The following is a 49,072-nucleotide window of genomic DNA, read 5'->3' as shown; positions in this document are numbered from 1 at the left end:
GTGCAGTATGTGTTCGACACCGGGCGGCCAGGTACGCGTCGAGCGCCGCCGCCGTGTCCGGCGCCAGCGCCCGGCGGCGGGACCGGCCGCCCTTGCCGACGAACCGCACGCTGCGGTGCCCCCGCTCGTCGCCGACGTCGGCGACGTCCAGGCTGACCAGTTCACCGACGCGCAGCCCCAGATCGGCCAGCAACGCCAGCACGGCGAGGTTACGCGGACCGCTCGCCCCGGTGTCGGCGCGGGCCGCAGCGAACAACGCGTCGACCTGGTCGGGACTCAACCCGACAGTCGCCGAGTGGTCCCGGTCGATCCGCGGCCGGTCCGCGTCGGTCACCGGGTTGGCCGGCACCGCCCGCAGCCGCACCAGGAACGCGTACCAGCTGGACATGGCGGACAGTTTCCGGGCCACCGTCGCCGGGGTCAGCAGCCGTCCGCTGCGCTGGTCGACGGTGGCCTCCAACGCCCGGGCGTACGCGTTGACGTCCAGGAACGACGCCTGCAGCGGGTCGAGTCCAGTCGCGGAACACCACGACAACCAGCCCGTCACGTCCCGGCGGTAGGCGGCCCGGGTGTGCTCGGACAGCCGACGGTTGCGCAGCCACGCCTCGGTGAAGTCGACCGGGGCGGTGGCGGCGGTCAGGCCGCGGTCGACCGGTTGGGGGACGAGACCGGGGGTGGTGGGGTGACGCATCGCAGCAGGATGCCAAAGCCGGTGCCGCCGACGACGCCGAAACGCCGTACGTGATCTTTCCGCGCTGAACCTGACCCTGACGCCTGCCCGGGCGGCCGCGACACGCGGTACGGCGCCGTCAGGACATCCGGACGATCTGGCCGGTCACGTAACGGGCCTGGTGCGAGGCGAGCAGGGTGACGACCTCGGCGACGTCCTCCGGGCGGGCGATACGGCTCAGCGGACTCGAACCGGTGAGCTGCTTCTCCACCTCCGGCGTCACCCAGCCGGTGTCGGTGACCGGCGGCTGCACCACGTTGGCGGTCACCCCGTACGCGGCGAGTTCGGCGGCCGCCGACATGGTGTAGTTCTCCTGCGCGGCCTTCGCCGCCCCGTACGACACCTCCTCGGGGAAGCCGTGCGGGCCGCCGGAGGTCAACCCGACGATCCGCCCCCAGCTGGCCTTACGGGCCAGGTGCCGGCGGGCGAACTCGGCGATCAGCAGCGCCGGGGCGCGGGCGTCGACGGCGAACTGGCGGTCGAAGGTGCCGGCGTCGACGTGGGTCAACGGCCGGCCGAACCGGTCCCGGCTGTCCGGCCGGAACGTGTCGCTGAGCCAGCCGCTGGCGTTGTTGACCAGGATGTCGACCGGGCCGAACGAGGCCGCCGCCTCGTCGAACAGCCGGGCCGGGGTGGCCGGATCCGCCAGGTCCGCCTCCACGGCCACCGCTTTGCCGCCGGCGGCGACGATCCGGTCGACGACGCTGCGGGCGTCCTGGGCGCGGACCCGCCCGTACTGGGCGGGGAACGACGGATCGTCGGCGTAGGGGGACGGGTCCATCCGCAGGTACGCGGCGAGCACCGCGGCGCCCTGGGTGGCCAGGGCGAGCGCGATCGCCGCGCCGATGCCCTGGTTCGCGCCGGTCACGATCGCGACGTGCCCGGTCAACCGGGGGTCGATCATCTTCCCAGGATGCCCGGCCGGCGGCACCGGCGCGAGGCGTTTCCCGGCTTGTCCCCCGCCGGACACGACGAGTCCCCTCCCGGTGCTTCCCGGTGCGCCGGGAGGGGACAGACGGTGCGGGTTTCAGTTGCCGAGCTGCCGGCGGCCGTCGTCGCCGACGCTGATCGAGACCCGGCGCGGCTTGGCCCGCTCCGCCACCGGGATCCGCAGGGTCAGCACGCCGGCCTCGTAGCCGGCCTCCAGCTTGTCGGTGTCGAGGGTGTCGCCGAGGAACAGCTGCCGGGTGAACGTGCCCATCGGCCGCTCCGCGGCGACGAGTTCGACCTTGTCGCCGCTGGGGCGGTTGCGCTGGGCACGCACCGTCAGGACATTGCGTTCCACCGTGCACTCGATGCTGTCCGGGTCGACGCCGGGCAGGTCGAACGCGGCGTAGAACCAGTCGCCGTCGCGGTAGGCGTCCAGGTGCATGACGGCCGGACGGGTGGTGGTGCCGAAGAACTGCTCGGCGATCCGGTCGATCTCACGGAACGGGTCGGTGCGCATCAACATGGTCGGACCTCCTCACGGGTGCGGGCTCCTCGCTACCTGAAGTTGAGCCCCGCAGACTCAACTTACTTATAGCTATAGCGCGCAACCCTGAGGGCGTCAAGTCGTCCCGAACGCGGGACAAACGGGTCGACCGGTCCCGTCGCCGTCCGGCAGGATCACCAACGAAGGCCACGGCGGTACCCGGCGTCGCGACGCCGGGTCCATCCAGGCTCGCGAACGCCATAGACCTGGGCCTACTCGGCTGAGACTGCGACCCGGCGCTCCAACTGCTCCAGCCGTCGGGTGATCGGCGCCAGCTCACGGCGGACCAGGGCCGCGACCGCAGCGAGCGGATCCGTCCCGGCCGTCGCTGTCGCGTCGCCGACGCCGGCGGAGGTGGTCGCCGCCTGGGCACGCAGGTGGGCGTACCCGGCGAGGGCCGCCACCACCGCGCGCCGGGTCGCCCGCAGCTCGACACCGGAGTCACGCAGTACCCGTCCCGCGGTGCCGTCCGGCTCGGCGACCAGCCCGAGCAGCAGATGCTCACAGCCGACGTAGTTGTGACCGAGCGCGGTGGCCTCGGTGACGGCCAGTTCGAGCGCGCTCGCCCCGGTGCCGGTGAACCGCAGGGTCGGCTCCGAATCGCTCGTCGGGGCCGCGACCACGGCGGCCAACCGGGCCGTGACCTGGGCCGGCGGCACCTCGATCGTCTGCAGCACCCGGACGCCGAGGTTGTCACCCTCGTCGAGTAGCGCGGCGAGCAGGTGCCGGGTGCCGACCTCGGCGGCGTGGGCGGAGCGCGCCTGTGTCCGGGCCCGTAGCAGTACGTCACGGGTGCGGGCGGTCAGGTGGGGCAGCTGCGCCGCCAACTGGTCGGCGTCCAGGTCGGCCAGGTTCGTCGCCCGGATCGCGGTGACCCGTCGGACGGCCTGTTCCAGTGCACGCTGACACACCGCCGACACCGCGATGCCGGTGTCGCGGACCGCGTCCGCGAGGTCGTCCGGCAGATAGACGTTGATCTTTGGCATGGATTTGGCCCCCTCGGTACAGATTCGGACCTGACGAGGGTATCACATCTAACCCCTACGGGGGTATACAGGGGTTATCCAAAGGGCCGGTCTGGCTGGCGAGGTGCGGGATGCCCGGTCTGCGGGCGTACCGGCGTCACCGCCGGTACGCCCGCACCAGCACCCGGCGCGAGTACGCCACGAACACCCCCTCGGCGCAGATCCTGCGGTGCAGCGCCGCCAACCGGTCCCGGTAACGGTCCACCGTGAAACCCGGCACTGTCCACACCACCTTGCGCAGGAACACGACCACCGCGGCGATGTCGAAGAACTCCATCCGCAGCGACTCCATCCGCAGGTCGACCACGTCCAGACCGGCCGCCGTCGCCGCGTCACGCACCCGGTCCGGACGCTGATCGGCACGCGGCGGCACCGACACCCCCAACGCCGCCCGCAGCTCACCGACCGAGTCCGGGCCGATCTGCTGGGACAGGTACGCCCCGCCCGGCGCCAGCACCCGCGCCACCTCGGACCAGGGCACCACCGTCGGATGCCGGCTCACCACCAGGTCGAAACAACCGGACCGCAACGGCAGCCCGCCGTCCTGCGCGGCGCGCACGACATGCACACCCAGCGGTGCCAGCCGCCGCCGCGCCACGGCCACGTTCGGCGGCCAGGCCTCCGTCGCCACCAGCAGCGGCGGCACCGACGTGACGCCGGCCAGCACCTCGCCGCCACCGGTCTGCAGGTCCACCGCCCGCCGGGCACCGGCCATCTGACGGCCCACCAGCCGCGCGTACCCCCAGGACGGCCGCTGCTCGGTGGCCCGGCCGGCGAACCAGGAAAAGTCCCAGCCCGCCACCGGCACCGCCGAAGCCTCGGCGATCAGCTCGTCGAACGTCGACACCGGACGAGTCTGACCCGCACCGGGCGACCCTGGCCACCGAGAATCAGTCCGGCCCACCCGCGGCCGACCCGGCTGACGTCGCCGCCCGGTCACGCAGATAGCCGTCCAGTTCGGCGGCGCCGGCCAGCATCGCGCGGCCCCGTGCGGACAGCCGGTCCCGCCACGCACGCAGCGTCGACTCCAGCGGGGCGACGCCGCCGGCGGACCGAACCTGCGTGATCAACGGCGCGATCTGCTCCAGCAGATGGCCACCCCGGCGCAGCTGGTGGACCAGCATCACGTCCCGCACGTCGGCCGCGTCGTAGACCCGGTACCCGGTCCGCCGGTCCCGGCCCGGCCGGACCAGACCGGCGGCCTCCCACGCGCGCAGGGTGGCCGGACGCAGACCGAGCCGCGCCGCCAACGGACCGATGAACGTCCCGCCACGCTCGGGCGCGACCGGCACCAGATCGCGCAGCGCGGCCTCGACCGCCTGCACGGTACGCCGGTCCTCGACCAAATGGCAGTGGCTGTCATCGACGAGCCGCAGCGCGTCGTCGACGGCGCCCCGGTTCACCGCCCGCATGATCGACGTCGCCGTGGCGTGACCGTGCCCGGCCACCAGCGCGACGAACGCCCGCAGCGCCTGCGCGTGCACCGGCGTGTAGACCCGGTAACCCGCGGCGGTCCGCGCAGCCGCCGGCAGGACACCGGCCTGCTCGTAGTTGCGCACCGCCTGAGGGGACAGACCATGCTCCCGCGCCAGGTCCACCGGCCGCACAGCTACCCCACAGTTTGAAAGTTGACGAGGCGTCCACAGCGCCGGACGCACACAAACCTTACACCGTTGGTTCAACGATACCGTTGAAGGAATGGATATCACGGACACCGCCCGACCCGTCGACGGCGCGGGCATCTCGGCGTTGCTGCGGTCGCTGCCCGCCAGACCCCTGCTGCTCGGCCTCGGCGAGGCCCGGCACTTCGTGGCGGAACTGGGCCAGCTGCGCAACGAGATCTTCCGGCACCTCGTCACCCACGAGGGCTACCGGTCGATCGCCGTCGAAAGCGACTGCCTGATGGGCCTCGTCGTCGACGACTACGTCACGACGGGCACCGGCACCCTCGACGACGTCATGCGCCACGGCTTCAGCCACCAGTTCGGCACGTCACCGGCAAACCGCGACCTCGTCAGCTGGATGCGGGCCTACAACGACGACCACGACGACCACGACGACAAACTACGGTTCCACGGCTTCGACGGCCCGCTGGAGTACTGGGCGGCCAGCCCACGCCAGGCACTCACCGGCCTGCACGACCTGCTCGACGGCCCGCCGCCGGGCACCCGGGACACCCTCGACACACTGCTCGGCCCGGACGACCGCTGGTCCGACCCGGCCACCGTCACCGACCCGTCCCGGTCGATCGGCCGGTCCCCCGACGCCCAGCAGCTCCGGCTGATCACCGACGACCTGCTGGCGCTGCTCGACACCCAGGCGCCGCAGCTGGACGCCGCCGACCGCGAACGGGCGGAACTGTACGGGCGTACCGCAGTCGGTCTGCTCCGCTACCACCACGCGATGGCCGACCCGTCCCCCGCCAGGATCGCCCGGCTGTCGGCGCTGCGGGACGCGATGATGGCCGCCAACCTGCGGGCCGTCGCCGACCACGGCCCCGCCCTGGTGTTCGCCCACAACCTGCACCTGCAGCGCAACCGCAGCGTCATGTCGTTCGGCGACCAGCAGCTGCGGATGTGGAGCGCGGGCGCGATCACCGCGGCCCGCCTCGGCGACCGGTACGCCTACCTGGCCTCCGCCCTCGGTACCGTCGGCGACGACACCCCACCGGCGGACACCGTCGAAGGTGTCCTGGCCACCCTGCCGTGGGACACCTGCCTCGTCGACGCCCGCCGACTGGCCCGGACCCTCACCGCAGCCGTCCCACGGGTCAGCCCTGACTTCGCGTACTTCCCGCTGGATCCGGCGCAGCTCGACACGGTCGACGGCGTCGTGTTCGTCAACCACGTCCCCCGACCGGGCACACCGCGGTGACAGCGGGTGGGCGCGCCCACCCGCTAACTCCTGGCGTCCCGTCGTCGGTGGTGTGCGCCGGCGCGACGGTGTGCCGCGCGCAGCAGGTCACGCACCACCGCGTCGGTGCGCGGACCGGGGTCGACCACCGCCAGCCAGCCGCCGGCCCCGTACACGGGATGGGCGAACACGGTGTCGGCGGCGGCGGGATCGACCCCGGCCGGGGCGGCCCCGCGAGGCTCATGCCCGGCGTGCCGCAGGAAATCGTCGCGTCCGACGGCGATGTTGAGCCGGAACACACCCGGCCGGTCCAGGCGCGACATCGCGTCGCCCGGGTAGTCCTTGGTCACGATCGTGGCGAACGGCTGCCGCCTGGTCGGAACCGTGCCGTCGGGCGAGACGTAGAAGAACGTGTCGCCCCAGCTGATCGGCGGCGTGCCGTCGCCGGACGCCGGTCTGAGGGTCAGTACGTCGCCGAGGCCGGCGACGAACGCGATGATCTCGTCCTGGGTCATACCTCAAGCGTTACATTGCAGTGCTCATGGAGACTTCTCCGTCACCGCAACAGGTGGACGAGGCGGAAGGTCTCCACCCGCCTCGAATGCGCACCGTCGACGTCGCCCGGCGGGCCGGGTACGGCGTTCAGCAGATCCGCAACCTCGAACGCGACGGTGTCCTGCCGCCGGCGGCCCGTACCGCCACCGGACACCGGGTCTTCGGGGAACGACACTTGCAGTCGGCGCTGGCCTACCGGGACCTGGCCACGGCGGTCGGACCGGCCGAGGCCCGCAGGATCGTCCGGGCCGCCCACCGCCGCCCGGCCGACGGGATGCTCGCCCTGCTCGACGCCGCCCACGCCCGGCTGCACACCGAACGCGCCGACCTGCGACAGGCCCAGCTGGCGGCCCGGGTCATCACCGCCGAACCCATCGACGACGTACGCGACCACGACGCGATGAGCATCTCCGAGCTGGCCGCGGCCCTCGGTGTCCGCCCCTCGACCCTGCGGCACTGGCACGCCGAAGGACTCGTCGTGCCCGACCGTGACCGGGCGGGCGGACCCCGCCGCTACACTCCGGCCCAGGTCCGCGACGCCCGCGTCGTGCACCAGCTGCGTCAGGCCGGCTACCGGGTCGCACCGCTGCGGGCCCTGATGCCGCGACTGCGCTCCGCCGGGCGGTCGGCCGACGTCACCGCGGCGTTGGCGGTCCGCGACGCCGACCTCACCGCCCGGTCCCGGGCCCTGCTCGACGCCGCCGCCGCACTGGCCACCGTGCTCACGCTCACCGCCGCCCCGGACCACGCCCCGTCGGTCGACCGGTCGGGTCCGGCCGGCCGGCCGACTACCATCGGTGTCGCCGCGACATGCACGTTCCGGGAGCAGCCGATGACCGTCGACGCCACGCTCGCCCGCATCAACGACGGGGTGCAGCTGCACCACCAGCGCGGTCAACGGGACGCCTCCCGTGACCTGTTCACCCGGATCTGGGACGAGATCGGCGGACAGGACGGGGATCCGCTGCACGTCTGCGTCCTCGCCCACGCGATGGCCGACGTGCAGGACGACGTGCACCAGGAGCTGCTCTGGGACCAGCGGGCCCTGGCCGCGGCCGACCTGCTCACCGACACCCGGGTGGCGCAGGCCGGCGTGGCCCTGCCGGTGGCCGGCCTGTACCCGTCGCTGCACCTCAACCTCGGCGAGTGTCACCGCAAGCTCGGTGACCTCGACCGAGCCCGGGAACACCTGCGGCACGCGCAGGCGGGCATCGACGCCCTGGGCGACGACGAGTACGCCCGGCTGATCAGAGCCGGCCTGGACCGGCTGACGCAGCTGCTGGCGTCCGCGTAGGAGCACCAGCTTACGGACGTCAATGAAGAACGTGACCGGATTACCGCTGAGCTCACTCCGCGCGCTGACCGATACGCAGGACGCTCAGGTACCGGCGTGCCGCTCGGTCACCCATGCGGGTGCGGATGCGCTCGGCGATGGCGTCGAGCAGCGGCTCGCGGACATCGCGATCGAGCCTGCGGTACGGCGACTGCGAGCGCAGGAGGTCGGCGAACCCGTCGCCGTCGAACCACTGAACGGTGGGGTACCAGCGCACGATCGTGGGGCCGAACAGGCCGCCAGGATCGTCGACCAGTCCCCAGCCCTCGTGGGTGCTGCGCACGTCGCCCTCAATCGGCGGACGGCCCCAGTCGGGATTCCCGGGGGAGAACCGTTCGTGGAGATCGGCGGTCTCCGCGTACACCTCCGGCTCGCCGGGCCGGCGGATGACGACGTGGCCGAGCAGCGCCATCCAGCCCTCGGGGTGGAGCACCTCGCGTGCTCGCCGCCAGCCGATCGCAGGATCGACCCAGTGCCACGCTGAAGCTGCCACGAGGAGGTCGAAGCGTCGACCGCGGTCGTCCCACTCTTCGAACGTCGACGACTCGACGGTGACGTTGACGAAGGTGGCGAGCCGTTGGCGAGCAAGCGCGACCATACCCGCGCCCGGCTCGATGGCGGTCACCGAACACCCGAGTGCCGCCAGCGAACGGGTCGCCTGACCGGTACCGCAGCCCACCTCAAGCACAGGCGACCTCTCACCTAGGCCGGTGATGGTGACGAGGTCGGCGAACAACGCGTCGGGGTACCCCGGCCGGACCCTGTCGTACAGTTCCGGCACCTCGTTGAACACCTGACCGAGGCCACGTCGATCCGCGCCTGCACCGCACCATCCTCGCCGAGACCGTCGCCGACGTGCCGATTCTGACCGACGGGCGCCCGCCACACGAGCTGACGCCAGACGGGAACGCCCGGGCACCACATAACTGTCATTATGGTGTATCAGTTCTCCGTGACCACACGTCAACTCCGATTATCGGATTGTGATTAACGGTAATTCGATAATCGGGCCACCGGGTGCGGAGGAGCCCGGTGAGCGGGAACCGCCATACTGGTCCGCCATGGACCTGGACGACTACCAGCGCGGCGCCCTGCACACCGCCGCGCCGCGTGACAAGAAGAACGAACTGCTCCACCTGGTACTCGGCCTTGTCGGCGAGTCCGGCGAAGTCGCCGAAAAGTTCAAGAAATGGGTCCGAGACCACGACAGCGACGAGTCCAGGCTCGACCGGGCCGACATCGCCAAGGAACTCGGCGACGTCCTGTGGTACGTGGCGACCCTCGCCGCCTACCTCGACCTCTCACTGAACGACATCGCGACCGATAACCTGGCCAAGCTGGCCAGCCGCCAGAACCGTGGCGTACTCGGTGGCAGCGGCGACAACCGCTGACCCGGCCCGTCCACCGTCCGGGCCGTACGATCAGCGCATGGTCACCCGGCTGGCATGGGTCTCCGCCCACGAGGCACGCGGACACGACGAGGACGAACCGCTGGCCCTGCCGGCGCTACGGCAGGCCGGCCTCGCCGTCGACGTGGTGGTGTGGAACGACCCTGCGGTGCGGTGGGCCGACTACGACCGGGCCGTCCTGCGTTCGACCTGGGACTACCCACAGCAACTCAGACAGTTCCTCACCTGGCTGGAAACCGTCGAACAGGTGACGGATCTGCGTAATCCGCTACGGATGCTGCGGTGGAACCTGGACAAGCACTACCTCGCTGACCTCGACCGGGCCGGGGTACCCGTCACACCGACCACGTTCGTGGAGCCGGGGCACCGTCCACACTTCCCCGCTGGCGACTTCGTGGTGAAACCGGCCGTCGGCGCGGGAAGCCGGCACGTCGCCTCGTACCGGCCGGCACAGCACGACGAGGCGTACGCCCACGTCCGCAGACTGCACGCCGCCGGCACCAGCGTGCTGGTCCAGCCACGACTCACCTCGGTGGCCGACGACGGAGAATGGCCCCTCGTCTTCTTCACCGGCAGGTACAGCCACGCCGCGAACAAACGGGTCCTGCTGCCCCACACCGACCCGGTCGACGACCTGTTCGCGCCGGAAACCAGCACGCCACATGTCGCCGACCCGGAACTGATCGCCGTAGCGCGCAAAGCCGTCGACACCGTCACCGACTCGTTCGGCGTCCCGCTCTACGCCCGGGTCGACCTCGTCCGCGACGACCACGGCCAGCCATGCGTGCTGGAACTGGAACTGGTGGAGCCCTCCCTGTTCCTGCCCCAGAACACACCGGCCGCGCTCGAGCGTCTCGTCGACGCCCTGCAGGCCGACTGACGCCCGCGTCACCCTCCGCCGGTCCGGTCGCCCGGCAGATCCCGCACCACCCGCGCCGGGTTGCCGACCGCGAGCACCCCGGCCGGCAGGCTCCGGGTCACCACCGATCCCGGCGTGCACCGGCCGCGAGCGGATGCGTCGGCGTCAACACCTGCACGTTGCAGCCGATCTGCACATCGTCACCGACGCTGATGGCCGCCGCATCCAACGCCACCAGCCCGAAGTTGACGAAGGTACGCGACCCGACGCTGGTGTGGACGCCGTAGTCGACCCGCAGCGGAGGCCGTACCTCGGTGTCCTCCCCCACCTCAGCGAACAGTTCGACGAGCAGCGCCCAGCGCCGCTCACCGTCACGCGCCGACGTGCGGTTGTACGCCTCGGTCAGATCCATGGCCCGCCGAAGGCACACCTACGGCCACCACGACGGCGGTACGCGTCAGACCGGCAACTACACTTCGGCGGCGATGGACACCCCGCCGCCGGACACCGATACCGCAACCCGGCCCTGCGCACACTGCGGCGCACCCGTACCGCAACGGGCAGCCGCCGGCCGCCCCTTCCGGTACTGCCGCGACAACGACGGAGCCTGCCAACGCGCCTCCCGCGCCAACCGGATGCGCCGCCGCGACGCCCCCGGTCTCGCCGGCCAGATCGCCCGCAGCTGGGAACTCGTCGACCGCCTCGACCAGATGGTCGGCACCCTCACCGAGACACTGCACGCCGAACTCTCCCCAGCCGGCGTCGACCGTCGCGTCGCCGAAGTCCGGGCCGAAGCCGCCGCCACCCTCGCCGCCGCCCAGGCCGAACGCGACGACGCGCGGCAGACAGCCGAAGCCGCCGCCGAAGCCGTCACCCATGCACAACAGATCGCCGCGCAGGCCGCCGCCCGCGCCGAAACCGCCGAGACGCGCGCCGACACCGCGACCGCCGAAGCCGCAGCGGCCCATCAGCAGGCCGCGCAGGCACGGACGGAACAGGCCACCGCGCAGCAACAGGCCGCCGCCGCCGCCGCACTGCTGCGGCAGGCCGAACACGACCGCGACACCGCCCGCGAACAACTGGAACAACTGACCCGGCAACGCGACGAGGACCGGCGCGTCATCGACGAACTCACCCGGGAAGCGGCAGCCGCCACCGCCGCAGCGGCCGACGCCAGCGAAGCCGCACGCACCGCCGACGACCACCGCCGGCAGGCCGACATCCGCGCCGACCGGGCCGACGCGCAAGCCGACGCCGCCCGGGCCGACGCCGCCCAGGCGCGCACAGAAGCCGCCGCCACGGGTGAAGAGCTGCACCGGGCCCGCGCCGACATCGACCAGTGGCAGCGGCGCGCCGATGCGGCGCGACACGATGCCGACACCGCCCGCGCCGACGCCGACACTGCCCGGGCGGAGACCGCAGCCGCCGTCGCCCGCGCCGAACAGGCCCGACACACCGCGACGGAACTCGCCGCCGCCCTCGACACCGCCCGGGCCGAACGTGACAACGCCCAGAACCGGGTCACGGAACTGTCCCGCCAAGTCAGCGACCTCGCCACGGCGCTGGCAGCGCTCAGCACCGCCCAGCGGCCGGTCGACAAGCCACCGGCGGCGCCGGCACAGTGACCTACATCGCATCAACATCGTCACCGATGTGCCAGACTTCGTTAACGCCGTGTTTCATCCCGGCGGCGACGGCGTCCGCGCACCGGTGACACGGCGGCAGCGAGCATCGGCCGGATACGCTCGCACACGTCCGGGCCGCGGGCCCTGCCGCTACCAGGCAGCGTCCGCTGACAGCGGGAATCGCCCGCCCCGTGCACATCGTTACACCTGAAGACCAGCACCACGACCGAGGGGATAGCCGATCATGGGCGAGCGCATGCTGCGCGGAAGCCGTCTGGGAGCAGTCAGCTACGAGTCCGACCGCAACACGGAACTCGCGCCGCGCCAGACCCGCGAGTACCTCTGCGCCAAAGGCCACCAGTTCGAGGTCCCGTTCGCCGTCGACGCAGAGGTGCCGGTGACCTGGGAATGTAAGTTCGACGGCAGCGTCGCCCGGCTGGTCGACGGCAGCGAACCGGAGCAGAAGAAGGCCAAGCCGCCACGCACCCACTGGGACATGCTGCTAGAACGGCGGTCGATCGCCGAACTGGAAGACATCCTGGCCGAACGTCTGCAGGAGGTCCGCAACCGACGCGGCGGCGTCTGACCCACCCGCCCCCGCCGACCGGCGGGCAGACCAGACACCCGATGCCCCTGATGCCGTACGCCGGCGTCAGGGGCATCGTCACGGCCCCGCCCCGCGTTGCCCGCTCACCGCGGCGGGTCGACGATCTCCCCTTCGATCGTCGGACCACCCGCAGCGGCCTGCTGCGCGGAACCGTCCGCAGACCCCGCCGGCGGCGAACCGGACGCCGTCGGCGGCGGATACACCCGCACCCGGCGCGGCCCGAACATCTCCCCGGCCGCCGCCGACGACATCCGCCGCTCCGCAGCGACCTGAACCCGCCGCCGCACCACCCGCCGCACCTGCGGCACCGCCAACACACCACCGAACACGCCACTGACCAGCCCCGGCGCCGCCAACAACACACCAGCGACCAACCCGAGCAGACCATCACTGACCTGCTCGCCGGGCGGACGACCGGACTGCGCCGCCGCCCGGAAACTCCGCCAGGCACGCATCCCTTCCCGACGCAGCAGAGCCATACCCGCCAGGGAAGCGGCCAGCACCAACAGCAACGCCCACCCGTAGCCGATCTGATGGGCGATCAGCAGGAAGACGGCGACCTCCAGCACCAGACCAGCCGCCAACGCCAACGGGATCAACCGCACTCCCCGGCGCATGTCACCTCCTGCGAACGTGGCGTCAGGTCACCTGTCCAGCATGACACGCGCCGTCGTCACGGCCAGCGCGCCGACGCCGTGTCGCGACGCCGGCCGGTCAACCCGTCCCGGCGGGCCCGAACCCCCCAGACGGTCACCCGCCACAACGCCTCCCGCACGATCGACGCGCTCATCTTGCTCGCGCCCTGCTCCCGCTCCGCGAACGTGATCGGCACCTCGACGATGCGGAACCCCTCACGGTGCGCCCGCCAGGTCAGCTCCACCTGGAACGAATAGCCCTGCGACGACACACTCGCGTAGTCGATCTTGTCGAGTACCGCGATCCGGTACACCCGGTAACCACCGGTCGCGTCCCGCACCGGCATACCCAACGCCAACCGGGTGTACAGGTTCGCCCCCTGCGACAGCACCCACCGGTGCCGGGGCCAGTTCACCACCTCACCGCCCGGCACCCACCGGGAGCCGATCACCACGTCGGCGTCCCGCGCCGCGTCGAGCAGCTGCGGCAACTGCTCCGGAGCATGCGACCCGTCGGCGTCCATCTCGACCACCGCGTCGTAACCACGCTCCCGCGCCCAGCCGAACCCGGCGACGTAGGCCGCGCCGAGACCCTGCTTCCCCGGCCGGTGCAGCACATGCACCTGGCCGTCGGCCGCAGCCAGCTCATCGGCGACCGCCCCGGTTCCGTCCGGCGAGTTGTCGTCGGCGATCAGCACGTCGACCTGGGGCACGGCGTCGCGGATCCGGGCGGTGATCAGACGTACGTTCTCCGCCTCGTTGTAGGTGGGGACGACCACCAGCACCCGACCGACACCCGGGTAGCCCTCCGGGCCGCTGCCCGCCGACACCGCCTCGCTCACCGTACCTCCGTATCCGAACTGACCACCCGCCGCCGCAGCCACACCGCGGCGACCAGCACCGCGCCGGCGAACACCACCAGCACCGCTTCAGGCCAGAAACCCATCCGAGTCGCAAGAGTACGCGTCGCCCCGAGTTCGAGCTCACTCACCACGGCGGCCGCCGTGTTGAACCGGGTAGGCTGCGACACCCGCCCATTCTGATCGACAAACGCCGATATGCCAACGGTCGACGCCATCAACCCGGCCCGGCCATGCTCCACCGCCCGCAACCGCACCATCGCCAGCTGCTGCGCCGCCTCGGCCTCATTGAACGTCGCGTTGTTCGTCTGAACCGCCAACACCTGCGCACCACCGGTCACCGTGTCACGGACCAACCCGTCATAGGCCACCTCGAAACAGATGATGCCGCTGACCGCCACCGGACCCACCCGCAGCACACCCGGCTGCGAACCGGCCACGAAATCCGCCCGGACCAGATCCACCTGGTCGGTGACCATCCGCGCCAACCGCCGAAACGGCACATACTCAGCGAACGGCACCGGATGCCGCTTCACGTACACCTGCTCGACGTCGCCACCGGAACCCGGCTCCCACACCAGACTCACGTTGCGCACCTCCCCGGCACCGGGCCCGTACGCCAACGCACCCACCAGGATCGGCACCCCGACAGCAGCCGCCGCCTCGTCGATACTCGCCGCCGCCCGCGCGTCACCCATCGGATCCACGTCGCTGGCGTTCTCCGGCCACACCACCAGATCCGGCGCCGGCACCTCACCGGCCGCCACCTGCCGCGCCAACCGGACCGTGCCCTGCACATGGTTGTCCAACACAGCCCGCCGCTGAGCGTTAAAATCCAACCCCATCCGCGGCACGTTGCCCTGCACGAGCGCCACCACCACCGAACCCGACGACCCGGCCCCCACCGGCACCAACCCACCCACCAGCAGCACCAGCACCGCCACCCCGAAACCCCCGGCCACCGGCGCCAAACCCCGCCAGAAACGCCAGGAACGCCACACCCCCGCAGCCAACACCCCACCGGCCACCGCCACCACGAACGTCACCAACGGCGCCCCACCCACCGCCGCCCACGACAACACCGGCGAATCGCCCTGGCTGAACGCCAACCGCCCCCACGGGAACCCACCGAACGGCGTCCGACCCCGCAACGCCTCCTGCCCCACCCACAACAACCCGGTCACCACCGGCCACAACACCACCCGGCGACGATCCACCACCGGCGACACGAACGCCGCCACCGCACCCAACAACGCCAGATAACCGGCCTGCAACCCCGACAGCAACACCCACGGCAAACTGCCCGTGTGCAGATTCGTCCAACTCAGCAACGGCGCGAAGAACACCACCCCGGCCACGAACCCCAGACCCGCACCCGCCCGCAACCGACGCCGATGCACCGCCACCGACAACGCCGCCACCCCCACCGGGGCCGCCCACCACCAGCCGTACGGCGGAAAAGCCACCAGCAGCGCCGCACCCGACAACACCGCCAGACCGATCGCCCACGGCAACCCCAACGGGCCACCCGCCGCCGCGAGCGCCACCGGCCGCGACCGCTCCGGCACCACCGCCGCATCCACCATCGCCACGTCGAGCCCCACCCGCCAGGCCACCACCTGCGGCAGCCACCGATCCGTCCGACGAAGGCTACCGGCAACCCCGCCCATCCGACGACGACAGCCACCGCCGGCGACGCACCGGCCGCCAAACGAGAAATCGGGGCGCGGCCGATCCGGCCGCGCCCCGCGCTCCCAGGCCCCTCCCCCGCCGATGCGGCAGGACGACCGTACGGCGACCTTCGGACCGGCCAACCGGGAACTGGCTGCCCCCGACGGACCGTTGTCTACTGGCCCCGCACGACCACCTGCCCGTGCACCGGAAAGTCGCGGCCGGTTCGCGCCGCCTCGCCGACCCTCGCCCACTGGACCTGGCCGATGCGGACACCACCCGTGGCGATCCACGAGCGGCACAACCACACTGCGACAACAGTCGCTCGGCCAGCGGACGAAGAAACGAAGCGAACAACAGCCGCTTCCCGTGGTAGGACTCAAAGACGGTACGCGGGCCACCCCCGGTGCTGTCAACCCGGCCCAGGGACATCGACCACCGCCACCGGCGCGTCAACACCGGCGTGTCACCGGCCACCCCGGCTCACCCCACGCCAGCCGCCGCCCGACCCGCCGCCACGAAGATCTCCCGACCCCGCAGCACCGTCCGCAGACACCGCGGCAACGGCGTCGGATCCGCCGGCCCGCGCAACGCCGGATCCTCCGCCACCAGGACCGGCAGGCCGTCCGCCGACACACCCGCCGGCGTCTCCCACACCGCGAACGTCGCCGCCGCACCCAGCGCCAACGCACCCTCCTGCGCGGTCTGCACCACTCCCGGCGGCAACGCCCGCCAACCGCCCCTGGTGTGCGCGGCGAACGCCGACCGAACCGCCAACCGCGACGCCGGATTGAAATGCGAAACCGCGGCCCGGACAGCACCCCACGGATCCAGCGGCGTCACCGGCGAGTCCGAACCGAACGCCAACGTGACGCCCACCCCGTGCAACGCACCGAACGGATTCGACGCCAACGCCCGGTCCACCCCCAGCCGGGCCGCGTACATCTGACCCTCACCACCCCACAACCGGTCGAACGCCGGCTGCACACTGGCCACCACCCCGAACTCGACGAACGCCCCGATCACCCGCTTGTCGATTAGCTCGACGTGCTCCACCCGGTGCCGGCCGGCCCGCAACCGCTCCACCCCGACCTCGCCGGCCGCCGCCGCGAAGCCGTCCACGACCGCCGCCACCGCCGCGTCACCGATCGCGTGGAACCCGCCCTGCACCCCCGACCGGACACAGTCCACCAGATGCGCCGCGACCTGACCGGCGGCCAGGAAACAACTGCCGCAGCCGCCGCCGCCGTCGACGTACGGCTGCGACAGGTACGCCGTCCGCGACCCCAACGCGCCGTCGGCGTACAGGTCACCACCGGCGGCCACCGCGCCCAGCTCCCGTGCCCGGGCCGCCCCCAGAAACTCCCCCCAGTACCCGTACACCTCCGGCAGGCCGTCGCCCGACATCGCCAGCACGGAGACGAAGTCGGACTCCGACGACGTCTGCGGACCGCCGCACTCGTGCACCGCCGCGATACCCGCCCCGGCCGCCGCAGCCAACGCGGCCCGCTGCGCCGCCGCACGCTGCGCTGGTGTCAACGACCCGAACGCCACCGCCCGTACCGCGTGATGGTCGTCCTCCCGCACCCACCCTGGCGGATCGGACCGTTCCGCCAGACCCGGCACCGCCGCCAGCATCTCCGACGACACCAGCGCCGAATGGATCGACGCCTGAGACAGGTACACCCGACGCCCACCCGACGCCGCCGACAACTGCCGCGCGTCCGGCGGCACCGGCCGCTGCCACGTCGACTCATCCCACCCGTGCCCCAGCACCACCGCGTCCGGCGGCAGCCCCGCCGCGAAGCCGGCCACCCGGTCGACCAGCTCGGCCGGCGAACGCACCGACGACAGATCCAGGCCGGACAGCACCAGGCCGGTGTCGGTCGCGTGCACGTGCGCGTCGACGAAGGCCGGGGTCACCAGCGCGCCGGCCAGGTCAACCACGACGTCCGCCGGTGGCGCGTCCGTGTCCGCGCCCAACCAGCCGATCCGGCCGTCACGCACCAGCAACGCCGTCGCTCCCGGCACCGCCGGGCAGTACAACCTGGCACCCCGGTACAGCACCGCGGGCAGCCCAGCCTCCGAACCCACCGTACGAGTCGTCATCAGCTCAGTCTGCCGCTACCTGCGCGGGGGACGACACCTGCCCGCCGGAGCCGCCGATCGACAACCGAATCACCACCCAGTACCTAGCAAGACCGGAAGACTTACGGCAGACTAGTCCGCACACAGGAAATTATCCAGGAGTGCGGTACGCCCCACCGGACGCACCGAGCCAGGAGGACCGATGCTGCAACCCATCTCGGCAGACAATCCCGGAACCACCCCGACGCTGCCCCAGCCGTACGAATACCAGCGCCGCGAGCTCGTCGAACCCGACTGGACCCGACTACCCGGCTGGCGCGACGTCACCCCCGACCAGTGGCAGTCCGCCCAGTGGCAACGGGCCCACTGCGTCAAGACCGTCGCCCAACTGCACGCCGTCCTCGGCGACCTCGTCCGCGACGGCTTCTACGCCGAACTCGACGCCGACCAGAGCCGACACGCCACCATGTCCATGCTGGTCACCCCGCAGATGATCAACACGATGGTGCCAGCAGGCGCACCCGATACCGACTCCCTGCGGGCCGACCCGATCCGGCGCTACATGCTCCCGCTGGCCAGCGACCGCCGGACCGACTGGCCGTCCCACCCGTACGCCAGCCGCGACTCCCTGCACGAACACGACATGTGGGTGGCGGAGGGACTGACCCACCGCTACCCGACCAAGGTCCTCGCCGAACTCCTCGCCACCTGCCCGCAGTACTGCGGGCACTGCACCCGGATGGACCTCGTCGGCAACTCCACCCCGACGATCGACAAACTGCGCCTGACGCTCAAGCCCACCAACCGGTACCAGGCGCAACTCGACTACCTGCGCGGGCACCCCGGAGTCCGCGACGTCGTCGTCTCCGGCGGCGACGTGGCCAACCTCCCCTGGCGACATCTCGAAAGCTACCTGCAGAGCCTGCTGGAGATCGACAGCATTCGCGACATCCGGCTGGCCACCAAGGCGCTCATGGGCCTACCCCAGCACTGGCTGCAACCCGATGTCGTGACCGGCCTGGGCCGTGTCGCCCGTACCGCCGCCAGCCGCGGCGTCAACCTTGCCATCCACACCCATGTCAACCACGTGCAGTCACTCACCCCGCTGGTCGCCCGAGCCGCCCAGACCGCGCTCGACGTGGGCATCCGCGACGTGCGCAACCAGGGAGTGCTGATGCGCGGCGTCAACGCCGACCTGCACAGCCTGCTCGACCTGTGCTTCGCGCTCCAGGGCGAAGCCGGCATCCTCCCGTACTACTTCTATCTCTGCGACATGATTCCCAACGCCGAACACTGGCGGGTTCCGGTCCGGACCGCGCAGCAGCTGCAGCACGATCTGATGGGTTATCTACCGGGCTACGCCACCCCGCGGATCGTGTGCGACGTGCCGTTGGTCGGCAAGCGCTGGGTGCACATGCTCACCGAGTACGACCGGGAGCACGGCATCTCCTACTGGACCAAGAACTACCGAACCTCACTCGACGGATCCGACGACCTGGGACGGCGGTACCCGTACTACGACCCGATCGACACGCTGCCGGAGTCCGGACAGCGGTGGTGGTCCCGGCAACGGACGACCACCACCGGCTGATCCGGTCCGCTGCTCGTCAGCCGCTGAACGCGTCCCGTACGTTGCGGCCGGCGTCCTTCGCGTGCTCTCCCGCGTCCTTGGTCCGCGCCTTACTCGCCTCGGCGGCGCCCTCGGCCCGCATCTGCTCGTTGTCGGTCGCCGCGCCGTAGCGCTCCTTCGCCTGGCCCTTGAGCTCCTCGGCCTTGTTGCGCGCCTTGTCGGTCATGCCCATGGTCGATCACTCCTATCGCGGTACTGACCGGACGGTTTCCGTCCGTGCTTCCTGCATGCCCGGCGTCGTGGGCTTCAAACGGTGCGGCGCTTGGCGTGGTTGCTGGGTCGTTGATGTGCGGGATGGTGAAAGCACAGCGCCTAGAGCGTCCTAGGACGATAGGAAAGGCTTCCCGGCAGCCAGGCAGACCAGGCGACAGACTCAGACGAGTTTCGGCGGACGTGACTCGTACGGGGTGGACAGCACCACCGTCGTCCGGGTTGTGACGTTCGCCGCCGTCCGGATTTCCTGCAACAGCCGTTCCAGATCCGCCGGGCTCGCCACCCGGACCAGCAACAGGTAGAAGTCCTCCCCCGCCACCGAATAACAGGAATCGATTTCGGCCAGATGCGACAGCCGTTCCGGGGCGTCGTCCGGCTGGGACGGGTCAAACGGCCGGATCGCGACGAACGCGCTCAACGGCAGCCCCACCGCCTCGTACGACACCCGGGCGGTGTAGCCGTTAACCACCCCGCGCTGCTCCAGCCGGCGTACCCGCTGATGAACCGCCGACACCGACAGGCCCACCCGCTCGGCCAGCTCGGTGTACGACACCCGGCCGTCGGTGGTCAGCGCGGCGACGATAGCCCGATCGGTCTCTTCCACGGCGAGAAACCTACCGTCACCGGGCCAGTGCCCGGGAGATCACCACCCGCTGGATCTGGTTCGTCCCCTCCACGATCTGCAGCACCTTCGCCTCGCGCAGGTACCGCTCCACCGGATGGTCGGCCACGTAGCCGTACCCACCGAGCACCTGAACCGCGTCGACGGTGACCTTCATCGCGACGTCGGTGGCGAACAGTTTGGCCTTGGCCGCCTCGACGGCGTACGCCCGATCGGCGTCGCGCAACCGGGCTGCGGCCAGGGTCACCGCCCGAGCGGCCGACACCTGGGTGGCCATGTCCGCCAACAGGAACCCCAGCCCCTGCAGGTCAATGATCGGCCGGCCGAACTGCTCCCGCTGCCGGGCGTAACCGACCGCGTGGTCGAGCGCCGCCTGCGCCAGCCCGACCGCGCAGGCGGCGATCCCCAGCCGGCCGGCGGCCAGCGCGGACATCGCCACACCGAAGCCGGAGCCCGCGGCACCCACCAGGTGCTCCGCCGGCACCCTGGCCTGGTCGAACACCAGTTGGGCGACCGGGGAGGAGCGCAGGCCCATGGTGCGCTCCGCCGGCTGCGCCAGCACGCCGGCGGTGCCGGCCGGGACGAACAGGCACGAGATGCCCCGCGTTCCAGGTCCGCCGGTGCGGCAGAAGACGTTGTAGAAGTCGGCCACCGCCGCATGGGTGATCCACGCCTTCGTCCCGGTCACCACGTAGTCGTCCCCGTCGCGAACCGCCCGGGTGGTCAGCGCCGCCGCGTCCGACCCGCCCTGCGGCTCGCTGAGGCAGTACGCACCCAGCAGCTCACCGCCGAGCATCTCCGGCAACAGCTTCCGTTGCCGGTCAGTGCCGTACTCGGCCACCGGATAGCAGGACAACGTGTGCACGCTGACCGCCTCGGCGACCGCCAGCCAACGGCTGGCCAGCACCTCCAGCACCTGCAGATACACCTCGTAGGGCTGGCCCGCGCCGCCGTCGGACTCCGCGAACGGCAGGCCGAGCAGACCGGCCCGGCCGAGGGTGCGGACCACCTCCCGGGGGAACTCGGCCCGTGCCTCGAATTCGGCGGCCCGGCCGGCCAACTCCCGGTCGGCGAGCTCGGTGGCCAACTCGATCAGGTCGTATGCCTCGGGCGTGGGCAGGACGCGTTCGACGGTCATGGTGGTGCGCTCCAGGATGGTGAGCGGGCCGGCGCCGGCCCACGGTGGCGGGCCGGCGGTGCCGATCGACACCCAACAAGCTTAACGTTCGTTTGGCCGCGTCCCGTCGTGGTCCAGTCCCAGGACGCGACCCATCACCGTGCGGGTCCGCGCGACATCGGTGAGCAGCGCGGTGTGGTCGACGACCTGATCCACCGCCCCCAGCACCGGCAGCGCCCGCAGCTCGCGGTCACCGATCGCCGACCACAGGGCCCGAGCGAACCTGGCCGCGTCGAGCACCAGGAACGGCCGGTCCCGGAACGGCCGTACCGTCGGCTCCACCGGCGCGGCCAGCGCGAGCTGGTTGGTCCGCACCGCCAGCAGCTCGTACGCCTGACACAGCCGCCGCTGCCGCACACTCCACCCGGTCGCCGACAACGCCGCGGCCAACGTCGCACACAGCCCGTCATCGTCCGGCAGCCGGGCGAACGCGCTGCCCAGCCACTTGTGGTACGGCGGGTAGCAACGGCCGACCAGCAACGCCAGCCGCATCAGGTCCCGCACGATCCGGGCGGTCACCACCGCGCCACCGATCTCGTCGCCGACCTCCCCGCACCGGCCGACGAACGGCTCCTCGCCGGCCACCCGGGCCCAGGCCGCAGCCAGCACGTACCGCCAGATGTCCGGTGGGTACCAGGCGAGAACCGCACGGCGACCGGTCAGCCCGCCAACCGACCCGGCCGTGACGCCGGGCAGGGCGTCGTGGAACACGTCCCCGGCGGTGAACTCGGCGAGCCGTTGGGTCGGGGTGGCGAGCCAGTCCAGCCGGCCCGGCCCATCGGCCGGATCGAAGCCCAGCACCCGCTGGCACCAGGCAGACACGTCCGTCACCGTCACCCCGTGCCGGGCACCGTCGAGCGCCGGCACCCCCAGAGTGCGGTCGGCGTCCGGCGCGAACCTGGTCGGGAAGCCCAAAAAGGTCGCCGGCAGGTCCTCGGTAACGGCGGCGCACACCTGGTCGGCCAGGCCGGCATCGGCGCAGTCGAGGAACACCTGCACCCGCGGGCCCCAGTCATGGTCGCGGGAGCGTTCCGTGTCGAACCCGAACAGCTCCGAACCGGTGTCCATCCGGGCTGCGGCGTAGCGCAGCCGGGGGAACCGAGCGGCGATCGCCGGCGCCACCACCGCGTGGTGAAACCGGCGGCTCAGCTCCAGGCCGGGCAGGAACCTCATGTCGGCAGCCTGCCGCACCGGCCCGACGGCCGTGCCGGACAACCAGCGGTGTCACCGGGCTGTGCGAGGCTGTAGCGCGTGAACCGATCCGATGCTCTGCTGGCCGTCGACGCCCCGAGCCTGTACTTCCGGGCGTACTTCGGGGTGCCCGAGTCCGCCGCCCGCACCGCCGACGGCGAACCGGTCAACGCCATACGCGGCTTCCTCGACATGCTGGCCGCGCTGATCACCCGGCGGCGGCCGGCGCGGCTGATCTGCGCCCTCGACCACGACTGGCGGCCCGCCTGGCGGGTACGGTTGCTGCCGTCGTACAAGGCACACCGGGTGGCACCCACCGGCGGGGAGGTCGTCCCGGACACCCTGGTGCCGCAGTTGCCGGTACTGCTGGACGTGCTGTCCGCGCTGGGGGTGCCGTCGGTCGGCGTGGCCGGCTATGAGGCCGACGACGTGCTCGGTACGCTCGCCACCCGCCAGGCCGGCCCGGTCGAGGTGGTCTCCGGCGACCGGGACCTGTTTCAGCTGGTCGACGACGACCACCCGGTCCGGCTGCTCTACGTCGGTCGGGGGGTGGCCAAGCTGGAGGACTGCGACGGCGCGGCCGTCGAGCAGCGCTTCGGCGTACCGCCCGCCGGGTACGCCGACTTCGCCGCACTTCGTGGCGACCCGAGCGATGGCCTGCCGGGAGTGCCGGGCGTCGGCGCCAAGACCGCAGCGCGGCTGCTGCAGCGGTACGGCGATCTTGCCGGGCTGGTCGTGGCACTGGACGACCCACGGTCCGGGTTCGCTCCCGGTCTGCGGGCCCGGCTGGCGGCCGCCCGCGACTACCTGGCGGTCGCACCGACCGTGGTACGGGTAGCCAGGGACCTCGATCTGGCGGTCGAACCGGTGCGGCTGCCCGCCGCACCGACCGACCCCGACCGGTTGATGGAGCTGGCGGACCGGTGGAACCTTGCGGGCTCCTGTCGGCGGCTGGTCGACGCGATGGCAGGGGGCGCCGGCGGGTCCGGCGGTGCGGACGCTAGCGGGTCAGGCGTTGAACCCGTTGAACCCGCCTGACCGGCTCGACGCGTTCTGTTCACTACCGGTGTTCGAGCCGCTGCGTAGCGGGGTGAACCCGTTCGGCCGGGCAGGGGTCGGTGGCTGTGGGGCGCTACGCCGCTCGGCGATCCGCGCGTCGAGGTACGCCGCCGCCGCCCGGTCCTCCTCGGTCGGGGCGGACAGGACCGCGTACACCAGGCCGATCACCACGAGCAGCACCGCCACGCCGATCGGTACCAGCAGGGTTGCCGCGGTCGCCCCGTTGAGCACGCCGGTCGGCTCGTGCAGGTGCACCGACATCGCCGTCATGCCGGTGAAATGCATGCCGTTGACCGCGACACCCATCAGCAGCGCGGATCCGGTCATCGCCAGCGGCCGACGGACCGTGACCGCCAGCCACAGCGCCACCGTTGCCGCGATCACCGCGATCACCACGGAGAGCGTCACCCGGCCCGGCGCGTAGTCGATGTCGCCGTTGAGCCGCATCGCGGCCATCCCGGTGTAGTGCATCGCGGCCACGCCCAGGCCGGTGATGACCCCGCCGAGCAGGATCTTCACCAGCGACGGCCGGCCGAAGCCGACCAGGAACAGCCCGAACGCGACTGCGGCGATCGCGATCACCGCGCTGGCGATGGTGATCGCGATGTCGTAGCGGATCTGGGTGCCGGCCACACTGAAGCCGAGCATCGCCATGAAGTGCATGGTCCAGATGGCGGTGCCACCGATCGCGAACGCCGACAGCGAGAGCCACCAGGCCCGCCGGCCCGGGGTGTCCGACTCCCGGACCCGCACGGCGCAGATCAGTCCGAGAAACGAACCGAGCACCGACAACGCGTAACTCAGCGTTGGCGTGATGAAGCCATACTCAAAATGGTTGATATCTGCCACGTCCACCCCTTCGGCCCGAACCACAGGCTGGTACTCCCCGGACCGATGGTGAGCAGCGAAAAGGGTCTTCGCAAGCGATCGTTCGGTTGTTTCGCCGGGCCGTGTCGACATTGTGACGCACCACCGGTACCGGTGACTACGGCACGCTGTTCGACCGTCGACCGGCAGTCACCCCGTCGTCTGGTACGCCAGCACGCCGCGCTGCAGCGCGGACACCGCCTGCGCGGCCGTCCGCGCCAGCTGCGGCGACGCACCCCGGGCCTGGGCCAGCTGCCCGAGCATGTCGGCGACCTGCCGGGCCCACCGGACGAAGTCCCCGGCCGGCATCTCCCCGTCCAGGCTGTCCCCGCTGGCCAGCACCTTGGCCAGCGGCTCGCCCCGGGCCCACCGGTAGATCGGCCAGACAAAGCCGAGATCCGGCTCCCGGGTCGACTCCAGGCCGGCGGCCGCCTCGTCGGCCTCCAGGCTGGCCCAGATCGCGGTGGTGGCGTCCACCGCGGCGGTGACCGCCCCCCGCGGCAGCGCCGCCCGCTCGTCGACGTCGCGGCGGGCCTCGTACACCACCACCGACACCGCTGCGGCCAGCTCCGCCGGCGCCAGACCGTCCCAGACACCTCGGCGCAGGCACTCGGCGACCAGCAGGTCAGTCTCTGTCCAGATCCGGGCCAGCATCCGCCCGGCGTCGGTCACCGTACCGTCGGATGTCAGGTAGCCGCGGTCGGTCAGCAGACCGCAGACCCGGTCGAAGGTCCGGGTCAACGATCCGGTCCGGCCCGCCACCCGGGCCCGCAGCTCGTCGGTGTCTCGGGCCAGCCGGTGCCGTCGTTCCGCCCAGCGGGCATGCTCCTCCCGGTCCGGACAGCTGTGGCAGGGGTGCCGACGCAGTTCGGCGCGCAACTGGGTGATCCGGTCGTCGTCCCGGTCACCGCGCGCACGCCCCCGGCGGCGAGCTCCGTGGCGACCCAGGCCCGTCCCGGCCACCGCCGCCGCCAGATCCCGTCGGGCCGCCGGTGACCGGTGGTTGAAATGCTTCGGCACCCGGATCCGGGTCAGCACCTCTGCGGGGACAGTGAAGTCGCCGACCGACACCCGGCCCGCCCACCGGTCCTGGGTCAGCACCAGCGGGCGGGGCTCGCCGAACCCGCCCGCGCCCGGGTCGAGCACCACAGCCAACCCGGCCCGTCGACCCGACGGGACCCGGATGACGTCACCGACCCGCAGCCGCTCCAGCGAGTCGACCGCCGCGGTGCGCCGCTGCTGCTGACCCTGCCGGGCCAGCTCCCGCTCCCGGTCGGCGATCGCCACCCGCAGATCGAAGTACGCGTCGAAGTCGCCGAGGTCGCAGCGCGTCTCGACGCCGTACGCCTCGATGGTCTCGGTGTTGCGCTGCGCCTGCCGGGCCAGGCCAACCACCGACCGGTCCGCCTGGAACTGGGCAAAGGACGATTCGAGCAGTTCCCGGGCGGCGTTGAAACCGACGGTGCCGACCAGGTTGACCGCCATGTTGTAGGACGGTCGGAAACTCGACCGTAGCGGATAGGTCCGGGTCGAGGCGAGCCCGGCGACGTGCCGTGGATCGACCTCCGGCGACCAGACCACCACCGCGTGGCCCTCCACGTCGATACCGCGCCGACCGGCCCGACCGGTCAGCTGGGTGTACTCGCCCGGGGTCAGGTCGACGTGCGCCTCCCCGTTGAACTTGACCAGCCGCTCCAGCACCACACAGCGGGCCGGCATGTTGATCCCCAACGCCAGCGTCTCGGTGGCGAACACGGCCTTGATCAGGCCCCGGACGAACAGCTCCTCGACGACCTCCTTGAAGGCCGGCAGCATGCCGGCGTGGTGCGCGGCGAGACCGCGTTCCAGCCCGTCCAGCCAGCCCCAGTAGCCGAGCACCGACAGGTCCTCGGCCGGCAGACTGGACAGCCGAGACTCCACCAGCCGACGGATCTCGGCGCGCTCGTCCGGGGTGGTCAGCCGCAGACCGGCGGCCAGACACTGGGCGACGGCGGCATCGCACCCGGCCCGGCTGAACACGAACAGGATCGCCGGCAGCAGGCCCTCCCGCTCCAGACGTTCGATCACGTCCGCCCGCAGCGGGGGACGCCAACGCGGGCCGCGACCACCGGACCGGCCCCAGCCCGGCCCGTGGGTACGGCCGTCACCGAGTTCCAGCCGCCGCAGCATCTCCCGGCTGTATCGCAGCAACTCCGGATGCACGTCATGCTTGCGGGCCGCGTCGGCGTCGTGGAACAGGTCGAACATCCGCCGACCGACCAGCATGTGCTGCCACAGCGGGACAGGACGGTCTTCGCTTACCACCACCTCAGTCTCGCCACGCACGGTGACCAGCCAGTCGGCGAACTCCTCGGCGTTGGACACCGTCGCGGACAGCGACACCAGGATGACCGACGACGGCAGGTGAATGATCACCTCCTCCCAGACCGCGCCCCGGAACCGGTCGGCCAGGTAGTGCACCTCGTCCATCACCACGTAGGCCAGGCCGTCCAGAGTGGCCGAATTGGCGTACAGCATGTTGCGCAGCACCTCGGTGGTCATCACCACCACGGGCGCGTCGCCGTTGATCGCGTTGTCCCCGGTCAGCAGCCCCACCTGGGCGGCGCCGTACCGGTCGACCAGGTCGTGGTACTTCTGGTTGGACAGTGCCTTGATCGGGGTGGTGTAGAAGCACTTGCGCGGCGGGCCGCCGGCCGGCGCGGCACCGGCGCGTAGCGCCAGATGGACCGCGAACTCGCCGACCACCGTCTTGCCCGCCCCGGTCGGCGCGCAGACCAGCACCCCGCTGCCCCGTTCCAGGGCCTGGCAGGCGGCCCGCTGGAAGTCGTCCAGATCGAAACCGAGATCGAGGGCGAACTCCCCGAGCGCGGGAAAGGCGGCGGCCTGCGCGGCCCGGCGGCGCGCTGCGGCGTACCGCTCGGCGGGGCTCGACATACCGCAAGATTAATCGCAGCCGGCCGGTGGCGTCCCGGTCAGGGGTCTCGTCACTCCCGGGCACAGAGGGTCGAGCAGCGGCGGCGGCCACTCAGGTTAGGGCAACCTACCGGGCCGCCGAGCCGGCTCGATAAGGTGCAGGCGTGCCGGATCAACCCGAACGCCCCCGCCCCGACGTATCCGCCGGTCCCGGGTACGAACCGGCCGACCGGCCACGACGCCGCCCGGTCGAGGCGGTCCTGTTCGACTTCCACGGCACACTGGCCCAGGTCGAGGACCCGGTCCGTTGGGTCACCCAGGGTGCCGAGGCGTGCGGGGTGTCCCTGGACCGGGGGCGGGCTACCGTCCTCGCTGACCGGCTGCTGACCGCCGGCCGGGCAGGTGGGCCACTGCCCACCCGGGTCCCCCCGCAACTGGCCGAGGTGTGGGCCGACCGCGACCTGTACCCGCAGGCGCACCGGGCCGCGTACACCGGCCTGGCCGCGACGGTCGACAGCGGGGTGGACGGCCTGGCCGACGCCCTCTATCAGCGGCTGCTCGGCCCGGACGGGTGGCTGCCGTACGCGGACACCGCCGCGACGTTACGGGCCCTGCACGCCGCCGGGGTGCCGGTCGCCGTGGTCAGCAACATCGGCTTCGACATCCGTCCGCACTTCACCGCCTGGGGCCTGGCCGACCTGATCGGCGCCTGGGCGTTGTCCTACGAGGTGGGCCGCTGCAAACCCGACCCGGCGATCTTCCTGCGGGCCTGCGGGATGCTGCGGGTCGATCCGGAGCGGACCCTGATGGTGGGCGACACCCCGGCCGACGCGGGCGCCGTACGGGCCGGCTGCGCGGCGCTGGTGCTGCCGGCGGCCGACCCGGGTCGGGCCAACGGACTCGCGGCCGTGCTCGACCTGGCCACCGGCGAGCCGGACCGGTGATCACCGCAGCAGCCGCACCGCTCCCGGCACGGCCGTGACGGTCACCGGCAGCGGCCCGAGCCGTTCACCGTCGGCGTGGCAGATCAGATCCGGCGCGTCGATCGTCAGCTGGCGGGCCCGGAGACTGCGCACCATCGGATGGTCGACGTGGCTGCCCCGCCGGACCTGCGGTTTGATCCGGATCAGCGTACGGCGGGAGACCGGCCCGGCCACCACCACGTCGAGCAGCCCGTCGGTCGGGTCGGCCGCCGGGCAGATCCGCATCCCACCGCCGTAGCTGGCGCAGTTGCCGACCGCGACCAGCACCGCGTCGAAGTCGTCCCGCTCGCCGTCGCGCACCATTCGGTAGCGGCGCGGCCGCAGCCGCGCCAGCTCGGCCAGGACCGCCAGGTCGTAGCGGCGCGGCCCGGACGGCCAGCGCATCCGGTTGGCCCGCTCGTTGACGATCGCGTCGAATCCGGCGGCCAGCACCGCGCCGAACCACCGGTCCGGCCGGCCCGGTGCGGACACCCGGGCCAGGTCGACGGGCCGGCTGCGGCCGGCGGCCAGAGCGGCGGCGATCACCGCCGCCGCGCGGGCCGGATCGGCCGGAAAACCGGTGCAGGCGGCGAAGTCGTTGCCGGTGCCGGTCGGCACCGGACCCAGCGGGACGTCGGTGCCGGCGAGCGCCTGCAGGGCAAGGTGCACGGTGCCGTCGCCGCCGAGGGTCACCACTGCGGCCGCACCACCGGCCACCGCGGCCCGACATGCGCTCGCCGCCTGGTCCGCGGTGACGGCGGCCAGCAGCCGCACCGGCCGACCGGTCGCTGCCAGCAGGTCACGGACCAGCGGCAGGACTGCCGAATGCCGGCCACGGCCGGCCGCCGGGTTCGCCAGCACCGCGATCGCACCGGGCACGACAGCGGACGGACCGGCCGGACCGGTCACGTCATGTCGTCGTAGCGACGCTCGATCGGCAACGGCTTCGGCACCGGCTGGGTCGGCACGACCGGGGTGACCGTCTCGGTCCGCTCCGCGACCGCGACCGGCTGCGGGTCGTCGTCCAGCGGCGACGCCTCGTCGTCGTCGAGCCCGGCGTACACCTCCTTGCCCCGGCCACGGCGCTTGTCGTTGAGGAACGCCACCCCGACCGCGACGAAGTACAACAGCGCCAGACACGCCGCCAGCAGGGTCATCCCGAACGGACCCGGGTCCGGGGTGGCGACCGCCGCGAACGCGAAGCAGACGAAGACCACCGCGCGCCACCAGCTGAGCAGGCGGCGTGCGCTGACCACGCCGGTGAAGTTGAGCATCAGCAGCACCAGCGGGAACTCGAACGCGACCCCGAACAGCAGGATCATCGTGGTCACGAACGAGATGTACCGGGTGACCTCGAGCTGGGTAGACAGGCCGGTAACGCCGGATTCGAGCAGGAACGCCAGCCCCTTGTCCACGACGAAGTAGGCAAGCATGGCACCGGCCAGGAACAGCGGTGCCGCGATGGAGACGAAGACGTACGCCCATCTGCGTTCGTGCCGGTGCAGGCCGGGAGCGATGAACGCCCAGAGCTGGTAGAGCCAGACCGGGCCGCCGACGATCAAGCCGATCCAGAGCGCCAGCTTCAGCTTCAGGACGAAGCCGTCAGCCGGAGACAGCTGCAGGAACTCCCGGCAGGTGCCGTCTGCGGTCGTCTCGCCGGTGCCGGGCAACTGGCAATACGGCTGCTTGAGCAGTTGGAACGCCGGTTCGGCGAGGAAGAATCCGACGACCAGCCCGACGACGATCGCCAGCGAGGCCCAGAACAGTCGGGTACGCAGCTCACGAAAGTGCTCGATCAGGGTCATCGAGCCGTCGGAGGCACGGTCGAACTTGCTCGGACCGCGCCGACGCAGGGCGAAGCCCACGGCAGGAGACCTTTCCGGTCAGTTGGTGTCGCGGACGCGCTGTGGCTGCTGATCGGCCGCCGGCGCCGGCGGTGGCTGGTAGCCCGGCTGATGCACGCTGGTCGGCTCGATCACCGGCTCGGCCTGGTACGGCGCGCGGCCGTGCTGGGCGTCGGCCTTCTCGGCGAGGTCCTTGTCGTCGTCGGCCAGGCTCTTGGTCTCGGCCTTGATGATCCGCAGGGAGCGGCCGAGTGACCGCGCCGCGTCCGGCAGCCGCTTGGCGCCGAAGAGCAGGATCAGCACGACCACGAGTACGGCGATGTGCCACGGCTTCAGGGCATGCATGGCATAGCTCCAGTCGGTGCGTCGGGTGGTGACGAGCCCATCGTACGTGCGTTCGCGGGGTCCGCCACCTGCCAGACCGGGTCAATCTGGCCTGGTCGGTGAAGTCTCAACCACGATCAACTGACCCGTCAACCACGGACGGCACAACGCTGACCGGCGCTTCGCAGGCACTGGCCGAACAGGCCAGGTTGGCGTGACCGGCTGGTCAGCCGCGTCCGTCCGGGCGGTCCACAGGCCGTCCACGCCGGGTGGTGGCCGCCAGGCTCTGCTCCAGCTGCGCCAGCCGCAGCTGCAACCGCTCAGCCTGCGCCGCCAACGCCTCCGCTTCGCCCTGGCGGCGCTGCAGGGCGAGCGCGGCACGGCGCAGCGCGGGAAGCCGGGTCAGCACCGGGCGGACCGCCCCGACGAGCACCAACAGAGCGCATCCCAGCACGGCGAGAACGATCCAGGTCAGCACCCGAGCAGACTAGCCGCTAGCGGACAGGTCCGCAGCCGGCGCACCACCGGGTACGGCGTACGCGGCCAGCGCGGCGGACGCGGCCGCGTGCACCTGCGCGACCAGCTGCGCCGGAGCGACCACCGTCACGTCCGGGCCCAGCCCGAGGACGAACCGGCGGGCCCAGGCCAGATCGGTGACCCGCATGGTGACCAGCCACTCGCCGTTCGGTTCGACCCGGACGTCCTCGCACGGGTAGTACTCGGTGATCCACCGGCCGCACCGGCCGACCCGCAGGACCACCGACGGCAGGCCCGGCGTCGGTTGGAACGCGGCCTCCCGGGGTTCGTGCCGACCGGCCTGCGGCGGCACGGCGGCCGGCTGGTCCAGCTCGACCAGGGCGTCGACCCGGTCGGCCCGGAACAGCCGGACCGCCTCGGCCCGCCGGCACCAGGCCTCCAGGTAGCCCCGACCGCCGATCATGAGCACCCGGATCGGGTCGACGACCCGATCGGTGGTCTCGTCGCGGGCCGCCGTGTAGTAGGTGATCCGTACCGCCCGGCCGCTCTGTGCCGCCGACCGCAGTCGGTCCAACCGGGCCGTGTCAGCGGGCAGGCGTACCGCCACCGGGGCACCGGCCGACTCGCCTGCCGCGTCCTCGATCTTGGCCAGCGCGCGCTCGACGGCGTCCCGGTTGGCCAGCCCCGGCGTCTCAGCCAGCATCCGCAGCGCCACCACCAGGGCCAGGGCCTCGTCCGGCGTCAGCCGCAACGGCCGGTCGATCCCCGCGTCGTAGGTGATCGTCACCCGGTCGCCGTCGAACGCCATGTCGATCAGGTCGCCCGGACCGTAGCCGGGCAGCCCGCACACCCACAGCAGCTCCAGGTCCTCCCGCAGCTGACGGGCGGTGGTGCCCAGATCAGCTGCTGCCTGTGCGATCTCCACGCCCGGCCGGGCCAGCAGGTAGGGCACCAGGTTGAGCAGCCGGGCGAGCCGGTCGGCGGAGGCCCGCGAGCCGGTCGGTCGGGACGTGGTCACCCCCGCACCTCCGCACCGGCCGGCTGGTGCGCCACCACGATCTCCTTCAGTCGCTGGATCACCAGCTCGCGCAGCTCCGGCGGATCGAGCACCCGCACGTCGGCACCGTACCCGGCCAGTTGGCCCGCGAGCGCCTCCGGCTCGGCGTAGCGCAGCGTCAGCCGGTCCCCGTCCGGGCCCGGGACGCAGGACTCCGCGCCGCGCCGCAGGCCGGCGGCCCGGCCCGGCCCGGCCAGCACGGTGGCCACGCCGGTACGTTCGACCGGGTCCGACCAGCGGGCGACGTGACTGATCAGGTCGACGTCGGTCGGCGGGTAGTAGCTGCCGGCCCGACCGGTGAGCCGCACCGCGCCCACCACCCGGGACAACCGGAAGCAGCGGGTGGCCGCGCGGTCCTGGTCGTGGCCGACCACGTACCAGCGCCCCCGCCAGCAGACCACCCCCCAGGGCTGCAGCCGTCGCCGGGTGGGGGTGTCACCGCGGGGCACCCGGTAGTCGAAGGTCACCGGACGCCGGTCGCGGGCCGCGGCGGTCAACGCGGCGAACGCCGGGTCGACCGTGACCACCGGCTCCACCCCGAGGGTGGCCTGCGGATCCACGTCGATCCCGGCGGCCCGCAACTTGGCCAGCCCGGACGAGGCGGCGGCGGCCAACCCGGCGTGCTGCCACAGCCGGGCGGCGATGCCGACCGCGGCGGCCTCCTCCGGCTCCAGCGGGATCTCCGGCAGCGCGTACTCGCGGTGGGCGATCCGGTAGCCCGGTTCGCTGTCGAAAGCGCTCGCCACGCCGGTCTCCAGCGGCACGCCGAGGTCGCGCAGCTCCGCCTTGTCCCGCTCGAACTTGCGCTGGAACGCCTCGTGGTCACGGACGTCAGACGGATCGTGTTCGTAGCCGGGTACGGTCGCGGCGATCTGCGCGGCGGTCAGGAAGCGCCGCGTCGACAACAGGCAGATCACGAGATTGACCAGGCGTTCGGTCCGGTTGCGGGACACGGCACGACGCTAGCAGTGTCGGCGCGGCAGCGACCGCCCCGCCCGGCCGCCGTACGAGGGTGCAGGTTAGCGTGCCCCGCATGGTGCGATGGCGTGACGGCAGGGTCACCGCGGTCCGGCGGCGGTGGCGGGGGGCGGTCGAACTGGACGTCGCGGTCGACGGGGAGCCGGTACGCGCGGTGGCCTACCCGGAGCTGGTCGGCGAACCCGAACCCGGCGACCGGGTGCTGCTGAACGTCTCGGCGCTGCTGATGGGGCTCGGCACCGGCGGGTACGCCCTGGTGGTGGCGGTGCCGGACCGGCTGCCACCGGACCCGCCGGGCGGGCGGGACCGCTCCGACGGGCACCTGGTGAAGGCCCGCTACACCCCGCTGCAGGCGATCGTGTGCGGGGTCGACGAGGAGGCGTCACCGCACCGGCAGGTGCTGGCCGACGCCGAGGACCTGGCCGGGATGCCGGTGGTCACCGCCGACCTGCACTCGGCGCTGCCGGCGATCGTCGCCGGCGTCCTCGCCGACCGGCCCCGGCTGCGCGTCGGGTACGTGATGACCGACGGCGGAGCGCTGCCCGCCGGCTTCTCCCGGACCCTGGACGGGCTGTCCGGAACGCTCGCCGGCACGGTGACCGTGGGCCAGTGCTTCGGCGGCGATCTGGAGGCCACCACCGTCCACAGCGGGCTGCTGGCCGCCCGGCACGTGCTGGCCGCCGACGTGACAGTGGTCTGCCAAGGTCCGGGCAACCTCGGCACCGGCACCAGATGGGGCTTCTCCGGCGTCGGGGTCGGCGAGGCGGTCAACGCCGCCGCCACGCTCGGCGGGCGGCCGGTCGGTGCGCTGCGCGTCTCCGCCGACGACCCGCGGCCGCGTCACCGCGGCCTGTCGCACCACAGCAGCACCGCGTACGGCCGGGTGGCACTCGCTCCGGCGGACCTGGTGGTCCCGGCGGACCTGCCGGCGGAGATCGCCGACGACGTGACCACCGCGCTGCGTCGACTGGTGGCGCCGATCGGCCGGCACCGTGCGGTACGGGTCGCCACCGACGGTCTCGACGCGGCGTTGCGGGCCAGCCCGGTGCCGCTGCGCACCATGGGCCGGGACCTGGCCGGCGACCACGCGTACTTCCTGGCCTGCGCGGCCGCCGGCCGGCACGCGGCGGCGCTGGCCGGCGGCGACCAGTGACCCGACAGCGCTGACCCGGCAGCGACGGCTCAGCTGACGATGATCAGGACCGCCCAGGCACCCAGGATGAGCGCCAACGCCGTGGCGAGCACCCAGGTGGGCACGGTGTACTCGCCACGGCGGTTGCGGGCGATCTCCGCGGCGATCTTGTTGCGCCGCCGCTCGAGCCAGGTCTCGGTCCGGGGAAACGGGCTCGGCCGCCCGGCGGCAGACGGCGGCGGCGCGGGATCGTCGCGGGTGGGTTCAGCCATCGTCCGGTGAGCCTACCGTCTCACATGCTCGCGATCAGGCGCTCCACCCGCTCGTCGTAGGCCCGGAACGGGTCCTTGCACAGCACGGTGCGCTGGGCCTGGTCGTTCAGCTTGAGGTGGACCCAGTCGACGGTGAAGTCCCGCCGCTTCTCCTGGGCGTGCCGGATGAACTCGCCACGCAGCCGGGCCCGGGTGGTCTGCGGCGGGGTCTCCTTCGCCTCGAAGATCTCCGGGTCGGTGGCCACCCGGTCCACCTGGCCGCGCCGCTCCAGCAGCGCGTACAGCCCGCGGCCGCGGCGCAGGTCGTGGTACGCCAGATCCATCTGGGCGACCCGCGGGTGGGACAGCGGCAGATCGTGCTTGCGCTGGTAGCGCTCGATCAGCTTCAACTTGGTCACCCAGTCGATTTCCCGGGCGACCGGATCCAGGTCACCGGTCTCGACCGCCCGCAGCACCCGGCCCCACAGCTCGACGACCCGCTTGGCGGTCTGGTCGCCGCCCCGGCGTTCGACGAACTCGGTCGCCCGGGCCAGGTACTCCTGCTGGATCTCCAGCGCGCTGACCTCCTTGTTGGAGGCGAGGCGGATCTTGCGCCGGCCGGTGATGTCGTGGGAGACCTCCCGGATCGCCCGGATCGGGTTCTCCAACGACAGGTCCCGCATGACGACGCCGGCTTCGATCATCCGCAGCACGATGTCCGCGCTGCCGACCTTGAGCAGCGTGGTCACCTCGTTCATGTTGGAGTCGCCGACGATGACGTGCAGCCGGCGGTACCGCTCGGCGTCGGCGTGCGGTTCGTCGCGGGTGTTGATGATCGGCCGGGACCGGGTGGTCGCCGAGGAGACGCCCTCCCAGATGTGCTCGGCCCGCTGGGACAGGCAGTAGACCGCCCCGCGCGGCGTCTGCAGTACCTTGCCGGCACCGCAGATGAGCTGCCGGGTGACCAGGAACGGGATCAGCACGTCGGCCAGCCGACCGAACTCGCCGTGCCGGGAGACGAGGTAGTTCTCGTGGCAACCGTACGAGTTGCCGGCCGAGTCGGTGTTGTTCTTGAACAGGTAGATCTCGCCGGCGATGCCCTCGTCGTGCAGCCGCTTCTCGGCGTCCACCAGCAGCCCTTCGAGGATCCGCTCGCCGGCCCGGTCGTGCGCCACCAGGTCGGTCACCGAGTCACACTCCGGCGTGGCGTACTCCGGGTGGGATCCGACGTCGAGGTAGAGCCGGGCCCCGTTGCGGAGAAAGACGTTGCTGGACCGCCCCCAGGAGACCACCCGGCGGAACAGGTAGCGCGCCACCTCGTCCGGCGACAGCCGCCGCTGGCCGCGGTAGGTGCAGGTGACACCGTACTCGGTTTCGAGCCCGAAGATTCGCCGTTCCATGACCAGACATTAGCCGCCCCGAGGGCTCCGTGGTCAGTCTCGGGCGACCTGTCGGACGAACTACGTCCGACAGGTCGCTTTCGCGCAGAGTTATTGGCCGGATGCGTACGGCAACTCGCCGGCGGAGAGCCGGGCGGCGAACTCCCGACAGCGGCCGTAGTCCGGCAGCAGGCCGTCGGCGCGGGCCCGGGCCAGTGTCGGGGCCGCGTCGTCGCGGGCGGACAGCTGCGGCGCGGCGACCGGCCAGTCGACGGCCAGGTCGGCGTCGAGAGGATGCACGCCGTGCTCCGCGCGCGGGTTGTAGGTGGTGGAGCAGAGATAGTTCAGGGTGGCGTCGTCGGACATCGCGCAGAACCCGTGCCCGAGTCCTTCGCTGAGGTAGACCGCGCGGCGGTCCACGTCGTCGAGCCGCACCGCCGTCCACCGGCCGAACGTCGGTGAACCGACCCGCAGGTCCACGATCACGTCGACCACCGCGCCCCGTACGCAGCTGATGTACTTGGCCTGGCCGGGTGGCACATCGGCGAAGTGGATACCCCGGACCACGCCGCGCGCCGAGACCGACAGGTTGCCCTGGGCCAGCCGCAGCGGATGACCGACCGCCCCGGCCAGGTGGTCGAAGCGGTACCACTCCATGAACAGCCCGCGCGGGTCACCGTGCTGCTGCGGGGTGACCTCCCAGGCGCCCTCGATCTCGAGCTCGCGGATCTTCATCAGGCCTCCTCTGCCGGTCCGGCATCGGACAACCGGTGGTCGTGGCGCTCCTCGAGCAGGCTCAGCAGGTAGCTGCCGTAACCGCTTTTTGTCAGCGGCTCGGCGAGGGCGCGCAGCTGATCGTCGTCGATCAGTTTGGCACGCCAGGCGGACTCCTCGACGCAGCCGATCTTCATGCCCTGGCGCTCCTCGATCACCCGGACGAACTCAGCGGCCTGCATCATCGAATTGAACGTGCCGGTGTCCAGCCAGGCCGTCCCCCGGTCCAGCACGGTCACCGACAGCTGACCGGCCCGGCGGTACGCCTCGTTGACCGCGGTGATCTCCAGCTCGCCACGGTCGCTCGGCTTCAGCCCCGCAGCGATCTCCACCACCTGGTTGTCGTAGAAGTACAACCCGGGCACCGCGTAGCGCGACCGCGGCCGCTTCGGCTTCTCCTCGATCGACAGCACCCGGCCGGCGGCGTCGAAGTCGACCACGCCGTACGCCTCGGGGTTGGCCACCGGGTAGGCGAAGATCAGTCCGCCGGTGAGGTCGGCGTGGTCGGACAGCTTCCGGCCCAGACCGATGCCGTGGAAGATGTTGTCGCCCAGGATCAGCGCGACGGACTCATCGCCGATGAAGTCCGCGCCGAGCACGAACGCCTGGGCGATGCCTTCCGGCCGGGGCTGCGCCCGGTAGCTCAGCCGCAGCCCGAACTGCGCGCCGTCGCCGAGCAGTCGCCGGAACTGTGGTTGATCCTCCGGTGTGGTCACGACCAGGATCTCCTGGATGCCGGACATGATCAGGGTGGCGAGTGGGTAGTAGATCATCGGTTTGTCGAAGACCGGCATGAGCTGCTTCGACACGGCGCGAGTGATCGGCCAGAGCCGAGAGCCGGTGCCGCCGGCGAGTAGGATTCCACGCACGGCGGGAGCCTACCGGCCTAACCACCCACAGCAACTGTCGACGGGCTCCCCGTACGGGCCGGTCACGGATGTCGGACCCTTCGTCCGACATCTGCTGGGCCGGTCGTGCACCAGTCCATTGCCGGTCCCGGCGGGGACATCGTCGGATAGCCGTCACCGGCGATCCCCCGGTCGACGGTGACGGTGTCCCGTAGACTCCCGGACCTGTGAGAGTCCTCGTCACCGGCGGTGCCGGCTTCATCGGTTCGGAATTCGTCCGGATGCTGCTCACCGACCCGGACGCCCCGGTCGATCCGGCTACGGTGACCGTGCTGGACAAGTTGACCTACTCCGGCAATCTCGCCAACCTGGCCCCGGTCCGCGACGACCCGCGGCTGACCTTCGTCCAGGCGGACATCTGCGACGCCGCCGCCGTCGACCGGGCGCTCGCCGGACACGACATGGTGGTGCACTTCGCCGCCGAGTCGCACGTCGACCGGTCGATCACCGGTGCCGCGGAGTTCGTGACCACCAACGTGGTCGGCACCCAGACGCTGCTCGACGCGGCGCTGCGCCACGGGACGAACCGGTTCGTGCATGTCTCGACCGACGAGGTGTACGGGTCGATCGACGAAGGGTCGTGGACCGAGGACTGGCCGTTGTCGCCGAACTCGCCGTACTCCGCGTCCAAGGCCGGCTCCGACCTGCTGGCCCTGGCCTACCACCGGACACACGGCATGGACGTGGTGGTGACCCGCTGCTCCAACAACTACGGGCCGTACCAGTTCCCGGAGAAGGTCATTCCGCTGTTCGTCACCAACCTGCTGGACGGCGGTACGGTGCCGCTGTACGGCGACGGCGGCAACATCCGGGACTGGCTGCACGTGCGGGACCACTGCGTCGGCATCGCGCTGGTCGCCGCCAGCGGACGCGCCGGTGAGGTCTATCACATCGGCGGCGGGACCGAACTGACCAACAAGGAGCTCACCGCCCGGCTACTGGACGCCTGCGGGGTGGGGTGGGAACGGGTCGTCCCGGTCACCGACCGCAAGGGACACGACCGACGATACTCGCTGGACATCGGCAAGATCTCCGGCGAACTGGGCTACACCCCGAGCGTCACGCTGGACGAAGGACTGGCCGGCACGGTCCGCTGGTACCGGGAGAACCGGTCCTGGTGGGAGCCGCTGAAGAAGCCCGTGGCGTCGTCGTGACCGCAGCCGACGGGTGGCTGGTCACCGGTGCCGGTGGGATGTTGGGGCGGGACCTGCTGGCCGCGTTGGCCGACCACCGGGACGCCCGGTCGGTGACCGCGCTGACCCGTACCGATCTGGACATCACCGACCCGACGGCGGTCGCTGCCGCCGTCGACGGGCACCAGGTGGTGATCAACGCCGCGGCGTGGACCGACGTGGACGGCGCGGAGGCGGCCGAGGAAGCCGCCACCGCCGTCAACGGCACCGCCGTGGCGCATCTGGCCCGGGCCTGTGCCGACAGCGGGGCGTACCTGGTGCACATCTCCACCGACTACGTGTTCGCCGGCGACGGCACCTCCCCGTACCCGGAGGACGCCCCGACCTCGCCGGTCAACGGGTACGGCCGCAGCAAGCTCGTCGGTGAGCAGGCCGTCGCCCGGCTGCTGCCGCAGCGCGGCTACGTGGTGCGGACCGCGTGGCTCTACGGGGCGCACGGACCGAACTTCGTCGCGACCATGCTGCGGCTGGCCGGCGAGCGGGAGCACCTCGACGTCGTCGACGACCAGCATGGTCAGCCGACCTGGTCGTACGCCCTCGCCGGGCAGCTCGTCGCGCTGGCCGGGGCGGCGGTCGCCGGTACGGCCCCCGCCGGGATCTACCACGGCACGGCGAGCGGGCAGACGACCTGGTGCGGGCTGGCCCGGGAGGCGTTCGCGCTGCGCGGCCTGGACCCAGCGCGGATCCGCCCCACCACCAGTGCCAACTTCCGCCGGCCCGCCGCCCGGCCGGCGTACTCGGTGCTCGGACATCGGCGTTGGGCGCTCGCCGGGCTACCGGTCATGGCAGACTGGCGGAGCATGCTCTCCACCGCGTTGCGCGACCCGGCGTTCGGCGACTGATTGCGGTCACGACGGCTGATCTCACGGCCGCTGGGACGACGGACACGACAGCCGACGGACATGTCAGGCACGCCCGCGTCGGGCGGCCCGGCTCCCCAGGCCAGGAGAGAAACCGGAATGTCGGAGATGAGCCACAAGTCCCGTGTGTCGTCCGGTCTGCCCCGGGTCAGTGCCGTCGTGCTGGCCTGGGGCGCGGAGCCGCTGCTGCGCCGATCGGTGGAGGCCCTGCTCGCCTCGGTCAAGGTCGACGTCGACGTGGTGCTGGTCGACAACGGGTGCACCACCGACGACGTCGCCGCGCTGGGCGACCTTCCCGGCGTCACGGTGGTCGGCGACGGCCGCAACGTCGGCTTCTCCGCCGGCTGCAACGTCGGCGTGGCCGCTGCCGACGGCGAGTACGTGGCGCTGGTCAACGGCGACGCGGTGGTGGAGCCGACCACCCTCGCCCGGCTGGTGGACGAGCTCGCCGACCCGGGCACCGGCATCGCCGCCGGCGCGGTGCGCCTGGCCGACGAACCGGACCTGCTCAACTCCCGCGGCAACGAGATACACGTACTCGGGTTGAGTTGGATCGGCGGGTTCCGCGAGCGGGAGACCCGCACCGAGCCGACCGAGACCGCCGGTGCGATGGGCGCCTGCCTGGTGACCCGGCGGGCGCACTGGGACCGGCTGGAGGGTTTCGACCCGCACTACTTCGCCTACCACGAGGACGCGGACCTGTCGATCAGAACCTGGCGAGTCGGTCTGCGGGTGGTCAACGTACCGGACGCGGTGGCGCTGCACCGCTACGAGTTCAGCCGCAACAGCTTCAAGTTCTACCTCGTCGAACGCAACCGGATGATGTTCGTGGCCACGGTGTGGGGCACCCGGTCGCTGGTGCTGCTCGGTCCGCCGCTGCTGGCCCTGGAGTTGGCGATGCTGGTGCTGGCGGCTCGGCAGGGTTGGCTGGCCGACAAGCTCCGCGGCTACCGGTGGCTGTGGCAGCACCGGGGCCATCTGCGGCGACGCCGGGCCCGGCTGCAGGCCGAGCGGACCGTCCCGGACCGGGTCTGGATGCGGGTCCTCACCGACCGGCTGGACACCCCGCTGATCGACCCGCCGGGCAGGACGGTGTTCAACGCCGTGCTGTCCGTGTACTGGCGGACGGTGCGGCGCTGGGTGTGACGCACCGGGCCGAAGCGGCCCTGGCGCGGCACACCGCGCCCGGTCAGTCCTGTTCGGTGGTGCCGGAGTCGCCGGCGGCGTCCTCCAGATCGGCGGAGGCGGCCGAGGAGGTCGGCTTCTCCGGCGTCGACTCGGGCACCCGGGGACCGCCGGACCGGCCAGCTTCTGCCGACGAGGGCTCGTCCGCCGAAGTGGCGGCACCGCCGTCGAGCAGCGCGGTCAACGCGGCACCGGTGATCCGACGGAAGGTCCGGCCACGGCGGCGGCGGTCGAGCACCGCCACCTCCAACTGGTTGGCGGCGATGCTGCGGGTCGCTCCGTTCTCGCCGCCCACCTCGGCGAGGGCCCGCACCGCGAGCCCGACGGCATCGGACAGCGACATGTCGGCCCGATGATCGGTCCGCAGCACACCGGCGATCGTCTCGGCGTGACCGCCCATCGCCATGCACCCCGGCTCGTCGGTGACCGAGCCGTCGTAGGTCAACCGGTAGATCTCGTCAGCGGCCGGCTCCAACCCCACCTCAGCGACGCAGATCTCCACCTCGAACGGCTTCGACTGCTCGGTGAAGATCGACCCGAGGGTCTGTGCGTACGCGTTGGCCAGCGCCCGCCCGGTCACGTCGCGACGGTCGTAGCTGAGGCCGTTCAGGTCGGCCATCCGCACCCCGGCCCGGCGCAGATTCTCGAACTCGTTGTACCGGCCGACGGCGGCGAACCCGATCCGGTCGTAGATCTCGCTCACCTTGTGCAGGGCGCTGGACAGGTTCTCGGCGACGAACAGCACACCGCCCTCGAAGCTCAGCACCAGCGCGCTACGGCCCCGGGCGATGCCCTTGCGGGCGAGCTCGGAACGGTCCCGCATGATCTGCTCGGGCGAGGCGTAGAACTGCATTGCCACGGCGGCGGCTCTCCTTCGACCAGGTGGTAACGACTACAGCGGACGGGACAAGTCGGCGCTCGCGGGTTCAGCCGCCCGGATTCTCGGTGCGCGCGGCGACGACCGCCTCGGCGATCTGGGCCGACTCGGCGTCGGTGAGCCGGTGGGTGCCGGCCGCCGTCGCGGTCATCACCACCGGGAAGATCCGGCGGGTCAGGTCCGGGCCGCCGGTGGCGGTGTCGTCGTCGGCGGCGTCGTACAGCGCCTCCACCGCGAGGCGGACCGCATCGGCGCTGCTCAGCCCGGAACGGTACCGCTTCTTCAGAGCCGCTTTCGCGAACAGCGACCCGGAGCCGATCGCGTCGAATCCGGTGGTCTCGTACGGACCGCCGGTGACGTCGAAGCTGAAGATCCGGCCGGCCTCGGCCGGATCGGTCGCGGCCAGGTCGAACCCGGCGAACAGCGGCACCACGGCCAGCCCTTGCAGCGCGGCACCGAGGTTGTTGCGGATCATCGACGCGAGGCGGTTCGCCTTGCCGTCCAGGGAGAGGACGGCACCTTCCATCTTCTCGTAGTGCTCCAGCTCGACCTGGAACAACCGCATCAGCTCGATGCCGATGCCGGCGGTGCCGGCGATGCCGATCAACGAGTAGGCGTCAGCGGGATGCACCTTCTCGATGTCCCGGTTGGCGATCAGGTTGCCCATCGTCGCCCGGCGGTCACCAGCCATCACCACGCCTTCGGCGGTGACGAGCGTGACGATCGTCGTGGCGTGCGGACCGACGTCCGCGGACAGCCCGGGCGGCAGTGGGCGGCGCCCCGGCAGCAGATCCGGTGCGGCCGACGCCAGGAACTGGGTAAAGGAGGACGTTCCCGCGTTGGTGAACACGTCCGGAAGGCGTCCGGATGGATCGAATCCCGCTGCCACGTGGTCCCTCTCTGCAGAACGTGATCGCCTGACCGGGCCGCCCGTGCCGGCACGGCGCCGGTCGAGGCCGCCGGTGTGTTGGAGCAGACTAGCGTGCGCACCCGGTGGGTGCGATCTTCACCGCCGGCGAGCTACTCGCCGCCCTTTTGTACGTAGCCGCGGACGAACTCCTCGGCGTTCTCTTCCAGCACCGAGTCGATCTCGTCGAGCAGGTCGTCGACGTCCTCGGTGATCTCGGCATGCCGCTGCGCGGCCTCCGGATCCGTCTCGGTGACCGTCTCGTCGACTTCCTCGGCCCGGCGGGACTTGCCGGACTGGGACTGACCGCCGCTGTCACGGGTAGCCATCAGGTGCCTCCTCCACACGATCGCCTAGGTGAAACTTACCTCGCGGTGGCGACGGAACCGGCCGGCGACGGCCACGTTCGCGCCAAGCGAACCTGGCCGGGTCAGCCGCCGGTGAGCACCTCCAGCAGGTCCTTCGCGCTGGCGCACCGGTCGAACAGGTCACCCACGTGGGCCTGGGTCCCCCGCTCCGGCTCCATCATCGGCACCCGGACCAGCGACTCCCGGCCCACGTCGAAGATGACCGAGTCCCAGCTCGCGGCGACCACCTCGGAGGCGTACTGCGCCAGGCACCGGCCACGGAAGTAGGCCCGGGTGTCCGGTGGCGGCTCGACCATCGCGACGCGGGTGGCGCTGTCGTCGAGCAGGGTACGCATCGCTCCCCGACCCACCAGGCGGTGGTAGAGGCCCCTATCCGGCCTGACGTCGGCGTACTGCAGGTCGACCAGCTGCAGTTTCGGCGAGGCCCAGGTGAGCCCCTCCCGCTCCCGGTAACCGTCGAGCAGCCGCAGTTTCGCGACCCAGTCCAGCTCCTGCGCGCAGGACAGCACATCCCGCCCCAGCCGGTCGAGCACGTCCTCCCAGCGGTCCAGCACGTCAGCCGTGGCCTCGTCGAGGTCGGTGCCGTACCGGTCGTCGACGAACGCCCTGGCCCGTTCGTAGAACGCCCACTGCAGGTCGAGCGCGGTGAGCCGGCGGCCGTCGCGCAGCCGCATCAGGTGCACCAGGGACGGATCGTGGCTCACCGCCTTGAGCTCGGCCACCGGGTCGGCGATGCCCAGGTCGGCGCCGAGCGCCTTCTCCTCGATCATGGTCAGGATCAACGAGGTGGTGCCGACCTTCAGGTAGGTGGAGATCTCCGAGAGGTTGGCGTCGCCGATGATCACGTGCAGCCGGCGGTACTTGTCGGCGTCGGCGTGCGGTTCGTCCCGGGTGTTGATGATCGGCCGTTTCAGCGTGGTCTCCAGGCCCACCTCGACCTCGAAGAAGTCGGCCCGCTGGGAGATCTGGAACCCGGCCTGGGAGCCGTCCTGGCCGATGCCGACCCGGCCCGCCCCGCAGACGATCTGCCGGGTGACGAAGAACGGCGTCAGGTACGCCACGATGTCGGCGAACGGCGTCTGCCGACGCATCAGGTAGTTCTCGTGGGCGCCGTAGCTGGCGCCCTTGTTGTCGGTGTTGTTCTTGTACAGCTGGATGGGGTGCGCACCGGGGATGGTCGCCGCGCGGCGGGCCGCCTCCGCCATCACCCGCTCCCCCGCCTTGTCCCACCGGACCAGGTCCAGCGGGGTGGTGACCTCGGGGGTGGAGTACTCGGGATGGGCGTGGTCGACGTAGAGCCGGGCGCCGTTGGTGAGGATCACGTTGGCCAGGCCGAGATCCTCGTCGGCGAGGGCCTCTGCCGGATCGTAGGCCGCCCCCGAGTAGGTGAAGCCCCGGGCGTCACGCAGCGGCGACTCCTCCTCGTAGTCCCACCGGGCCCGACCGCCCCGGTTCAGCTCGGGTCGGGCACCGTAGGCGTTGACCACCTGTGAGGAGGTCACCATCGGGTTGGCTCCGGGCTGGCCGGGCACGGAGATCCCGTACTCCACCTCGGTGCCCATGATCCGCCGCACACTCATGCCGTTACCTCATCGCTTCCGTCGGCGCCCGTCATGTCGAGCGTAGTCCGCGCACCGACGGAACCGGACGTTGGCGTGTCCGTGTGGTCACGCGGGGGCGCGTCGGACACCGGTTCCGCGGCGCGGTCCATGCGCGCCGCGGAACCGGTGTCCCGCACCCCGAGGCGGGGTGCGGGACACCGGACCGTGGTCAGAGGTACTGCCCGGTGTTGCTGGCCGTCTCGATCGACCGGCCGGCCTCCGCGCCCTTGCCGCCGGAGACGAGGGTACGGATGTAGACGATCCGCTCCCCCTTCTTGCCGGAGATCCGGGCCCAGTCGTCCGGGTTTGTGGTGTTGGGCAGATCCTCGTTCTCCCGGAACTCGTCGACGCACGCGTCGAGCAGGTGCTGCAACCGCAGACCCTTGCGCCCGGAGGTGAGGAACTCCTTGATCGCCATCTTCTTGCCCCGGTCGACGATGTTCTGGATCATCGCGCCGGAGTTGAAGTCCTTGAAGTACAGGACCTCCTTGTCGCCGTTGGCGTAGGTCACCTCGAGGAACCGGTTCTCGTCGGTCTCCGAGTACATCCGCAGCACCACGGCGTCGATCATGGCTGCCACGGTGGCCTGCGGATCGTCGCCGTGCTCGGTGAGGTCGTCCGGGTGCAGCGGCAGCCCGGTGAGGATGTACTTGGAGAAGATGTCCTTGGCCGCCTCGGCGTCCGGACGCTCAATCTTGATCTTGACGTCCAGCCGGCCAGGCCGCAGGATCGCCGGATCGATCATGTCCTCCCGGTTGGAGGCACCGATCACGATCACGTTCTCCAGGCCCTCGACCCCGTCGATCTCGCTCAGCAGCTGCGGAACGATGGTGTTCTCCACGTCCGAGGAGACACCGGAACCCCGGGTCCGGAAGACCGAGTCCATCTCGTCGAAGAACACGATCACCGGGGTGCCCTCGCCAGCCTTCTCCCGGGCCCGCTGGAAGATCAGCCGAATGTGCCGCTCGGTCTCACCGACGTACTTGTTGAGCAGCTCCGGGCCCTTGATGTTGAGGAAGTAGCTGGTGTGCTTCTCCTCACCCCGCCGCTCGGCGATCTTCTTGGCCAGGGAGTTGGCCACCGCCTTGGCGATCAAGGTCTTGCCACACCCGGGCGGACCGTAGAGCAGGATGCCCTTCGGTGGACGCAGGTGATGCTCACGGAACAGCTCCGCGTGCAGGAACGGCAGCTCGACCGCGTCCCTGATCTGCTCGATCTGGGCGTGCAGGCCGCCGATGTCGGTGTAGTCGACGTCCGGCACCTCCTCCAGCACCAGCTCCTCGACCTCGCTCTTCGGGATCCGCTCGTAGGCGTACGCCGACCGCGGCTCGATCATCAACGAGTCGCCGGCCCGCAGCGCGCTGCCGACCAGCGTCTGCGCCAGGTGCACCACCCGCTCCTCGTCGGCGTGCGAGATGACCAAAGCGCGGTCACTCGGCTCGCCGGTCGGGTTGTCGAGGAGTTCCTTGAGCATCACCACCTCACCGACCCGCTCGTAGCCGAACGCGTCGACCACGTTGAGCGCGTCGTTGAGCAGGACCTCCTGGCCGCGTTGGAGCTCGTCCGCGTCCAACGAGGGGGAGAGCGCCACCCGCAGCTTCCGGCCACCGGTGAAGACGTCCACCGTGCCGTCCGCGTGTCGGGCCAGGAAGACGCCGTACCCGCTGGGCGGTTGCGCCAGCCGGTCGATCTCCTCCTTGAGCGTGACGATCTGGGCCCGGGCTTCCTTGAGGGTCGCCACGAGCCGTTCGTTGTTCTCGGTCAGTCGGGCCAGCTGCGCCTGCGCTGCCGCCAGCCGTTCCTCGAGCTGCCGGACGTGTCGGGGGCTTTCGGTCAACTTGCGCCGCACCAGAGCGAGTTCCTCTTGAAGAAACGCGACCTGGGTGGAGAGATCGTGGGCCTCCTTCTCCCACCGTGCGGCGCGCGAATCCGCGTCGTCGCTGCGTGCCACGTCCCACCTCCCCGGGGGCTAAAACGTACTGCCCTAACACTAGCCGTTTGCCGGACGTTTCGAACCCACGCAACACAGTCGTCCCACAACCTTGATCGCTCGGGCACGTCACAGGCGGCCGACGGACGCCTGGCCGGCCGGTCCCACGGCGTGTCGGGTACCGTCGGGACGCGAGGACGGGCACGACCCAGGGAGGCGCGCGGTGACGACCCCGACCGAGACCCGGTCCCCCGGAGAGCCGGGCGAAACGGCATCGACCGACACGGAGCTGCAGGTCTGGGTCGACCAGGACCTCTGCACCGGGGACGGGCTGTGCGTGCAGTACGCCCGGGACGTCTTCGAGTTCGACATCGACGGGCTCGCCTACGTCAAGGACGCCTCCGGCGAACTGCAGGTCGCCGAGGGCGCCCGGGTCGCCGTTCCCGAACGGCTGCGGCTCGACGTGATGGACGCGGCCAAGGACTGCCCCGGCGAGTGCATCCACGTTGTCCGCGCGGACGACCAGACCGAGGTCAGCGGACCGGACGCCGGCTAGCCACCCGGCCTACCGGTACGGACACCCGTCTGCGGCACGTGACTCACGTCACAGTAGCGGACGGCCCACCACCGAGGCGACCACCCGGGCGAACTCCTCGAGCCGCGCGATCTGCCCCGAACCACCGTCGTCGAGCGTCTTGCCGAACCGCAGCGCGTCGTGCCGGGGGCCGAGATGCTCCTCGGGTTGCGTCTCGTCCTGCGAACTGAGCAGCAGGTAGACGTCGACGCTGTCCACCCGGATCTGCCCGTTCGGCGTACGGGTCAGCCGGCGGCGGCAACCGACCTCGGTGACCGTGGACAACGGCACCACCCGCAGCGACGACGTCATCGACCCGACCGGCCCGTCCCCCGGCGGGACGTCCTCACCGTGCCACAGGACCATCCGGCTGCCGTCGCAGATCGCCACCTCCTGCCAGACCCCGTTGACCTCGTTGACGAACCGCTCCAGGGTGAAGGCGAGCACCTCGGCACCCGCCAGCACGCCGCCGAGCGCCTCCAGCGCGACGTCCGGATCCCGCAGGTACGCCCGGCTGGCCGCGTCCAGCTCCGGATAGGGCGACCAGTCGGGAAAGACCGCCGGCAACTCGCCACCACCGAACGCGGGCCGGCTCATGCCGGACCCGTCCCGGACACCGTGCCCAGCGACAGGGCCGGCCCTGCGGCCCGATCGGGTGACGCCGGACCGGCGGGGTCGGGCGGCACCGGTGCACCGGAGTGGTCCCGGCGGCGCGCCGCGTACGCTTCGGCTCCCTTGCTCGGCTTGCGCCGCCGCGGCGGCGCGCTGACCCCCGGCGCCAACCGGCGCGCCGACACCAGGAACGCGGTGTGCCCGATCATCCGGTGGTCGGGCCGCACCGCCAACCCGTCGACGTGCCAGTCCCGCACCAGCGACTCCCACGCCCGGGGCTCGGTGAACCCGCCGTCGGCGCGCAACGCCTCGACCAGTTCGCTCAGCTGCGGCGTGGTGGCGACGTAGCCGACGAAGACCCCGCCTGGCAGCAACGCCCGGGCCACCAGGTCCAGCACCTCCCACGGCGTCAGCATGTCCAGGATGATCCGGTCGAAGCCGACGTCCGGGCAGGACGCGACGTCACCGACATGCAGCCGCCAGGCCGGGTGCGGGCCACCGAAGAACGCCTGCACGTTCGCCCGGGCCACCTCGGCGAAGTCCGCCCGGGCCTCGTACGAGTGCACTTCACCGTCGGTCCCGACGGCGCGCAGCAGCGAACAGGTCAGCGCGCCCGATCCGGCACCGGCCTCCAGCACCCGGGCCCCCGGGAACACGTCACCCATCGCCACGATCTGTGCGGCGTCCTTCGGATAGATCACCTGGGCCCCGCGCGGCATGCTCAGCACGTAGTCGGCCAGCAGCGGCCGCAGCGCGAGGTACGCGGTACCGCCGGCCGACGTCACCACGCTGCCTTCGGGCAGGCCGATCAACTCGTCGTGCGCCAGGGCACCGCGATGGGTGTGGAACGACCGGCCGGCAGCGAGCGTGACGGTGTGCATCCGCCCCTTCGGGTCGGTCAACTGCACCCGGTCGCCCGGCTGGAAAGGGCCGCGCCGGGTCGAGATCGGCGTGGTACTGACGTCGCCGGATGCCACGGCGGTCGGCGGAGGGGTCACGGGCTCATCTTTCGGTTCGGTTCCAACAACTGCGCCAGATCGGCGACATGCAGCACGCCGATCACGTCCTCGCCCCGGGTCACCAGGTACTGCGCGCCCGGATGTTCCTGCACCGTACGGACCACCTGCTCGCCGGTGAGGTCGACCGGGATCCGGCGTACCCCGTCGATACCGCGCGCGACGGTGTCGACCGCCACCCACGGACGGCGCTCCGGCGGGACCGCTGCGGCCGCGGCCCGGTCCACCAGTGCCACCAACCGGCCGACCGAGTCCGTCACCGCCACCGCCGGCTCCCGCCGACCCGGTTGCGCCGGGTCGGGGCCGGCGACCCGACGCTGCGCCTCGGCCAACGGCGTCCCGCTCGGCACCGGAAAAACCGGCCGGGCGAGCACTGCCAGGTCGACCAACGGGAACCGGCGGCCGATGCGCGCGACCCGGATCGACTGGCCGGCACCCTGCCAGAGGGTGAACGCCACCAGCAGCAT

General features: G+C 71.6%; 51 protein-coding genes (1 of these 51 cut by a window edge). 14 read left to right on the top strand and 37 right to left on the bottom strand.

Annotation, left to right across the window (positions count from 1 at the left end; all coding sequences use genetic code 11):
* From ACFHWT_RS15605 to ACFHWT_RS15580, 6 genes are all read right to left on the bottom strand, one after another.
* A partial coding sequence (locus tag ACFHWT_RS15605) for a tyrosine-type recombinase/integrase (RefSeq protein ID WP_416595315.1) occupies nt 1-691 on the bottom strand: 691 nt, incomplete at its 3' end.
* A gap of 118 nt (nt 692-809) precedes the next feature.
* A complete protein-coding gene (locus tag ACFHWT_RS15600) occupies nt 810-1,634 on the bottom strand; it encodes an SDR family NAD(P)-dependent oxidoreductase (RefSeq protein ID WP_416595313.1) in 825 nt (274 codons plus the stop codon).
* Nucleotides 1,635-1,757: 123 nt separating this feature from the next.
* Nucleotides 1,758-2,183, bottom strand: a complete 426-nt coding sequence (locus ACFHWT_RS15595) for an Hsp20/alpha crystallin family protein (protein ID WP_416595312.1) — start codon at nt 2,181-2,183, stop codon at nt 1,758-1,760.
* A gap of 233 nt (nt 2,184-2,416) precedes the next feature.
* The gene (locus tag ACFHWT_RS15590; protein WP_416595311.1) at nt 2,417-3,190 is read right to left on the bottom strand and encodes a Clp protease N-terminal domain-containing protein; all 774 of its coding nucleotides are present in this window, start codon (nt 3,188-3,190) and stop codon (nt 2,417-2,419) included.
* Nucleotides 3,191-3,326: 136 nt separating this feature from the next.
* Nucleotides 3,327-4,076: a methyltransferase domain-containing protein gene (locus ACFHWT_RS15585; RefSeq protein ID WP_416595310.1), complete on the bottom strand. Its 750-nt coding sequence runs from the start codon at nt 4,074-4,076 to the stop codon at nt 3,327-3,329.
* 43 nt (nt 4,077-4,119) lie between these two features.
* The gene (locus tag ACFHWT_RS15580) at nt 4,120-4,788 is read right to left on the bottom strand and encodes a TioE family transcriptional regulator (protein WP_416595309.1); all 669 of its coding nucleotides are present in this window, start codon (nt 4,786-4,788) and stop codon (nt 4,120-4,122) included.
* Nucleotides 4,789-4,927: 139 nt separating this feature from the next.
* Between ACFHWT_RS15580 and ACFHWT_RS15575 the strand changes: the two genes are divergently transcribed.
* Nucleotides 4,928-6,103 carry an erythromycin esterase family protein gene (locus ACFHWT_RS15575; protein ID WP_416595308.1) on the top strand — a complete coding sequence of 392 codons (1,176 nt, stop codon included), beginning with the start codon at nt 4,928-4,930 and terminating at the stop codon, nt 6,101-6,103.
* Nucleotides 6,104-6,126: 23 nt separating this feature from the next.
* Here ACFHWT_RS15575 and ACFHWT_RS15570 read toward each other — a convergent pair whose 3' ends face one another.
* Nucleotides 6,127-6,597 (bottom strand): DUF6194 family protein, encoded by a 471-nt coding sequence (locus ACFHWT_RS15570; protein WP_416595307.1) that lies wholly within the window; start codon nt 6,595-6,597, stop codon nt 6,127-6,129.
* 86 nt (nt 6,598-6,683) lie between these two features.
* On the opposite strand from ACFHWT_RS15570, the gene ACFHWT_RS15565 reads away from it, so the two are divergent.
* Entirely contained in the window at nt 6,684-7,931 is a 1,248-nt protein-coding gene (locus tag ACFHWT_RS15565; protein ID WP_416595306.1) for a MerR family transcriptional regulator, read from the top strand.
* A 52-nt stretch (nt 7,932-7,983) separates the two neighbouring features.
* On the opposite strand, the gene ACFHWT_RS15560 is transcribed toward ACFHWT_RS15565, so the two are convergent.
* Nucleotides 7,984-8,763, bottom strand: coding sequence for a class I SAM-dependent methyltransferase (locus ACFHWT_RS15560; protein ID WP_416595305.1), 780 nt, complete (start codon nt 8,761-8,763; stop codon nt 7,984-7,986).
* Nucleotides 8,764-9,031: 268 nt separating this feature from the next.
* Here ACFHWT_RS15560 and ACFHWT_RS15555 point away from each other — a divergent pair, with 268 nt between their 5' ends.
* Complete coding sequence (locus tag ACFHWT_RS15555; RefSeq protein WP_416595304.1) at nt 9,032-9,361, top strand: nucleoside triphosphate pyrophosphohydrolase family protein; 330 nt, start codon at nt 9,032-9,034, stop codon at nt 9,359-9,361.
* Between the two features lie 37 nt (nt 9,362-9,398).
* On the top strand, nt 9,399-10,259 hold the full coding sequence (locus tag ACFHWT_RS15550) for an ATP-grasp domain-containing protein (RefSeq protein ID WP_416595303.1): 861 nt from the start codon (nt 9,399-9,401) through the stop codon (nt 10,257-10,259).
* Nucleotides 10,260-10,356: 97 nt separating this feature from the next.
* Here the strand turns inward: ACFHWT_RS15550 and ACFHWT_RS15545 are convergent, their stop codons facing one another.
* Complete coding sequence (locus ACFHWT_RS15545; protein ID WP_416595302.1) at nt 10,357-10,650, bottom strand: hypothetical protein; 294 nt, start codon at nt 10,648-10,650, stop codon at nt 10,357-10,359.
* A gap of 73 nt (nt 10,651-10,723) precedes the next feature.
* Between ACFHWT_RS15545 and ACFHWT_RS15540 the strand changes: the two genes are divergently transcribed.
* Nucleotides 10,724-11,863, top strand: coding sequence for a serine/threonine protein kinase (locus ACFHWT_RS15540; protein ID WP_416595323.1), 1,140 nt, complete (start codon nt 10,724-10,726; stop codon nt 11,861-11,863).
* 244 nt (nt 11,864-12,107) lie between these two features.
* Nucleotides 12,108-12,449 (top strand): RNA polymerase-binding protein RbpA, encoded by a 342-nt coding sequence (locus ACFHWT_RS15535; RefSeq protein WP_123601539.1) that lies wholly within the window; start codon nt 12,108-12,110, stop codon nt 12,447-12,449.
* Between the two features lie 104 nt (nt 12,450-12,553).
* On the opposite strand, the gene ACFHWT_RS15530 is transcribed toward ACFHWT_RS15535, so the two are convergent.
* The 4 genes from ACFHWT_RS15530 to ACFHWT_RS15515 form a co-directional block, all read right to left on the bottom strand.
* Nucleotides 12,554-13,087, bottom strand: a complete 534-nt coding sequence (locus ACFHWT_RS15530) for an FxsA family protein (protein ID WP_416595301.1) — start codon at nt 13,085-13,087, stop codon at nt 12,554-12,556.
* A gap of 56 nt (nt 13,088-13,143) precedes the next feature.
* Nucleotides 13,144-13,947 carry a polyprenol monophosphomannose synthase gene (locus ACFHWT_RS15525; protein ID WP_416595300.1) on the bottom strand — a complete coding sequence of 268 codons (804 nt, stop codon included), beginning with the start codon at nt 13,945-13,947 and terminating at the stop codon, nt 13,144-13,146.
* Entirely contained in the window at nt 13,944-15,551 is a 1,608-nt protein-coding gene (gene lnt / locus ACFHWT_RS15520) for an apolipoprotein N-acyltransferase (protein WP_416595322.1), read from the bottom strand. The genes ACFHWT_RS15525 and lnt overlap by 4 nt, the downstream gene beginning before the upstream one ends.
* A gap of 568 nt (nt 15,552-16,119) precedes the next feature.
* Nucleotides 16,120-17,745 carry an amidohydrolase gene (locus ACFHWT_RS15515; RefSeq protein WP_416595299.1) on the bottom strand — a complete coding sequence of 542 codons (1,626 nt, stop codon included), beginning with the start codon at nt 17,743-17,745 and terminating at the stop codon, nt 16,120-16,122.
* Between the two features lie 181 nt (nt 17,746-17,926).
* Between ACFHWT_RS15515 and ACFHWT_RS15510 the strand changes: the two genes are divergently transcribed.
* Complete coding sequence (locus tag ACFHWT_RS15510) at nt 17,927-19,315, top strand: KamA family radical SAM protein (protein ID WP_416595298.1); 1,389 nt, start codon at nt 17,927-17,929, stop codon at nt 19,313-19,315.
* Between the two features lie 16 nt (nt 19,316-19,331).
* Here the strand turns inward: ACFHWT_RS15510 and ACFHWT_RS15505 are convergent, their stop codons facing one another.
* The 4 genes from ACFHWT_RS15505 to ACFHWT_RS15490 form a co-directional block, all read right to left on the bottom strand.
* Complete coding sequence (locus ACFHWT_RS15505; protein ID WP_123601535.1) at nt 19,332-19,526, bottom strand: CsbD family protein; 195 nt, start codon at nt 19,524-19,526, stop codon at nt 19,332-19,334.
* A 201-nt stretch (nt 19,527-19,727) separates the two neighbouring features.
* Nucleotides 19,728-20,171 (bottom strand): Lrp/AsnC family transcriptional regulator, encoded by a 444-nt coding sequence (locus tag ACFHWT_RS15500; protein WP_282230701.1) that lies wholly within the window; start codon nt 20,169-20,171, stop codon nt 19,728-19,730.
* A 16-nt stretch (nt 20,172-20,187) separates the two neighbouring features.
* Entirely contained in the window at nt 20,188-21,327 is a 1,140-nt protein-coding gene (locus ACFHWT_RS15495; RefSeq protein ID WP_416595321.1) for an acyl-CoA dehydrogenase family protein, read from the bottom strand.
* Nucleotides 21,328-21,408: 81 nt separating this feature from the next.
* A complete protein-coding gene (locus ACFHWT_RS15490; RefSeq protein ID WP_416595297.1) occupies nt 21,409-22,539 on the bottom strand; it encodes a DUF4037 domain-containing protein in 1,131 nt (376 codons plus the stop codon).
* Between the two features lie 78 nt (nt 22,540-22,617).
* Between ACFHWT_RS15490 and ACFHWT_RS15485 the strand changes: the two genes are divergently transcribed.
* Nucleotides 22,618-23,595, top strand: a complete 978-nt coding sequence (locus ACFHWT_RS15485; RefSeq protein ID WP_416595296.1) for a 5'-3' exonuclease — start codon at nt 22,618-22,620, stop codon at nt 23,593-23,595.
* Here ACFHWT_RS15485 and ACFHWT_RS15480 read toward each other — a convergent pair.
* On the bottom strand, nt 23,566-24,465 hold the full coding sequence (locus ACFHWT_RS15480; protein ID WP_282230698.1) for an MHYT domain-containing protein: 900 nt from the start codon (nt 24,463-24,465) through the stop codon (nt 23,566-23,568). The genes ACFHWT_RS15485 and ACFHWT_RS15480 overlap by 30 nt on opposite strands.
* 168 nt (nt 24,466-24,633) lie before the next feature.
* Nucleotides 24,634-27,417 (bottom strand): DEAD/DEAH box helicase, encoded by a 2,784-nt coding sequence (locus ACFHWT_RS15475; protein WP_416595295.1) that lies wholly within the window; start codon nt 27,415-27,417, stop codon nt 24,634-24,636.
* A 143-nt stretch (nt 27,418-27,560) separates the two neighbouring features.
* Here ACFHWT_RS15475 and ACFHWT_RS15470 point away from each other — a divergent pair, with 143 nt between their 5' ends.
* On the top strand, nt 27,561-28,340 hold the full coding sequence (locus tag ACFHWT_RS15470) for an HAD family hydrolase (protein WP_416595294.1): 780 nt from the start codon (nt 27,561-27,563) through the stop codon (nt 28,338-28,340).
* Here ACFHWT_RS15470 and ACFHWT_RS15465 read toward each other — a convergent pair whose 3' ends face one another.
* From ACFHWT_RS15465 to ACFHWT_RS15440, 6 genes are all read right to left on the bottom strand, one after another.
* The gene (locus tag ACFHWT_RS15465) at nt 28,341-29,267 is read right to left on the bottom strand and encodes a diacylglycerol kinase family protein (protein WP_416595293.1); all 927 of its coding nucleotides are present in this window, start codon (nt 29,265-29,267) and stop codon (nt 28,341-28,343) included. It abuts the gene before it with no gap.
* The gene (tatC, locus tag ACFHWT_RS15460; RefSeq protein WP_416595292.1) at nt 29,264-30,223 is read right to left on the bottom strand and encodes a twin-arginine translocase subunit TatC; all 960 of its coding nucleotides are present in this window, start codon (nt 30,221-30,223) and stop codon (nt 29,264-29,266) included. Before tatC ends, ACFHWT_RS15465 begins: the two co-directional genes overlap by 4 nt.
* Before the next feature lie 18 nt (nt 30,224-30,241).
* The gene (gene tatA, locus ACFHWT_RS15455) at nt 30,242-30,547 is read right to left on the bottom strand and encodes a Sec-independent protein translocase subunit TatA (protein ID WP_416595291.1); all 306 of its coding nucleotides are present in this window, start codon (nt 30,545-30,547) and stop codon (nt 30,242-30,244) included.
* 205 nt (nt 30,548-30,752) lie between these two features.
* Entirely contained in the window at nt 30,753-31,004 is a 252-nt protein-coding gene (locus tag ACFHWT_RS15450; RefSeq protein ID WP_416595290.1) for a hypothetical protein, read from the bottom strand.
* A 9-nt stretch (nt 31,005-31,013) separates the two neighbouring features.
* Entirely contained in the window at nt 31,014-32,021 is a 1,008-nt protein-coding gene (locus ACFHWT_RS15445; protein WP_416595289.1) for a helix-turn-helix transcriptional regulator, read from the bottom strand.
* Nucleotides 32,018-33,013, bottom strand: a complete 996-nt coding sequence (locus ACFHWT_RS15440) for a helix-turn-helix transcriptional regulator (RefSeq protein ID WP_416595288.1) — start codon at nt 33,011-33,013, stop codon at nt 32,018-32,020. The genes ACFHWT_RS15445 and ACFHWT_RS15440 overlap by 4 nt, the downstream gene beginning before the upstream one ends.
* A gap of 80 nt (nt 33,014-33,093) precedes the next feature.
* Between ACFHWT_RS15440 and ACFHWT_RS15435 the strand changes: the two genes are divergently transcribed.
* Nucleotides 33,094-34,191 (top strand): DUF3866 family protein, encoded by a 1,098-nt coding sequence (locus ACFHWT_RS15435; RefSeq protein ID WP_416595287.1) that lies wholly within the window; start codon nt 33,094-33,096, stop codon nt 34,189-34,191.
* Between the two features lie 29 nt (nt 34,192-34,220).
* On the opposite strand, the gene ACFHWT_RS15430 is transcribed toward ACFHWT_RS15435, so the two are convergent.
* The 4 genes from ACFHWT_RS15430 to rfbA form a co-directional block, all read right to left on the bottom strand.
* Nucleotides 34,221-34,442, bottom strand: coding sequence for a hypothetical protein (locus ACFHWT_RS15430; protein ID WP_416595286.1), 222 nt, complete (start codon nt 34,440-34,442; stop codon nt 34,221-34,223).
* A gap of 20 nt (nt 34,443-34,462) precedes the next feature.
* Nucleotides 34,463-35,821 (bottom strand): Pup--protein ligase, encoded by a 1,359-nt coding sequence (gene pafA / locus ACFHWT_RS15425; RefSeq protein ID WP_416595285.1) that lies wholly within the window; start codon nt 35,819-35,821, stop codon nt 34,463-34,465.
* 90 nt (nt 35,822-35,911) lie between these two features.
* Entirely contained in the window at nt 35,912-36,535 is a 624-nt protein-coding gene (locus tag ACFHWT_RS15420; protein WP_416595284.1) for a dTDP-4-dehydrorhamnose 3,5-epimerase family protein, read from the bottom strand.
* Nucleotides 36,535-37,443, bottom strand: a complete 909-nt coding sequence (rfbA, locus tag ACFHWT_RS15415; protein ID WP_416595283.1) for a glucose-1-phosphate thymidylyltransferase RfbA — start codon at nt 37,441-37,443, stop codon at nt 36,535-36,537. Before rfbA ends, ACFHWT_RS15420 begins: the two co-directional genes overlap by 1 nt.
* A 206-nt stretch (nt 37,444-37,649) precedes the next feature.
* Between rfbA and rfbB the strand changes: the two genes are divergently transcribed.
* From rfbB to ACFHWT_RS15400, 3 genes are all read left to right on the top strand, one after another.
* Nucleotides 37,650-38,636 carry a dTDP-glucose 4,6-dehydratase gene (rfbB, locus tag ACFHWT_RS15410; protein WP_416595282.1) on the top strand — a complete coding sequence of 329 codons (987 nt, stop codon included), beginning with the start codon at nt 37,650-37,652 and terminating at the stop codon, nt 38,634-38,636.
* Nucleotides 38,600-39,517, top strand: coding sequence for a dTDP-4-dehydrorhamnose reductase (gene rfbD, locus ACFHWT_RS15405; protein WP_416595281.1), 918 nt, complete (start codon nt 38,600-38,602; stop codon nt 39,515-39,517). Before rfbB ends, rfbD begins: the two co-directional genes overlap by 37 nt.
* Nucleotides 39,518-39,634: 117 nt before the next feature.
* A complete protein-coding gene (locus tag ACFHWT_RS15400; RefSeq protein ID WP_416595280.1) occupies nt 39,635-40,681 on the top strand; it encodes a glycosyltransferase in 1,047 nt (348 codons plus the stop codon).
* A 43-nt stretch (nt 40,682-40,724) separates the two neighbouring features.
* On the opposite strand, the gene prcA is transcribed toward ACFHWT_RS15400, so the two are convergent.
* The 5 genes from prcA to arc all read right to left on the bottom strand — a co-directional run bounded on the left by prcA (nt 40,725) and on the right by arc (nt 46,424).
* Nucleotides 40,725-41,579 (bottom strand): proteasome subunit alpha, encoded by an 855-nt coding sequence (gene prcA, locus ACFHWT_RS15395; protein ID WP_416595279.1) that lies wholly within the window; start codon nt 41,577-41,579, stop codon nt 40,725-40,727.
* Nucleotides 41,580-41,646: 67 nt separating this feature from the next.
* A complete protein-coding gene (gene prcB / locus ACFHWT_RS15390; RefSeq protein WP_278169020.1) occupies nt 41,647-42,486 on the bottom strand; it encodes a proteasome subunit beta in 840 nt (279 codons plus the stop codon).
* 131 nt (nt 42,487-42,617) lie between these two features.
* Nucleotides 42,618-42,833, bottom strand: coding sequence for a ubiquitin-like protein Pup (locus ACFHWT_RS15385; RefSeq protein WP_123601515.1), 216 nt, complete (start codon nt 42,831-42,833; stop codon nt 42,618-42,620).
* 101 nt (nt 42,834-42,934) lie between these two features.
* Nucleotides 42,935-44,452 carry a depupylase/deamidase Dop gene (gene dop / locus ACFHWT_RS15380; protein WP_416595278.1) on the bottom strand — a complete coding sequence of 506 codons (1,518 nt, stop codon included), beginning with the start codon at nt 44,450-44,452 and terminating at the stop codon, nt 42,935-42,937.
* A gap of 190 nt (nt 44,453-44,642) precedes the next feature.
* Complete coding sequence (gene arc, locus ACFHWT_RS15375) at nt 44,643-46,424, bottom strand: proteasome ATPase (protein ID WP_123601513.1); 1,782 nt, start codon at nt 46,422-46,424, stop codon at nt 44,643-44,645.
* Between the two features lie 268 nt (nt 46,425-46,692).
* Between arc and ACFHWT_RS15370 the strand changes: the two genes are divergently transcribed.
* On the top strand, nt 46,693-46,959 hold the full coding sequence (locus ACFHWT_RS15370) for a ferredoxin (RefSeq protein WP_416595320.1): 267 nt from the start codon (nt 46,693-46,695) through the stop codon (nt 46,957-46,959).
* Between the two features lie 48 nt (nt 46,960-47,007).
* On the opposite strand, the gene ACFHWT_RS15365 is transcribed toward ACFHWT_RS15370, so the two are convergent.
* The 3 genes in view from ACFHWT_RS15365 to ACFHWT_RS15355 are tightly spaced (each overlapping or abutting the next) and all read right to left on the bottom strand, a layout consistent with a single transcriptional unit that may run on beyond the window.
* A complete protein-coding gene (locus ACFHWT_RS15365; RefSeq protein ID WP_123601511.1) occupies nt 47,008-47,574 on the bottom strand; it encodes a hypothetical protein in 567 nt (188 codons plus the stop codon).
* Nucleotides 47,571-48,587 (bottom strand): SAM-dependent methyltransferase, encoded by a 1,017-nt coding sequence (locus ACFHWT_RS15360; protein WP_416595277.1) that lies wholly within the window; start codon nt 48,585-48,587, stop codon nt 47,571-47,573. The genes ACFHWT_RS15365 and ACFHWT_RS15360 overlap by 4 nt, the downstream gene beginning before the upstream one ends.
* Nucleotides 48,584-49,072, bottom strand: the end of a protein-coding gene (locus ACFHWT_RS15355) for a site-2 protease family protein (protein ID WP_416595276.1). Its footprint extends 672 nt past the window's final position; only the last 489 of its 1,161 coding nucleotides appear in the window; its start codon lies off the right edge, out of view; the stop codon is at nt 48,584-48,586. Before ACFHWT_RS15355 ends, ACFHWT_RS15360 begins: the two co-directional genes overlap by 4 nt.

The organism is Micromonospora sp. LOL_021 (assembly GCF_048060215.1).
Lineage (GTDB): Bacteria > Actinomycetota > Actinomycetes > Mycobacteriales > Micromonosporaceae > Micromonospora_E.
Note: the sequence above shows the minus strand (reverse complement) of the source record. Positions and strands in the feature narration are given on the sequence as shown.

Coding starts and splice junctions, on each gene's coding strand:
- ACFHWT_RS15385 (WP_123601515.1), bottom strand. CDS start 42,833: ATGGCTACCCGTGACAGCGGCGGTCAGTCCCAGTCCGGCAAGTCCCGC.
- ACFHWT_RS15495 (WP_416595321.1), bottom strand. CDS start 21,327: ATGACCGTCGAACGCGTCCTGCCCACGCCCGAGGCATACGACCTGATC.
- ACFHWT_RS15600 (WP_416595313.1), bottom strand. CDS start 1,634: ATGATCGACCCCCGGTTGACCGGGCACGTCGCGATCGTGACCGGCGCG.
- ACFHWT_RS15430 (WP_416595286.1), bottom strand. CDS start 34,442: ATGGCTGAACCCACCCGCGACGATCCCGCGCCGCCGCCGTCTGCCGCC.
- ACFHWT_RS15555 (WP_416595304.1), top strand. CDS start 9,032: ATGGACCTGGACGACTACCAGCGCGGCGCCCTGCACACCGCCGCGCCG.
- dop (WP_416595278.1), bottom strand. CDS start 44,452: ATGAGTGTGCGGCGGATCATGGGCACCGAGGTGGAGTACGGGATCTCC.
- ACFHWT_RS15365 (WP_123601511.1), bottom strand. CDS start 47,574: ATGAGCCGGCCCGCGTTCGGTGGTGGCGAGTTGCCGGCGGTCTTTCCC.
- ACFHWT_RS15570 (WP_416595307.1), bottom strand. CDS start 6,597: ATGACCCAGGACGAGATCATCGCGTTCGTCGCCGGCCTCGGCGACGTA.
- ACFHWT_RS15515 (WP_416595299.1), bottom strand. CDS start 17,745: ATGACGACTCGTACGGTGGGTTCGGAGGCTGGGCTGCCCGCGGTGCTG.
- pafA (WP_416595285.1), bottom strand. CDS start 35,821: ATGGAACGGCGAATCTTCGGGCTCGAAACCGAGTACGGTGTCACCTGC.
- ACFHWT_RS15590 (WP_416595311.1), bottom strand. CDS start 3,190: ATGCCAAAGATCAACGTCTATCTGCCGGACGACCTCGCGGACGCGGTC.
- ACFHWT_RS15540 (WP_416595323.1), top strand. CDS start 10,724: ATGGACACCCCGCCGCCGGACACCGATACCGCAACCCGGCCCTGCGCA.
- ACFHWT_RS15510 (WP_416595298.1), top strand. CDS start 17,927: ATGCTGCAACCCATCTCGGCAGACAATCCCGGAACCACCCCGACGCTG.
- ACFHWT_RS15400 (WP_416595280.1), top strand. CDS start 39,635: ATGTCGGAGATGAGCCACAAGTCCCGTGTGTCGTCCGGTCTGCCCCGG.
- ACFHWT_RS15505 (WP_123601535.1), bottom strand. CDS start 19,526: ATGGGCATGACCGACAAGGCGCGCAACAAGGCCGAGGAGCTCAAGGGC.
- ACFHWT_RS15435 (WP_416595287.1), top strand. CDS start 33,094: ATGGTGCGATGGCGTGACGGCAGGGTCACCGCGGTCCGGCGGCGGTGG.
- tatA (WP_416595291.1), bottom strand. CDS start 30,547: ATGCATGCCCTGAAGCCGTGGCACATCGCCGTACTCGTGGTCGTGCTG.
- ACFHWT_RS15545 (WP_416595302.1), bottom strand. CDS start 10,650: ATGGATCTGACCGAGGCGTACAACCGCACGTCGGCGCGTGACGGTGAG.
- ACFHWT_RS15565 (WP_416595306.1), top strand. CDS start 6,684: ATGCGCACCGTCGACGTCGCCCGGCGGGCCGGGTACGGCGTTCAGCAG.
- ACFHWT_RS15530 (WP_416595301.1), bottom strand. CDS start 13,087: ATGCGCCGGGGAGTGCGGTTGATCCCGTTGGCGTTGGCGGCTGGTCTG.
- ACFHWT_RS15490 (WP_416595297.1), bottom strand. CDS start 22,539: ATGAGGTTCCTGCCCGGCCTGGAGCTGAGCCGCCGGTTTCACCACGCG.
- ACFHWT_RS15595 (WP_416595312.1), bottom strand. CDS start 2,183: ATGTTGATGCGCACCGACCCGTTCCGTGAGATCGACCGGATCGCCGAG.
- ACFHWT_RS15535 (WP_123601539.1), top strand. CDS start 12,108: ATGGGCGAGCGCATGCTGCGCGGAAGCCGTCTGGGAGCAGTCAGCTAC.
- ACFHWT_RS15420 (WP_416595284.1), bottom strand. CDS start 36,535: ATGAAGATCCGCGAGCTCGAGATCGAGGGCGCCTGGGAGGTCACCCCG.
- lnt (WP_416595322.1), bottom strand. CDS start 15,551: ATGGTGGATGCGGCGGTGGTGCCGGAGCGGTCGCGGCCGGTGGCGCTC.
- ACFHWT_RS15475 (WP_416595295.1), bottom strand. CDS start 27,417: ATGTCGAGCCCCGCCGAGCGGTACGCCGCAGCGCGCCGCCGGGCCGCG.
- ACFHWT_RS15550 (WP_416595303.1), top strand. CDS start 9,399: ATGGTCACCCGGCTGGCATGGGTCTCCGCCCACGAGGCACGCGGACAC.
- ACFHWT_RS15575 (WP_416595308.1), top strand. CDS start 4,928: ATGGATATCACGGACACCGCCCGACCCGTCGACGGCGCGGGCATCTCG.